Annotated in this window: 69 protein-coding genes, 1 pseudogene, 1 riboswitch and 1 other annotated feature; of the genes and pseudogenes, 2 read left to right on the plus strand and 68 right to left on the minus strand. The window is 31.4% G+C overall.

All coding sequences use genetic code 11. The features are described from left to right. Window positions 1–18 precede the first annotated feature (18 nt). The 8 genes from KM800_RS06620 to cdaA all read right to left on the minus strand — a co-directional run bounded on the left by KM800_RS06620 (window position 19) and on the right by cdaA (window position 9282). Complete coding sequence (locus KM800_RS06620) at window positions 19–177, minus strand: MerR family DNA-binding transcriptional regulator (RefSeq protein WP_303396671.1); 159 nt, start codon at window positions 175–177, stop codon at window positions 19–21. Between the two features lie 99 nt (window positions 178–276). Then, window positions 277–1932: a hydroxylamine reductase gene (hcp, locus tag KM800_RS06625; protein WP_217812391.1), complete on the minus strand. Its 1656-nt coding sequence runs from the start codon at window positions 1930–1932 to the stop codon at window positions 277–279. A gap of 107 nt (window positions 1933–2039) precedes the next feature. Continuing rightward, on the minus strand, window positions 2040–3422 hold the full coding sequence (locus KM800_RS06630) for a DUF4179 domain-containing protein (RefSeq protein ID WP_217812392.1): 1383 nt from the start codon (window positions 3420–3422) through the stop codon (window positions 2040–2042). Next, window positions 3415–3987 (minus strand): sigma-70 family RNA polymerase sigma factor, encoded by a 573-nt coding sequence (locus KM800_RS06635; protein WP_039657807.1) that lies wholly within the window; start codon window positions 3985–3987, stop codon window positions 3415–3417. Before KM800_RS06635 ends, KM800_RS06630 begins: the two co-directional genes overlap by 8 nt. A gap of 161 nt (window positions 3988–4148) precedes the next feature. Further along, on the minus strand, window positions 4149–5513 hold the full coding sequence (gene glmM / locus KM800_RS06640) for a phosphoglucosamine mutase (RefSeq protein WP_217812393.1): 1365 nt from the start codon (window positions 5511–5513) through the stop codon (window positions 4149–4151). A gap of 91 nt (window positions 5514–5604) precedes the next feature. Further along, window positions 5605–7203: an NAD(P)/FAD-dependent oxidoreductase gene (locus tag KM800_RS06645; protein WP_217812394.1), complete on the minus strand. Its 1599-nt coding sequence runs from the start codon at window positions 7201–7203 to the stop codon at window positions 5605–5607. Next, a complete protein-coding gene (locus KM800_RS06650) occupies window positions 7184–8464 on the minus strand; it encodes a YbbR-like domain-containing protein (RefSeq protein WP_217812395.1) in 1281 nt (426 codons plus the stop codon). The genes KM800_RS06645 and KM800_RS06650 overlap by 20 nt, the downstream gene beginning before the upstream one ends. Next, window positions 8431–9282: a diadenylate cyclase CdaA gene (gene cdaA / locus KM800_RS06655; protein ID WP_217812396.1), complete on the minus strand. Its 852-nt coding sequence runs from the start codon at window positions 9280–9282 to the stop codon at window positions 8431–8433. Before cdaA ends, KM800_RS06650 begins: the two co-directional genes overlap by 34 nt. Window positions 9283–9434: 152 nt before the next feature. Further along, window positions 9435–9570, plus strand: a riboswitch (cyclic di-AMP (ydaO/yuaA leader). 1 nt (window position 9571) lies between these two features. On the opposite strand from cdaA, the gene KM800_RS06660 reads away from it, so the two are divergent. Further along, the gene (locus KM800_RS06660; protein ID WP_217812397.1) at window positions 9572–10096 is read left to right on the plus strand and encodes a cell wall hydrolase; all 525 of its coding nucleotides are present in this window, start codon (window positions 9572–9574) and stop codon (window positions 10094–10096) included. 74 nt (window positions 10097–10170) lie between these two features. Here the strand turns inward: KM800_RS06660 and KM800_RS06665 are convergent, their stop codons facing one another. The 4 genes from KM800_RS06665 to ptsP form a co-directional block, all read right to left on the minus strand. Then, entirely contained in the window at window positions 10171–11037 is an 867-nt protein-coding gene (locus KM800_RS06665; RefSeq protein WP_217812398.1) for an NAD(P)/FAD-dependent oxidoreductase, read from the minus strand. Between the two features lie 107 nt (window positions 11038–11144). Further along, complete coding sequence (gene trxA, locus KM800_RS06670; protein ID WP_217812399.1) at window positions 11145–11462, minus strand: thioredoxin; 318 nt, start codon at window positions 11460–11462, stop codon at window positions 11145–11147. An 87-nt stretch (window positions 11463–11549) separates the two neighbouring features. Next, window positions 11550–12764, minus strand: coding sequence for a tetratricopeptide repeat protein (locus KM800_RS06675; protein ID WP_217812400.1), 1215 nt, complete (start codon window positions 12762–12764; stop codon window positions 11550–11552). Window positions 12765–12904: 140 nt separating this feature from the next. Then, the gene (gene ptsP, locus KM800_RS06680) at window positions 12905–14518 is read right to left on the minus strand and encodes a phosphoenolpyruvate--protein phosphotransferase (protein ID WP_217812401.1); all 1614 of its coding nucleotides are present in this window, start codon (window positions 14516–14518) and stop codon (window positions 12905–12907) included. 379 nt (window positions 14519–14897) lie between these two features. Between ptsP and KM800_RS06685 the strand changes: the two genes are divergently transcribed. After that, window positions 14898–16910 carry a sigma 54-interacting transcriptional regulator gene (locus KM800_RS06685; RefSeq protein WP_217812402.1) on the plus strand — a complete coding sequence of 671 codons (2013 nt, stop codon included), beginning with the start codon at window positions 14898–14900 and terminating at the stop codon, window positions 16908–16910. A gap of 16 nt (window positions 16911–16926) precedes the next feature. Here the strand turns inward: KM800_RS06685 and KM800_RS06690 are convergent, their stop codons facing one another. From KM800_RS06690 to secE, 56 genes and pseudogenes are all read right to left on the minus strand, one after another. Continuing rightward, complete coding sequence (locus KM800_RS06690) at window positions 16927–17607, minus strand: tetratricopeptide repeat protein (RefSeq protein WP_217812403.1); 681 nt, start codon at window positions 17605–17607, stop codon at window positions 16927–16929. A 27-nt stretch (window positions 17608–17634) separates the two neighbouring features. After that, complete coding sequence (gene citX, locus KM800_RS06695; protein WP_217812404.1) at window positions 17635–18240, minus strand: citrate lyase holo-[acyl-carrier protein] synthase; 606 nt, start codon at window positions 18238–18240, stop codon at window positions 17635–17637. 149 nt (window positions 18241–18389) lie between these two features. After that, window positions 18390–18953: a Fe-S-containing hydro-lyase gene (locus KM800_RS06700; protein ID WP_217812405.1), complete on the minus strand. Its 564-nt coding sequence runs from the start codon at window positions 18951–18953 to the stop codon at window positions 18390–18392. A 22-nt stretch (window positions 18954–18975) separates the two neighbouring features. After that, the gene (locus tag KM800_RS06705) at window positions 18976–19818 is read right to left on the minus strand and encodes a fumarate hydratase (protein ID WP_217812406.1); all 843 of its coding nucleotides are present in this window, start codon (window positions 19816–19818) and stop codon (window positions 18976–18978) included. 21 nt (window positions 19819–19839) lie between these two features. Then, window positions 19840–20862, minus strand: coding sequence for a GntR family transcriptional regulator (locus KM800_RS06710; RefSeq protein ID WP_217812407.1), 1023 nt, complete (start codon window positions 20860–20862; stop codon window positions 19840–19842). 42 nt (window positions 20863–20904) lie between these two features. Beyond that, on the minus strand, window positions 20905–21600 hold the full coding sequence (gene cwlD, locus KM800_RS06715; protein ID WP_217812408.1) for an N-acetylmuramoyl-L-alanine amidase CwlD: 696 nt from the start codon (window positions 21598–21600) through the stop codon (window positions 20905–20907). 191 nt (window positions 21601–21791) lie between these two features. Continuing rightward, window positions 21792–22184 carry a 30S ribosomal protein S9 gene (rpsI, locus tag KM800_RS06720; RefSeq protein WP_217812409.1) on the minus strand — a complete coding sequence of 131 codons (393 nt, stop codon included), beginning with the start codon at window positions 22182–22184 and terminating at the stop codon, window positions 21792–21794. 26 nt (window positions 22185–22210) lie between these two features. After that, on the minus strand, window positions 22211–22645 hold the full coding sequence (gene rplM / locus KM800_RS06725) for a 50S ribosomal protein L13 (RefSeq protein ID WP_217812410.1): 435 nt from the start codon (window positions 22643–22645) through the stop codon (window positions 22211–22213). A 159-nt stretch (window positions 22646–22804) separates the two neighbouring features. Beyond that, on the minus strand, window positions 22805–23539 hold the full coding sequence (gene truA / locus KM800_RS06730) for a tRNA pseudouridine(38-40) synthase TruA (RefSeq protein ID WP_217812411.1): 735 nt from the start codon (window positions 23537–23539) through the stop codon (window positions 22805–22807). Then, entirely contained in the window at window positions 23539–24348 is an 810-nt protein-coding gene (locus KM800_RS06735) for an energy-coupling factor transporter transmembrane component T family protein (RefSeq protein WP_217812412.1), read from the minus strand. The genes truA and KM800_RS06735 overlap by 1 nt, the downstream gene beginning before the upstream one ends. A gap of 11 nt (window positions 24349–24359) precedes the next feature. Continuing rightward, the gene (locus KM800_RS06740; protein ID WP_217812413.1) at window positions 24360–25214 is read right to left on the minus strand and encodes an energy-coupling factor transporter ATPase; all 855 of its coding nucleotides are present in this window, start codon (window positions 25212–25214) and stop codon (window positions 24360–24362) included. Further along, entirely contained in the window at window positions 25199–26044 is an 846-nt protein-coding gene (locus KM800_RS06745) for an energy-coupling factor transporter ATPase (protein ID WP_217812414.1), read from the minus strand. Before KM800_RS06745 ends, KM800_RS06740 begins: the two co-directional genes overlap by 16 nt. Window positions 26045–26212: 168 nt before the next feature. Then, complete coding sequence (gene rplQ / locus KM800_RS06750; protein ID WP_017753006.1) at window positions 26213–26554, minus strand: 50S ribosomal protein L17; 342 nt, start codon at window positions 26552–26554, stop codon at window positions 26213–26215. Window positions 26555–26590: 36 nt separating this feature from the next. Then, the gene (locus tag KM800_RS06755; protein WP_217812415.1) at window positions 26591–27538 is read right to left on the minus strand and encodes a DNA-directed RNA polymerase subunit alpha; all 948 of its coding nucleotides are present in this window, start codon (window positions 27536–27538) and stop codon (window positions 26591–26593) included. Window positions 27539–27601: 63 nt separating this feature from the next. Next, the gene (gene rpsD, locus KM800_RS06760) at window positions 27602–28222 is read right to left on the minus strand and encodes a 30S ribosomal protein S4 (RefSeq protein WP_217812416.1); all 621 of its coding nucleotides are present in this window, start codon (window positions 28220–28222) and stop codon (window positions 27602–27604) included. A gap of 21 nt (window positions 28223–28243) precedes the next feature. Continuing rightward, window positions 28244–28642, minus strand: coding sequence for a 30S ribosomal protein S11 (gene rpsK, locus KM800_RS06765; protein ID WP_217812417.1), 399 nt, complete (start codon window positions 28640–28642; stop codon window positions 28244–28246). 12 nt (window positions 28643–28654) lie between these two features. Then, on the minus strand, window positions 28655–29029 hold the full coding sequence (gene rpsM / locus KM800_RS06770) for a 30S ribosomal protein S13 (RefSeq protein WP_217812418.1): 375 nt from the start codon (window positions 29027–29029) through the stop codon (window positions 28655–28657). A 154-nt stretch (window positions 29030–29183) separates the two neighbouring features. Next, on the minus strand, window positions 29184–29297 hold the full coding sequence (gene rpmJ, locus KM800_RS06775) for a 50S ribosomal protein L36 (RefSeq protein WP_017753001.1): 114 nt from the start codon (window positions 29295–29297) through the stop codon (window positions 29184–29186). A 16-nt stretch (window positions 29298–29313) separates the two neighbouring features. After that, entirely contained in the window at window positions 29314–29532 is a 219-nt protein-coding gene (infA, locus tag KM800_RS06780; RefSeq protein WP_066616721.1) for a translation initiation factor IF-1, read from the minus strand. Window positions 29533–29682: 150 nt separating this feature from the next. Then, window positions 29683–30434: pseudogene (map, locus tag KM800_RS06785) on the minus strand (type I methionyl aminopeptidase). Next, window positions 30415–31083 (minus strand): adenylate kinase, encoded by a 669-nt coding sequence (locus tag KM800_RS06790; protein ID WP_217812419.1) that lies wholly within the window; start codon window positions 31081–31083, stop codon window positions 30415–30417. The pseudogene map and the gene KM800_RS06790 overlap by 20 nt, the downstream one beginning before the upstream one ends. Before the next feature lie 23 nt (window positions 31084–31106). Continuing rightward, a complete protein-coding gene (gene secY, locus KM800_RS06795) occupies window positions 31107–32387 on the minus strand; it encodes a preprotein translocase subunit SecY (protein ID WP_217812420.1) in 1281 nt (426 codons plus the stop codon). Window position 32388: 1 nt separating this feature from the next. Next, on the minus strand, window positions 32389–32829 hold the full coding sequence (gene rplO, locus KM800_RS06800) for a 50S ribosomal protein L15 (RefSeq protein ID WP_217812462.1): 441 nt from the start codon (window positions 32827–32829) through the stop codon (window positions 32389–32391). A 21-nt stretch (window positions 32830–32850) separates the two neighbouring features. After that, window positions 32851–33030, minus strand: coding sequence for a 50S ribosomal protein L30 (gene rpmD / locus KM800_RS06805; protein ID WP_017752995.1), 180 nt, complete (start codon window positions 33028–33030; stop codon window positions 32851–32853). Between the two features lie 12 nt (window positions 33031–33042). Continuing rightward, the gene (rpsE, locus tag KM800_RS06810; RefSeq protein WP_217812421.1) at window positions 33043–33540 is read right to left on the minus strand and encodes a 30S ribosomal protein S5; all 498 of its coding nucleotides are present in this window, start codon (window positions 33538–33540) and stop codon (window positions 33043–33045) included. A gap of 15 nt (window positions 33541–33555) precedes the next feature. Next, entirely contained in the window at window positions 33556–33915 is a 360-nt protein-coding gene (gene rplR / locus KM800_RS06815) for a 50S ribosomal protein L18 (protein ID WP_217812422.1), read from the minus strand. 19 nt (window positions 33916–33934) lie between these two features. Then, on the minus strand, window positions 33935–34477 hold the full coding sequence (gene rplF, locus KM800_RS06820; protein ID WP_017752992.1) for a 50S ribosomal protein L6: 543 nt from the start codon (window positions 34475–34477) through the stop codon (window positions 33935–33937). Window positions 34478–34507: 30 nt separating this feature from the next. Continuing rightward, window positions 34508–34906, minus strand: coding sequence for a 30S ribosomal protein S8 (rpsH, locus tag KM800_RS06825; RefSeq protein ID WP_217812423.1), 399 nt, complete (start codon window positions 34904–34906; stop codon window positions 34508–34510). 31 nt (window positions 34907–34937) lie between these two features. After that, entirely contained in the window at window positions 34938–35123 is a 186-nt protein-coding gene (locus KM800_RS06830) for a type Z 30S ribosomal protein S14 (protein WP_017752990.1), read from the minus strand. 12 nt (window positions 35124–35135) lie between these two features. Continuing rightward, complete coding sequence (gene rplE, locus KM800_RS06835; protein WP_217812424.1) at window positions 35136–35681, minus strand: 50S ribosomal protein L5; 546 nt, start codon at window positions 35679–35681, stop codon at window positions 35136–35138. 21 nt (window positions 35682–35702) lie between these two features. Beyond that, window positions 35703–36020 carry a 50S ribosomal protein L24 gene (gene rplX, locus KM800_RS06840; RefSeq protein WP_217812425.1) on the minus strand — a complete coding sequence of 106 codons (318 nt, stop codon included), beginning with the start codon at window positions 36018–36020 and terminating at the stop codon, window positions 35703–35705. Between the two features lie 18 nt (window positions 36021–36038). Then, window positions 36039–36407 carry a 50S ribosomal protein L14 gene (gene rplN, locus KM800_RS06845; RefSeq protein ID WP_217812426.1) on the minus strand — a complete coding sequence of 123 codons (369 nt, stop codon included), beginning with the start codon at window positions 36405–36407 and terminating at the stop codon, window positions 36039–36041. Between the two features lie 24 nt (window positions 36408–36431). Next, window positions 36432–36686, minus strand: a complete 255-nt coding sequence (gene rpsQ / locus KM800_RS06850; protein ID WP_217812427.1) for a 30S ribosomal protein S17 — start codon at window positions 36684–36686, stop codon at window positions 36432–36434. Between the two features lie 19 nt (window positions 36687–36705). Next, a complete protein-coding gene (gene rpmC / locus KM800_RS06855) occupies window positions 36706–36918 on the minus strand; it encodes a 50S ribosomal protein L29 (protein ID WP_217812428.1) in 213 nt (70 codons plus the stop codon). Beyond that, a complete protein-coding gene (gene rplP, locus KM800_RS06860) occupies window positions 36908–37351 on the minus strand; it encodes a 50S ribosomal protein L16 (RefSeq protein WP_217812429.1) in 444 nt (147 codons plus the stop codon). The genes rpmC and rplP overlap by 11 nt, the downstream gene beginning before the upstream one ends. Before the next feature lie 17 nt (window positions 37352–37368). Beyond that, window positions 37369–38040 carry a 30S ribosomal protein S3 gene (gene rpsC / locus KM800_RS06865; RefSeq protein WP_217812430.1) on the minus strand — a complete coding sequence of 224 codons (672 nt, stop codon included), beginning with the start codon at window positions 38038–38040 and terminating at the stop codon, window positions 37369–37371. Window positions 38041–38057: 17 nt separating this feature from the next. Then, window positions 38058–38393, minus strand: coding sequence for a 50S ribosomal protein L22 (gene rplV, locus KM800_RS06870; RefSeq protein ID WP_217812431.1), 336 nt, complete (start codon window positions 38391–38393; stop codon window positions 38058–38060). A 23-nt stretch (window positions 38394–38416) separates the two neighbouring features. Next, entirely contained in the window at window positions 38417–38719 is a 303-nt protein-coding gene (gene rpsS, locus KM800_RS06875) for a 30S ribosomal protein S19 (RefSeq protein ID WP_217812432.1), read from the minus strand. A 67-nt stretch (window positions 38720–38786) separates the two neighbouring features. After that, complete coding sequence (rplB, locus tag KM800_RS06880; RefSeq protein ID WP_217812433.1) at window positions 38787–39620, minus strand: 50S ribosomal protein L2; 834 nt, start codon at window positions 39618–39620, stop codon at window positions 38787–38789. Window positions 39621–39685: 65 nt separating this feature from the next. Continuing rightward, window positions 39686–39982, minus strand: a complete 297-nt coding sequence (rplW, locus tag KM800_RS06885; protein ID WP_017752979.1) for a 50S ribosomal protein L23 — start codon at window positions 39980–39982, stop codon at window positions 39686–39688. Next, entirely contained in the window at window positions 39982–40602 is a 621-nt protein-coding gene (gene rplD / locus KM800_RS06890) for a 50S ribosomal protein L4 (RefSeq protein WP_217812434.1), read from the minus strand. Before rplD ends, rplW begins: the two co-directional genes overlap by 1 nt. Window positions 40603–40626: 24 nt before the next feature. Continuing rightward, entirely contained in the window at window positions 40627–41256 is a 630-nt protein-coding gene (rplC, locus tag KM800_RS06895) for a 50S ribosomal protein L3 (protein WP_217812435.1), read from the minus strand. A gap of 79 nt (window positions 41257–41335) precedes the next feature. Further along, window positions 41336–41644 (minus strand): 30S ribosomal protein S10, encoded by a 309-nt coding sequence (gene rpsJ, locus KM800_RS06900; protein ID WP_217812436.1) that lies wholly within the window; start codon window positions 41642–41644, stop codon window positions 41336–41338. Between the two features lie 401 nt (window positions 41645–42045). Next, on the minus strand, window positions 42046–43239 hold the full coding sequence (gene tuf / locus KM800_RS06905; protein WP_217812437.1) for an elongation factor Tu: 1194 nt from the start codon (window positions 43237–43239) through the stop codon (window positions 42046–42048). 33 nt (window positions 43240–43272) lie between these two features. Then, window positions 43273–45342, minus strand: a complete 2070-nt coding sequence (fusA, locus tag KM800_RS06910) for an elongation factor G (protein WP_217812438.1) — start codon at window positions 45340–45342, stop codon at window positions 43273–43275. A gap of 78 nt (window positions 45343–45420) precedes the next feature. After that, window positions 45421–45891: a 30S ribosomal protein S7 gene (rpsG, locus tag KM800_RS06915; RefSeq protein WP_217812439.1), complete on the minus strand. Its 471-nt coding sequence runs from the start codon at window positions 45889–45891 to the stop codon at window positions 45421–45423. 160 nt (window positions 45892–46051) lie between these two features. Then, window positions 46052–46429, minus strand: a complete 378-nt coding sequence (gene rpsL / locus KM800_RS06920; RefSeq protein WP_017752386.1) for a 30S ribosomal protein S12 — start codon at window positions 46427–46429, stop codon at window positions 46052–46054. Window positions 46430–46520: 91 nt separating this feature from the next. After that, complete coding sequence (locus KM800_RS06925; protein ID WP_217812440.1) at window positions 46521–46760, minus strand: ribosomal L7Ae/L30e/S12e/Gadd45 family protein; 240 nt, start codon at window positions 46758–46760, stop codon at window positions 46521–46523. A 113-nt stretch (window positions 46761–46873) separates the two neighbouring features. Next, entirely contained in the window at window positions 46874–50416 is a 3543-nt protein-coding gene (rpoC, locus tag KM800_RS06930; protein WP_217812441.1) for a DNA-directed RNA polymerase subunit beta', read from the minus strand. A 17-nt stretch (window positions 50417–50433) separates the two neighbouring features. Beyond that, a complete protein-coding gene (rpoB, locus tag KM800_RS06935; RefSeq protein ID WP_217812442.1) occupies window positions 50434–54165 on the minus strand; it encodes a DNA-directed RNA polymerase subunit beta in 3732 nt (1243 codons plus the stop codon). 317 nt (window positions 54166–54482) lie between these two features. After that, window positions 54483–54851, minus strand: a complete 369-nt coding sequence (gene rplL / locus KM800_RS06940; protein ID WP_217812443.1) for a 50S ribosomal protein L7/L12 — start codon at window positions 54849–54851, stop codon at window positions 54483–54485. A gap of 34 nt (window positions 54852–54885) precedes the next feature. Further along, on the minus strand, window positions 54886–55389 hold the full coding sequence (gene rplJ / locus KM800_RS06945; protein WP_217812444.1) for a 50S ribosomal protein L10: 504 nt from the start codon (window positions 55387–55389) through the stop codon (window positions 54886–54888). An 87-nt stretch (window positions 55390–55476) separates the two neighbouring features. Then, window positions 55477–55606: a sequence feature (ribosomal protein L10 leader region), on the minus strand. Between the two features lie 20 nt (window positions 55607–55626). Next, window positions 55627–56316 (minus strand): 50S ribosomal protein L1, encoded by a 690-nt coding sequence (gene rplA, locus KM800_RS06950; RefSeq protein WP_217812445.1) that lies wholly within the window; start codon window positions 56314–56316, stop codon window positions 55627–55629. 54 nt (window positions 56317–56370) lie between these two features. After that, the gene (gene rplK, locus KM800_RS06955; RefSeq protein ID WP_217812446.1) at window positions 56371–56796 is read right to left on the minus strand and encodes a 50S ribosomal protein L11; all 426 of its coding nucleotides are present in this window, start codon (window positions 56794–56796) and stop codon (window positions 56371–56373) included. A gap of 68 nt (window positions 56797–56864) precedes the next feature. Continuing rightward, complete coding sequence (nusG, locus tag KM800_RS06960; RefSeq protein WP_017752378.1) at window positions 56865–57386, minus strand: transcription termination/antitermination protein NusG; 522 nt, start codon at window positions 57384–57386, stop codon at window positions 56865–56867. A gap of 47 nt (window positions 57387–57433) precedes the next feature. Beyond that, window positions 57434–57664, minus strand: coding sequence for a preprotein translocase subunit SecE (gene secE / locus KM800_RS06965; protein WP_217812447.1), 231 nt, complete (start codon window positions 57662–57664; stop codon window positions 57434–57436). Between the last annotated feature and the right edge of the window lie 7 nt (window positions 57665–57671).

Consider the following 57671-nt stretch of genomic DNA (forward strand, 5'->3'; position numbering starts at 1 on the left):
ATGATATTTGAAAGATTCTCAAAATTTTTCATATTGCAATATAGAATAGTATCTATATTTTGTATTGGGATCAACATATATTGGCTTGAACAGTCCTATTCTATCATAATATCTTAAAGTCTCTGTAGTTACATTTCTAAGCCTGGCCAAATCTGTTATAGATATTCTATCTTTCATTAGATCATTCCTTTATACATTTAAATATATTACTATTTTATCAAAAAAGAAAGCATTAATATAGTATTTAACCACCTATATTAATGCTATACTTCTAAACTAGCATTTTAATCCTAATATAACTTGTAAATCTTCATCAGGAGTTGATACTGGCTTGATTTTAAATTTATCTATTAATATTTGTAGAATATCCGGTGTTATAAAAGCCGGAAGTGTTGGTCCAAGTCTAATATCCTTTATGCCAAGAGATAAAAGCGTGAGTAGTACACTTACTGCTTTTTGCTCATACCATGATAAAATTATAGATAAAGGTAAATCATTTACTCCACAATTAAATGCATCTGCAAGAGCTAATGCAATTTTTATGGCTCCGTATGTATCATTACATTGACCCACATCTAAAACCCTTGGAAAATCTCCAATCTTACCTAAATCCAATTTATTAAATCTATATTTGCCACAAGCAAGAGTTAATATTATTGTATCATTTGGTGTCTTTTGTGCTATTTCACTAAAATAATTTCTGCCAGGTCTAGCACCATCACATCCACCAATTAGAAAGAAATGCTTTATAGATCCGCTTTTCACAGCTTCTACAATTTTATCGGCATTACTTAAAACTGCATTATGACCAAAACCTACCGTTATTTTCTTTTCAAGTTCATCTTCTGTAAACCCTCCAAGTTCAAGGGACTTACTTATTATTAAGCTGAAATCTTTTTTCCCATTTACTTCTTTTATATGAGAAATATCAGGCCAGCCTACAACACTTGTAGTAAAAATTCTATCCTTGTATGAATCTCTAGGTTTTTGGAGACAATTCGTAGTCATAAGTATACATCCTGGAACTCCATCAAACTCCTTTTGCTGATCCTGCCATGCTCCACCAAAATTTCCCACAAGATTAGGATATTTCTTTAATTCAGGATAACCATGTGCTGGAAGCATTTCTCCATGTGTATATATATTTATTCCTTTATCCTTGGTCTGTTCAAGTAAATCCTTTAAATCTTTCAAATCATGACCGGAGACAATTATAAAGGGTCCTTTTTTCTTTGTTATAGACACCTCTGTAGGTACTGGATTTCCAAAAGATTCTGTATTGGCTTTATCCAAAAGTTCAATACACTTCAAATTTACCTGACCGAACTCCATATTTAAATTAAACAAATCTTCTGCTGTAAGTTTATCGTCAATTACTGAGGAAAATCCTTTATAAAAAAACTTATTTACATTACCATCCTGATATCCAAGTACATATGCATGATGAGCATATGCTCCCATACCTTTCATACCATATACAAGTGTTTCCCTTAGAGAACGTATATCAGCATCCACAGTTTGATCATACATTATTCCTGCCCTTTTTGAGTCCTCAAGCATTTGCTCCTTGGTATCAGGAAGTTGATATTTTACTATATCAGGTACTTTTCCAATAAGCCATCCAGCTTGTTTTTTTAAGTCATCCTTAATATCTTGTGCTTTCTTTAAATATTGAACAAATCTTTCCGGATCAAAGTTTACATTGGTAAGAGTTGAAAATGCAGCATCAATCATAAATTTGTCAATTTCATTGCTTATCTTTTTTCCTTTTTCAATCAATCTCTGTCCATAAAATCCTATCCCTTTAAGTTCATATATAAGTAAATCTTGCAGTGCAGCTACTTCTGAACTTTTACCACAATTTCCTGCTTTAGTACAGCCTTTACCTCCTATAGTCTGTTCACATTGGAAGCAAAACATAGAATTTTCCATATGGGTTCACCCTTTCATTTGTAAAATAAAAAATACTACATATATCTCAATGTAGTATTCTTCATGTTATGAATTTTATTCAAGTTAAGCTTAAAATCAATTAATATTTACTTCTTCAAATCTATTCTAAATTTCAAATCATTCCTTATATTTATATTATCAAAAAAACTTGTACTTCCTATAAAATACATTTTGTTTTTATCAAGCATGGGAAACTCCAGAGTATAGTCTACAGAATTACTGTTGCTTCTCTTGACCTCATTAATCTCTGCTTTAGGGGTAATTACATTTTTTTTATCATCTTTTATATACAACTCCCTAGCCTGACTATACGGTACTAAACCTTCGGCAGTATATTTTACAATCGTTTTATTACCCTCACTTACAATCTCTTTAATTACAAGCTTTCCTACTTTACTTTGAATAATCTCAATAGGGTATTTTCCATCTATAGGTTTTAAATTGCCACCATGAATTTTAGATATTTCTAATTGATAAGGTATAACTGTTAAGTACCTGGGAATGTAATTTAATCTAGCTAAATTTCTATTAAACTGAAATACATTTCCATCATCACTTTTTTGCATCATACTATATTCTATTATTTGTTTCCCCTTATCATCAAATATAAACCAATAAACAGGTAAATCGGAGTTAGATTCCTTTTTTGTAAACTTTCCATCTCCTAATATATAAGTACCAATGGGACTTATACTTACTTTTCTTATATTTATATCTTCTTCTGGAAGTTTTGCAAAAGTATTTGGTTCAAATACAGCAGTTTTTCTGGATATATCTTCTCGCGACACATTAAAATCCAGCTTCCAACTTCCCTTAACTCCATATATTTCTTTTACATCTAGATTTATATTAAAAGTATTGCTCAAATTTTTATCAGATATATTTATATCATCATAAGAAAGATACGTATGTTTATCTAAATACTTTCCCGTACCTCCTGAACCACTTGCAGGACTAAATTGACCATTTATTTTTAAATAAGTACCTAGAAACAATGGCATTGCATTTTTTTTTCTTCTAGACATATCTACCAAATCTCTGATATCATCTTTGCTAGTTAAAGTATAAGCTACTTCTAAAGTATTATCATCACATATGATTTCTTTTACTTTTAAAGTTATCCCATTGTCAGTTGCACTGTTTTCCAGCTGTTTAGAATATTTTTTATAGTCACCATCAATTCCTTCTTTGTCCTTAAGATTTTGAATAATAGAATTTATTACTGGAATGTTCTTTGCAAAAGTAGGTACAGTAAAACAAATAGAAATTAATATTATACAAGCTACTGCCGCTATTTTATATTTTTTCTTTGAATTTTTGTCAACTATATTTTTCATTAATTTTTTTCTCAATTGTCTCTTTCTAAAATCATCTAGTCTTATATCCATTTCATCTTTATAATTACCATTACTTTCTACATAGTTCAATAAATTAAGTATATCTTTTTCACTAAAATCATCTTTATTCATTTATACAACCTCCTTTTTTCAAAAAAGCAAGTTTCTCTTTTAATATTTTTCTTCCTCTTGTAAGTCTATTGTCTATTACACTTCTATTAACTCCCATTGATTCTGCAATATCAATTATATCTTCCTGTATTAAATATCTTCTTATGAATATTTCTCTATCTAGTTTTTTTAATTGACCTATTGCCTTTATAACTTCATTCTTATTTTCTTTAGACACTAAAATATCTTCAACCTGTTCTTTAGAAGAAAATACATAATCTTCTATACAATCTATATTTTTTGATTTAATTATCTTTTTCTTATAATTTATAGCTTTATATTTAGCTATAGTCATAAGCCAATTTTTAAAATTTCCCTTTTCATTATCAAAGTTATCTATATTGTTCCAAACACACATAAAACTATCATTGATACATTCATCTATATAGCTGGAGTACTCTAAAGAACCAAATACCCTATATACCACTCTATATACTGTATCTGCATACATATTAAATATATATTCTAGGGCCTTGGGATTTCTATGCTTTAATTTATTTAAAAAGTTGTTTTCATTTATGCCCAATCTTTTCCTCCTTGCATATGTTTTTTATTTTAAAGAGCTCTTCATATATTAATACAAAAACTAAACACTATTTCTATCAATATTTTATAAATTTTTATAAAAAATAATAAGGCATAAATACCAAAATAGCATTTATGCCTTATTATTTAAAAATATTACAATTAACAATTAGCCTTTTCATTTGCTTTTTCTTCAATTAATATAGCGAGATCATTTGCCATACTATCTATTTCAGATTGAATCTTACCTTCAAGCATTACCCTGACAAGAGGTTCTGTACCAGATGGCCTTATAAGGACTCTTCCGCATCCATCCAATTTTTCTTCCATCTTCTTAATTTCCATCATTATTTCTTCATCTTCAGTATATATATTCTTTCTATCATTTGGAACTTTAGCATTTACCAGTACTTGAGGAAGTTCCTTTACAAAAGATGCAAGTTGAGACAGAGTTTTACCTCTTTGTTTTACTATAGCTGCAGTTTGTATAGCTGTAATCAATCCATCTCCAGTTGTATTATAGTCAAGCATTATTATATGGCCTGACTGCTCTCCTCCTAATACATAACCGCTCTTTTTCATCTCTTCAAGTACATATCTGTCTCCAACTTTGGTCTTTACAGTTTTTATTTCCTCTTTATTTAATGCTATATCCAATCCAAGATTACTCATAACTGTAACTACTACAGAATCTTTATTCAGTTTTCCCTTATCCCTTAAATACTTGCCAATTACAGCAATTATAAAATCTCCACTTATAAGGTTGCCTCTTTCATCTACAGCAAGACACCTGTCTGCATCTCCATCAAAAGCAAAACCAATGTCACATTTTTTATTTACAACATACTCCATGAGTTCTTTACAATGTGTAGATCCACAATTCTTATTTATATTTACTCCATCTGGATCATTATTTATAACATAAACATTTGCTCCTAATTCTTTAAAAGCCTTGACTGATGTTACAGAAGATGCCCCATTTGCACAATCAAGTGCTACCTTAAGACCTGTTAAATCTATATCTATAGTAGATTTAGCAAATTCTATATAATCAGTTAATGCTTTATGAGATTTTATTGTCTTTCTTCCTATCTCACCACCTATAGGCATTTCTATTCCTGAAAATTCACTTTCAATAGCTGCCTGTATCTTATCTTCTAACTGGTCTGGAAGTTTATAACCTTGTCTATTGAAAAATTTAATTCCATTATATTCTACTGGATTATGTGATGCTGATATTACAACTCCAGCATCTGCTTTGTACTTTCTAGTGAGATATGCAATAGCAGGAGTTGGTATCACTCCAACACATATGGCTTTTGCACCTACAGAAAGTATACCTGAAACAAGTGCATTTTCAAGCATATCTCCAGATATTCTTGTATCCATTCCTACGAGTATTTTTGGACTTTTAGTACCTTCTGTAAGTACACAAGCACCTGCTTTACCAAGTTTATATGCTAATTCACAAGTCAATTCTTTATTTGCTATTCCTCTTACGCCATCAGTTCCAAACATTCTATGCATAAAATAATACCTCTCTTATTAAAAATGTTATTATTAAAACAAAATACACATGTTATATTATATTATACTAAAAAAATTTGTACAATCTTATTTATTTAAATGGTCTGTATTTACAAATTATTTTTTCAGCTATCTTTATGCCATCCACTGCAGCAGATATTATTCCTCCTGCAAAACCAGCCCCTTCACCACATGGATAAACTCCCTCTGCAGATATACTTTCCAGATTTTCATTTCTTGATATTCTAACGGGAGCTGAGGTTCTAGTTTCTATACCTGTTATAACTCCATTACCGTTTGAAAAGTTTTGTATCTTTCTTTCAAAATTTATAAATCCATCTTTCAGTGCATCTGAAACTGCCTTTGGAAGACATTTTCTTAAATCTCTGAATTCATATCCAGGTCTATAACTAGGTTCAACATCTCCAAGTTCGGTAGATACCTTATCATCTAAAAAATCCCTGATCAACTGTACTGGAGCCATATAATTGCCTCCTCCAAGTTTATAAGCAAGTTCTTCATAATGTCTTTGGAATTCTATACCACTTAAAGGTAAATCACTTCCAAAATCATCTTTTCCTACTGTTACTACTACAGCAGAATTTGCATTTTTGGCATCTCTTTTATAGTTACTCATTCCATTTATAGCCAATCTACCATTCTCTGAAGATGCAGCTACTACTTTCCCGCCAGGACACATACAGAAACTATATACACCTCTTCCATCTTTACTTCTTGATGTAAGTCTATAATCAGAAGCTTTTAAATTAGGATGCTCTGCATATTTCCCGTATTGATTTATATCTATCATATGTTGAAGATGTTCTACGCGCACCCCAATTGCAAATGGCTTTTGTTCCATAAATATACCACTTTCAAACAACATTTCATATGTATCCCTCGAACTATGACCCATAGCTAAAACTAAGTCATCACAAGGTATTATATCATCTCCTGCTTTAATAGATTTAATTTTTTTATCTTTTATATTTATATCTTTAAATCTAGTATTAAATAATATTTTTCCGCCTTGATCCTCTATTTTATTTCGTATGTTTTTTACTACCTTCTTTAGTATGTCAGTACCTACATGAGGTTTCCCACTATATAATATTTCTTTAGGCGCTCCACATTCCACAAATGTTTCAAGAACAACTTTACATCTCTCATCCTTTATTCTGGTAGTAAGCTTTCCATCTGAAAATGTACCTGCTCCACCTTCCCCAAATTGTATATTTGATTCAGTATTCAAATTCCCGGTTTTATGAAATAATTCTACAGTATTAGTTCTATCCTCTACCTTTTCTCCTCTTTCCAATATAATAGGTTTATAACCATATTTAGATAAAATAAGACCTGCAAACATCCCTGCTGGTCCCATTCCAACTATTACAGGTCTATTACTCATATGTTGAGTTCCAAATTCAATGGGTTTAACAGTATTTTCTTTTTTTAGTATTACATCTCTATCATTAATTTTAGATACTATTTTTTCTTCATTTTTTAAATTAACTTCTACAATGTAATTAAATTTTATCTTATTCTTTCTACGCGCATCTATTGATTCTCTTAAAATCTTAAAGTTTTTCAGATCATCCTCTTTTAACCTTAATTTTTTAGCAGCTTTTTTCCTTAAATCATCTTTATCTTCATCTAAATGTAAAGTTAAATTATTTATTCTGATTGACATTTTCATCCTCCGATACTTTTTTTCTAACAGTAACTTTAACAGTCTGTGGGGTTTTGGATACTAAAGTAACTCCTTTTGGCAGATTCACATTCAATTCAGCATCTTTTTGACCTTCAACTGCAGATTTTAAATCCACAAAACAATTTATATCATCCTTAGTTAAATTATTTATAATCTCACTATTGCCATATACTATAATAGTAGCATTGTTATTTTCAATATCTGCTGTATAATTCTCATTTAAATTGTTCGCTTTTATTTGAGAATTAAAAGTTTTCTCAGAATTTCGTTGATTAGCCGTCTTATCATCACTAGTACTTTTAGAATCATTAATATTAATATTGACATTTACATATCCATTGCTATTAACTAGTTTGACTTTGTCCGGTATAACCAATTTTGCATTTATGGTCCTATTGCTTGAAATATTGCTTAAATCAATAGGCTCAGTATCCAAACTACTTATATCCGATATAATACCTGCATCTCCTGATATATCTACTTTATCAGGAGATGCCAACATGGATTCAATATTAGTCTGTCCTAATGGCTTTCCAGTAGTTTTAATACTTATAGGTACGTTTTTTGTATTTTTTACTGGGATATTTACTTTAACAGTTTTAGGACTTATATTAACATTTTTTATTACATTACCATTTGAATCCTCCGCTTGCAAGACTACATTTACAGTTGTATCTTTAGAAATATTCTTTATATCATATCTTGCCGTTATTCTGTCTACATCATATACATAATTAGAAGCACCTGAAACTTCTGCCTGTTTTATCTGCATAGCAGCATTTGATACAAACAACCCATTTTTAGTCTCACCATTTATTAAAAGTCTTATAGGAAGCGTTCTTTTTACAAGTCTATCTAATTTTATACTTATCCATAGATTCTGGTTATTTACTATACTGACATCATTTGGACTTTTTACAACTTTTACAGGTATGTTATTATCTCCCTTTTTCATTACATAAGATTTCAAGTCACATTCTATCTTAAAGTCATCAGCTTTAACCGAAAATACATCTGATGCATTTCCCTTTATTTCTAAAGCTACTGAAGAGTTTTTATCATCTATTTTTACAAAATTTGATTGGGCAAGTACATCTTTGTTTACTATTTTCACAGGTACTACAATTTTTCTCTGTCTAACAGGATTTTCTACATTAAATATGTAAAGCCACAATACAAATGATGCAATAACACAACATACTCTTATTAGGATTTGGTTTTGTGAAATTTTTGTTTCCATTTATTCACCTTCTCCCTAAAACCATTTCTCTTCTCCGATCTATTTTTCATTATACGAATCAACAGATTTTTCAATCTTTCTTTCGTATATTCTCTTGTAATTCTTCCATGTACAGCAAGTGATATGGTTCCAGTTTCTTCAGATACAATTATAACGAGAGCATCTGAATTCTCTGACATGCCAATTGCCGCTCTATGTCTTGTTCCAAGTTTTCTATTTAAACTATTATTATGTGTAAGTGGTAGAAAACAACCTGCAGACACTATCCTGTCATTTCTTATTATGGTAGCTCCATCATGAAGTGGTGTATTTACTACAAATATATTTTCTAAAAGTGCAGAAGATACCACAGCATCCAATTTGGTACCTGTTTTTATTATATCTTCAAGTCCTGTAACTTGTTCTATTACTATAAGTGCTCCGGTCTTGCTTTTAGATAAATTTTCTACTGCATTTACAATTTCATCTATAAGCTTTTTTATAGCCTTTTCATCTTGCATAATATGTTTATCTATAAATGTAGTCCTTCCCAAATGCTCAAGTGCACTTCTAATTTCTGGCTGAAATATGATGACAATTGAAAGAACTCCTATAGTTAAAGTCTTGGTAAGTATCCAGTTAAGCATAGTTAAATTAAAAAAACTACTTATAGGTATTAAAAATATTAAAAGTATTATTCCTTTCAAGAGCTGCTCTGCTCTCGTTTCTTTCATAAGCATATAGCCCTTATATAATATATAAGATACAACAAGTATATCCATTACAGAGGAGACATTTATATATCTCACCGAATTAACAACCATTTGCAATAATTCCATTTATTCCACCTCCTTTTATAATTAATATTCTAAATGAGTACACCTGTTTATAATTATACACTATTTAATATTGTTTATATCATGGCGGCTAAGTATTTCTAAATTTTTAATAAATTATATTAAAATTTGTATTTTTTTTTATAAAATGGACACAATATCATTAGCCTAAGTTTAACAAAAAAACGCGGGGAACCCAAAAAAAGACTATTGGGGTGAATCGTTATTTTACGTAGGTTATGCCTTTACCGAACCCGTCAGCTAACCCCGTAGGTAACAAGGAGAGGATAATTTGAGAAAATTTTTTTGTTTTGTAAGTTTACTATTGCTAATTTCAATTCCATTAGGAAATGTGTCAGCCAAAGATATAAGCAATAAAGATACTAGTCTTTTTAATGGAAATGAGGAAATAGTTCAAGTATTCAACTATTCAAATCAAAGATTATATATAACACAAAATGATGTAAATCTTATGGCAAAAGTAGTATATGCAGAAAGTAATGGTGAACCTTTTGAAGGGCAAGTTGCTGTGGCATCCGTCATATTAAACAGACTAACATATCCAAGATTTCCGAAAACTGTAGAAGGCGTTGTTAAACAGAGTGGTGCCTTTTCATGTGTTAGAAATGGAAATATAAATGTAGTACCTAGCCAAAGCAATTATAAGGCAGTATCTCAAGCATTAAAGGGGCAAGATCCAACAAATAAGGCAGTATTCTTCTATAACCCTAAAATTGCTACTTCAACTTGGATGAAAGATATAAATAAGCGAAATATAAGAACTATAGGAAATCACGTATTCTTTATAGCAGATTAAAACAAAAACAACTGTTACGAAATAAATTTTATTATCTTATTTTGAAACAGTTGTTTTTTACAATTTATTAGTACTTAATTTTTATTTGAATCTAAGTAAGAAACTGCGTTTAGTGCAGCCACCTGTCCCTGTCCAGCTGATTTAATATACTGATAAGGTCTGCCTGTACAATCTCCTGCTGCAAAACATCCTTTTATACTAGTTGCCATATTCAAATCAACTTTTATATGATTATTTTCCATTTCAAGTCCAGGCACAAGCTGACTTGGTGACACACTATCTTTTAGTACAAATACTCCATCCGTATCAATAGATCCATTCTTTAATATAACCTTTTCAACTTTTTCATTGCCTTGTATTTCTATAACTCTGTCCTCAATAATCTCTATATTATCTTTTAAATCCAATTCACCTTTATATACAGGTATGTAGTAGGTTTTCTCTGCAAGTTCACTTACATAATTTGCATCAGCTTCAGCTTCTTTATTATATCCTATAATAGTTACAATTTTTCCTTTATAAAGTGGAGCATCACATGTAGCACAATAGCCTACACCTTTTCCCAATAACTCCTCTTCTCCTTTTAAAGGTTTAGTGTATTCAATACCCGTTGCCAATATTACTGTTTTAGCCTCATACATTTTCCCATTTACGTCTAATGCAAAATAATCACCCATAGCATAAATAGTGTTTATTTTTTCATCAGTTACTGATATGTCCATGAATTCTAAGTGTTTTTTAAATTTTTCTTTAAATTCTTTTCCAGTTATGTTGTAAAATCCCAAATAGTTATTAACTATCGGAGCCTTCATAACTTTATTGCTTAGCTCTTTTATTCCAAATAGAATTATACTCTTATTTCTTATTTTTGCATTAATTGCAGCAGATAATCCTGCGGGACCACTTCCCACTATGGCTATATCATATCTTTCATTATTCATTTATATCACCCCAGTTACTATAGTAAAGTGACAAATTAACTTTTATACTAATTTGCCACTTTATACAATTCAATTATATCCAACATTTATATCCAACATTTATATAATTATATGTGTTTTTGTAATACTTGCTTTACAGCATCTTTAGGTTTAAAACCTACAAATTTATCTACTACATTTCCATCCTTAAATACTATTACAGTAGGAATGCTTGATACTTTAAATTGAGATGCCGTACTTGGATTTTCATCTACATTAACTTTGAAAAATTTAGCTTTTTCACCTAGTTCCTGAGAAACTTCATCCATTATAGGAGATAGCATCTTACATGGGCCACACCATGAAGCCCAAAAGTCTACAACTATAGGTGCTCCTGATTCACTAACTGATTGAGAAAAGTTTTCATCTTTTATTTCTTCTATCATTTTTTAGCCTCCTTATACCCAGTTAGGGTATCCTATTAATTACATTTTATACTCTATTATCTACCTAGTCAATATTTTGTGCAAGTTTCAATTGTTTACTATAGAATTTATTACAGAATTATTATATATAGAAGATGGATATTTATCTATTAGCTCTTGAGCATATGTCTTTGATTTTTGCTTATCTAAATCATTATAGATAAGTGAAAGCTTGTAAAGTACTGTTTCCTCATAATCTCCATCTGAATAGCTATTATCGTATTGTTTGTAATATTTTATAGCTTCCTCTATATTGCCCGACGACTCAAAAGTATTTGCAAGCATATAAATTACATCAGGATAAACATATGTATTTGGACCATACTTAGATGCTCTTAAAAAATACACTTCTGCATCTTTATAATTTTTATTGTTCAAGTAATCACAACCTGTTTTATAAAAATATTCAACTCCCTTTGAAACCAGCAGTTCTTGAGCTTTAGATAAAAGCACCTTATCATTTGTAGATAATTTTGCATCTTTAAACTTTTCTACTATATCGTATATGGCATTATAATTTTCATTATCGATATAATTTTTTAAGGTATCATACTTAAAATCTATATCTTGATTTTTATAAGTATTATTCTTCAAATCTTGCTTATTTTTATTATTAGTTTCAAATTTACTTATCTTTATATTGGATGTATTGATATTTTTATTTTTTAACTTGAAATAGCTTAATGACGATATTGAGATTATAAATACAATCATTAGAAAAATGCATACTATCTTTTTTGTATTAAATTTTCCTTTAGTAACATTTATATTATTTATAGTGCTGATACTATTTTGGGCCATCTTATTATTTATATCAATTTCCAAAACCTTGTCTAAATAATTAATAGTCTTACTATAATTCCCCTTTTTTATGTGACAAATAGCCAGATGATTATTTATATTGATTATGTTAAAATCACTTTCACTACATTTAGTTAATAAATCAATTGCTTTATTTATCTTCATGTTTTTAATTAATATTATTGACTCTCTATAAAACTTTAATCTTTCTAAGTCCCTACTTGAACTTTCCAAATATTTCTCTGAAACTCTGTCTTTATTAATTTCAGAGTTCATTTTCCATAATTTTTGACATGCATTAATATCACCTTTTAAATACATAATAAGGCCCTTAAGATTAATTGATGCTGCATTATTTATATTTAAGGATATGCTTTCTTCACATAACTCCAAAGCCTTATCTATATAGCCGTGATTATATTTTTTTAAGGCCTTAACATATATCCTCTGAGATTTATCCATATAAAAATACTCCTTATAACAACTAGTATTTAATTAATATACTAATTTATAGATTATCAATAAATCTAAACTTTTTCAATAGTATAAAAATAAATGGTCTAAATTAAAATTTAATTTAGACCATTTATAAATAAAATTAATTATTTTTGCATTATAAGTTGTTTTGCCTTTAACATTGAAGATGCACTCATAGAAAATTCATCAAGACCATACTTTACTAAAATAGGAATAGCCTTTTCATCTCCAGCCATTTCTCCACACATTCCGCACCATTTTCCAGCTTTATGGGCAGATGCTATAGTTAACTTTATAAGACTTAATACAGCTGGATGAAGTGGATTATATAAATAAGACACCTTTTCATTCATTCTGTCTGCAGCTAAAGTATATTGAATCAAATCATTAGTTCCTATACTAAAGAAATCAACATGTTTAGCTAATTCTTCTGAGTTTACAGCAGCTGCTGGTATCTCAACCATTATTCCTGTTTCTATATCATCACTATATTCTTTGCCTTCTTTTTTAAGTTCCTTTTTGCATTCACTAATTACATCTTTAGCTTGCAAAAATTCTTCAAGGGAAGATATCATAGGAAACATTATTTTTAAATTACCATAAATTGAAGCTCTAAGTAATGCTCTCAATTGAACCTTAAATATATCCGGTCTATCAAGACAAAGTCTTATAGCTCTATATCCCAAAAATGGATTCATCTCTTCTGGAAGAGGTAAATAAGATAATTTCTTATCTCCACCTATATCAAGAGTTCTTATAACTACTGGTTTACCTTCCATCTTTTGAAGAACTGTTTTATAAGATTCAAATTGCTCCTCTTCACTAGGCATATCATCTCTATCCATATATAAAAATTCAGTTCTAAATAAACCTATTGCATCTCCACCATTCGCTATAACTTGATCTACATCTTGAGATTTTCCTATATTTCCTGCAACTAAAACACGTTTTCCATCTTTAGTCACTGTCTCTACATCAATTAATTTCTTAAGTTGTTCTTTTTCCTCTTCATATTCTTGTTTTTTCTTTTCATATTCTGCTATAGTCTTTTCATCTGGATTTACTATAGCTATTCCTTCAATTCCATCTACAATTATTGTATCTCCATTTTTAACACAAGATGTTATATCCTTCATACCAACAACTGCGGGTATTTCCAAGGTTCTTGACATAATGGCACTATGTGAAGTTCTACCTCCTATATTAGTAAGAAAAGCTATTACCTTGTTTTTATCTAGTTGAGCAGTATCAGATGGTGTTAGATCATGAGCTACTATTACCGTATTTTTGTCTACATCGTCAAGACTTGAAATATTTCCAGTTAAATTAGCAAGTATTCTATGTCCTACATCTTTTATATCTGCTCCTCTTTCTCTTAAATACTCATCTTCCATAGCTGCAAAAGTAGCTGCATATGTTTTTACTACATCGGAAAGTGCTTTTTCTGCATTTATACTATTATTTTCAATTTCATTTTCTACTGCCCCTGCAAATTCTGGATCACCTAAAAGCATAATATGGCTATCAAATACTGCTGCCTTATCTGCTCCGACTTCTTTTTGTGCCTTTTCTTTTATCTTTTTTAACTGACTTTCTGAAGCATCAAGTGCTTTTTTTAATCTAGCCTTCTCTTCTTGTACATTTTCCACCTTTTTATCTGTTATCTTTATCTCTTTATCTTCTTTTAAAAATACTTTACCTATAGCATAACCTTTTGAAGCTGCAATACCCTTTTTCATTTATTTTCCTCCTTGTATGTTAAAAAGTCTTATATACTCTATTTAGAATTTAATATTTATGTAATACAGTCTTACTTACTTATCAAAGCAATTTTCATGCCAAATAAAGATACTATTAATTTCTTCATTAATGTAATTTTTATACCTAGTCAATATCTCTATTTGTCTAATAAAATAGAAAAAATAAAGTTTTTGATACTATTTTTTTACAAAACTTTCCTGATAAAAAATATCAACTATATTTGCAACTATTTATATATATGTGTACTATAGAATTTGAAACGCTGGATTTTATATCTTTCTTAGTGTAATATAATAGTTGATATTTTTTATCAACTATTATATTGCAATTGATACATTTTAGCATGGAGGTGACTATGTGTATAAAAATATTATTAAAGTTCCAATTCCAAATGGAATTCATACAAGAATTGCAGCAACAGTTGTTCACAGAGCAGTACAATTAAAGAATAAATATGGAATAAATTTATATATAAAAACTCTATCAGCAAAAGAACCTTTGGCAGTAAGCATGTTGGCCCTAGTTTCACTAAAAATAAGGGAAAATGAAGCAATTGAAGTATCTTGTTCCGAAGATACACCTAATGGAAAAATGGCAGTTAAAAAATTATGTGATTTTATAACTAAGGATCTTGTAAAAAATAATTTGGATATATCAAAGATAGATGACATAATAGAAGAAAATACTATAGCTTACGAACAAATAGTTGAAAACATACCGGTTGGTATTGTAGTAATAGATAAAAATGGGCGTATTACTACTATGAATGATTATGCTCTAAAAATAGCTAATAAATCTCTAAGTGAGGTTATAGGACGATTTATAAAAGACATAATTCCAACTTCTGATTTAACTAATGTATTAAAAATTATGAAGAGAAAAGTAGGAGAAACTCAGTACATAAATAATAACCTTGTAATTTCAAACAGGTCACCTATATTTTCAAACAATACAGTTATAGGGGCACTCGGTGTATTTCAAGACATATCTGATCTTGTAGGTATAAAAGAGTTAAATGAACGATTTAAAAAAATATTGGAAGCCTCTCATGAATTAATTTGTTTTGTAGATGACAGACGAATTATAAGCTATATAAATCCAGCTTATGAAAAACATTATAAAGTAAAAAGTGAGGACATAGTAGGAAAAGACTTGCTAGATATTTCACCAAACGGAATCAGAATAAAAGTATTCAATTCAAAAAATACAATTAAAGATATAGTTTATCATAAAGATAATAAAACTATAGTTTCTACTGTAGCTCCTATATTTGCAGATGGAAAGTTCAAAGGAGTAATCTCTATATCAAGAACCGCTGATGAACTAAAAGATCTCTTAAATAAATTAAGAGAATCAGAAGAGAAATTAAATTTTTATAAAGAAGAACTAAATAGACATAATAAAATAAGTGGATCTTTTGATTCAATAATAGGATATAGCAGTTCTCTTAGAGAATGTCTTATAATTGCAGAAAAGGCATCTAAATCTACCTCTACAGTATTAATTAGAGGAGAAAGTGGAACCGGAAAAGAACTTATTGCAAAAGCAATTCACACTAATAGTAATAGAAAGAATGAACCCTTTGTAAGAATAAATTGTGCTGCTATACCAGAAAATTTATTTGAAAGTGAATTATTTGGATATGAAAAAGGTGCTTTCACCGGTGCTTTAAAAAACAAACCTGGAAAATTCACATTAGCCAATAAAGGTACTATATTTTTAGATGAAATAGGTGATATGCCTGTATCAATGCAAGTAAAACTTTTAAGGGTACTTCAAGAAAGGGAATTTGAAAGCGTAGGAGGGCTTACCACACATAAAGTTGATGTAAGAATAATAGCTGCTACAAATAAAGATCTGGAGGAAATGTTAAAGACCAATAAATTTAGAGAGGATCTATACTATAGATTGAATGTAATAAATATACTGCTTCCCCCATTGAGAAATAGAAAAGAAGATATAAATTTATTAGTTGAACATTTTATAAAAAAACTAAATAAGAGATTAAATAAAAATATTCAGGGAATTGGTAAAAATCTTTTAACCTATCTTCAAGAATATCGATGGCCTGGAAATATAAGAGAATTAGAAAATATAGTAGAAAGAGCTATGAATATGTGTGATGGAAATATTATAAAATCTAAAGATCTTCCTTTCTATATAAAAAGTGAAAATTCAGAACAGGAGAGCCTTATAAATTTAAAAGATGGAAATTTAGCTACAATACAGGAATATGAAAAGGAAATTATAACAAAAGCAATGGAAAAGTATAAAAGTTATAATAAAACAGGTAAAATTTTAGGTTTAACTCACCGTACAATTTCTTTAAAATGTAAAAAATATGGAATAAATGTAAGTGACACCCAGTAATTTGGGTGTCAAAATTTTAGTTGAACAGCTGTTGAAATTCCTTGGAATTTTTAACAGGATCAAAATCTTTTTCATTTTTGGCAGTATCTTTTATTTCGGGTGACATGTCCAATGCAATTTTCAAATACTTAACCGTATTTGTTACATCCCCACGTCTACCATAAATACTGGCTTTTCCATAATAACTCCATACATATTTCTCTATGGTAAGATCTTTATCATACCATAATAAAGCCTGATCATATTTTCCATATAACTCATAAGTAAGTGCCTTATTGAATTTGGCATATCCATAATTTGAATTTAATTCAATAGACTTATCTATATTTTCCATTCCTTTTTCAAAATTTCCACTATAGCTCAATGCTATTCCTTTTATATTATAAGCCTTATAAAAGTTTTTATCTTCAATAATAATCTCATCAGCTTTTTTTATACAATTCGAATATTGCTTATTTCTAAACATTTCTTCTGCTTCTTTATATTTTTGATTTAATTTTTTACTTTTTTCATTCTCATAATATTTCAAATTAGATTTAGTAGTACTATTCTCTTTTACAATTTGATCATTCATATTATTGTAATTATACTTTCTATTATAAATTATCTTATTTACAGCTATTATTATTACAATAATACTTAATATGTAAAATATTATCGACTTAGTTTTTAAAGAAAATCTACCTTTAAATCTCATTTACATTATCTCCTATATGAAATTAAATCATTTGCTATTTTTAAGATATTCCTCTAATCTGGCAATAATATTATTCCTTATGTCCCTAGAAGTATGTTTTTCAGTTCTTGCACATATATCAGCATCTTCATTACATATATAGCAATTTTTAGACTTTAATCCTATATCTCTTCTAGTAACTATATTTCCATCAGTATCATAAACATCTATATACATACATTTTCCAATACTGCTACCTTCTTCTATTCTTACTGTTTCCCTTTTTATATAATTTACATCTTCATTTACAATAATGGTCAATATGGGCCCTTCTGCCGTTACTCTTAAATTTTTATACATAATTTTATTTTTAAACTTATCCACTAGTACAGGACCTAATTCTTTCATTATTTCAAAGGCTATACAATCATTTTTATGCGATCCTGGATAACTTACTCTTGCAGAAATAAGTGATGCAAAATAATCCTTTATAAGCCATTCCTGTTTATGTATTCTATCCTGCCTAGCCTTCATCATATCATCTTGAGTATAATTTTCTGAGAGCATAGATTCTAAGCCATTGTAATTTTTAGATATACATTTGATATATATATCCCTTATTAATTCCTGTTTACTTTCATCATTATCTATCATACTTATATCCATATTTTAACTAGAAGAATTAAACAATTAATATCTTCAAAATATTCTCCCTTCCATAATTTAGACTATGAATTAATATTATTTATTATTAACATACATATTCATTATTATACTTTTTACTTTAAATTCCTGCAATAATATTATTCTTTATAAATATTCTGGAAATACTTTTTTCTTCCAAGCTCATACAAATTATTTCCCTTTGAATCAATAACCACAATAGCGGGAAAGTCCTTAACCTTCAATTTTCTTATTGCCTCAGATCCTAAGTCCTCATAAGCTACAACTTCTGAGCTTACTATGGATTTACTGATTAATGCACCAGCTCCACCTATCGCTCCAAAATAAACCGCTTTATTTTTCTTCATAGATTCTATAACCTCAGAAGATCTTATTCCTTTTCCAATCATACCTCTTAATCCTAAGTCCAAAAGCCTTGGTGCAAAACTATCCATTCTATAACTAGTAGTAGGACCTGCTGATCCAATTGGACTTCCCGGCTTTGCTGGAGTTGGACCTACATAATATATTATCTCATCTGTTATATTTATGGGAAGACTCTGTTTCCTATCTAATAAATCTATTAATCTTTTGTGTGCTGCATCTCTTGCAGTATATATTATTCCTGAAATAAGTACACTATCTCCTGCATTCAACTCCGCTACTTTTTGTTTTGTAAGTGGAGTTTCTAATTTTTTATTCATATGAACAATCTCCTTGTAATATTTAAAGTTCAATTTTTTTGTGTCTCGTAACATGACAATTTATATTTACTGCTACTGGGAGTCCTGCTATATGAGTCGGATATGTTTCAATATTCACTGCCAAAGCAGTAGTACGGCCACCAAAACCTTGAGGTCCTATTCCTAAAGAATTTACCTTTTCTAAGAGTTCTATCTCTAAGTTTGAATAAAATTCATCACTGTTTCTTTGATTTAAGGGTCTTATAAGTGCTCTTTTAGCAAGACTTGCAACTTTATCAAAGTTACCTCCTATACCTATACCAACAACTATCGGTGGACAGGGATTAGGGCCAGCATCTTTTACTACTTCAATTACAAATTTTTTAACTCCATCTATTCCATCAGATGGTTTTAACATCTTTATTTGACTCATGTTTTCTGAACCAAAACCTTTAGGTGCAGCCATTATGGTTAACTTATCTCCTGGAATTATATTATAATTTATTATAGCTGGAGTATTATCACCTGTATTTATTCTCCTAATAGGGTCTTTAACTACTGATTTTCTAAGATATCCTTCTTCATATCCCTGCTTTACTCCCTCATTTATTGCTTTCTCTATACTTCCACCTACAATATGAACTTCTTGTCCAATTTCTATAAAAATACATGCCATTCCAGTATCCTGACATATAGGAACATTTTCATTCTTAGCTATATTTGCATTATCTAATATTTTATTAAGTATATTCTTAGCAATTGGCCAATCCTCTGACATTTCTGATTCAATTATTTTATCTTTTACATCTTTTGAAAGATAATAATTAGATTCAATGCATAATTTTTTTACTGCTTTTGTTATATCTTTAACATCTATATCTCTCATTATGAAATATTCTCCTTTGTATTAACTCTTATACTTTAATTCTACTATCTTAGATTTCAATGATTTCACAGAATCATCATCTAAATTATATAGGAATTTTAATATAATTTTACTATTATGTATATTATCCTTTACATTCTTATATCTACCAGGAGATGTTATTACAACATCTGAATTATCTATAATTTTTTTTAATTTATTCTGATTGATTGTATTGGTATATTCAATATCTATATTCCCAAGTCCGGCTCTTTCAAGTGCTCCACGAGCCTTAAACATAAATTCATTAGAAATACATACAAATGCAAATTTAGTTTTTTCAGGATAGCGTGCAATTTTGACTATAGTCTCCAAATCAACATTTATTGCTACTCCTATTACTTCTTTTTTAAATTCTTTAATAAGATGTGTAACTTCATTTACATGATTAAAAGTTGCTATTACAACCTGACTACTCTCCAATATATTCTTAGTATTATTATTTAAATTTTTTAAATCATTAATTGTAAGTGGTATGACATTTATATCAGTACTTTCCATAAGTTGTCTACTAAACATCTTTGATTGTTCAATATTACATTCTACATATATTGCATTGATCTTACTCATAATTTTTCTTTTTTCTTTGATTCTTTTAGTTATAATTTCTAAAAATTCAGATGAATCTATTCCTATTTCGAGTGCTTCTTCAAAAGCAAGATCTATAAATTTTGCTATTTTTTGCTCTACATTTTGTATTTTCCATGGATTTGCATCTTCTGCTACAAAAGTACCGCGTCCTTGATATGATTTCAAAACGCCTTCTTGTTCAAGCTCGTTATATGCGGTACTTATAGTATTTCTACTTACTTTTAATAAATTAGATAACTCTCTCTCTGTAGGCATTTTATTGCCAACTTTTAAAATATTATTTTTTATTAAATACATTATCTGCTTTTTTAACTGTATATAAAGTGGAATATTTGTATCCTTATTTAATTTTATATCTATTTTAACCACCTCAGGGTTCATTTGATTAATAACTATGCAAACTAATAGTATCATAATCAGCAAGGTAGATGCAATAAACTAAACTCTAATGAGAATTTAGTTCGGAGTACTATAGTAATCATCTATAGAATTTGAGAGTGAGTTAGCTATACTATCTTGATATTTATCAGATATTAACTTTTCTCTTTCTCTATCATTTGATAAAAAACCACATTCAACTATTACAGATGGCATAGTATCATTTTCTCTAAGTATTTTATATGAATTCAATGCTGCTTTTTCCTGTCTATTATTATCCTTGTCTAAATCTTGTTTCAAATTATTTTGCAATATTTTTGCAAACATTTTACTGTTATCATTTTTAGAATACCATACTTGAGCTCCATAATATTTTGATTGGGGAAACATATTTAAATGTATACTGATAAACATATTACATTTGGTATCCTTTTTCATCTTTGCTCTATTATTTAAGTCTTCTAATTTCTTTTTTCTTATTCTTCCATTTTCAGTATACAATCCAGTATCATTTTCTCTTGTCATAACAATTTTATATCCACGTTTCTTTAAATTATCCTTTAATTTATTGCTAATTTTTAAGTTTATATCTTTTTCCTTAATACCATCTTTACTTTCAGCGCCACCATCTAGTCCTCCATGACCCGGATCAATTAATATAATTATATCCTTTTTCTTGTTTAGAGAATTAGAGTAAACTATATTTTGAAAAAACGCCAAAAATAATCCACATATGATCATAGTAACAAATATCTTTTTATTAAATTTTTTCATAATATATTATCACTCCTATAAATTATCATTCCATATTATTTTGGCTTTTGTATATAAATAATATACAAAAGGCAAAAAGATTTATATAAATCTTTTTGCCTTTTATCAGATTCAATAATAATTTATAAGTAGCATTTTCAATATAATTCAAAACATATTGCAAATACATATATGTAGAAAAAATTTGCAAACTATCTCTTTGAAAACTGTGGTGCTCTTCTTGCTTTCTTAAGACCATATTTCTTTCTTTCTTTCATTCTTGGATCTCTTGTTAAAAATCCTGCTTTTTTGAGTTCTAATCTTAAGTTTTCATCTGCCTTTAAAAGAGCTCTTGAAATTCCATGTCTTATAGCTCCAGCCTGACCAGTAAATCCTCCTCCTTGAACATTTACTAGTACATCAAATTTACCCTTTGTTGAAGTTAATTCCAATGGCTGATTAACTACAACCCTTAATGTTTCCAAACCAAAATATTCTTCGATATTTCTCTTATTTACTATTACCTTACCATCTCCTGGTACAAGTCTAACTCTTGCTACTGATTCTTTTCTTCTTCCTGTTCCGCAATACTGAACCTTAGCCATTTTTTATCCTCCCTTCAGACTTTAAATTAATATTTTAATTCCAATGCTTCTGGTTTTTGAGCTTCATGATTATGCTCTGAACCCTTATATACTTTTAATTTTTTAAACATCTGTCTTCCTAATACTCCCTTTGGAAGCATTCTTCTAACAGCTTCTTCAAATACAAATTCTGGTTTTTTCTGTAGAGCATCTCTATATGAAGTCTCCTTCAATCCACCTGCATACAGTGAATGATGTCTTAAAAACTTCTGATCTAATTTTTTACCAGTTAAAACTACTTTTTCTGAATTTATTACTATAACAAAATCTCCAGTATCTACATGTGGTGTAAATATAGGCTTGTTTTTACCCCTTAATATTGAAGCAACCTGACTTGCTATTCTTCCTAATGTCTTTCCAGTTGCATCAACAACATACCATTTTCTTTGAACATCTTGTGCTTTAGCAATATATGATTTCATTTGGTTTTCCTCCTTGAACTCTCTTATTATTATGTTTCTCTATATAAATATCCGGGGCTAGTGGATCTTTTATTCTTAGATACAAACATTTATATTATAATACAATCATCCTGGCGTGTCAATGTATGACAAGTAACAAGTTAAATTATTATTATACTATCAATAGAAAACTTTTTCTAGACACAGTCCTCTAGCAGGGGCTGGTTTCCCTGCTTTTGCCCTATCTCTAGATCTTAATATATCAAGTACATACTCAGGTCTAAATCTTCCAACTCCAACTTCCAATAACGTACCTACCATAATTCTAACCATATTATATAAAAATCCATCTCCAGTAACAATAAACTTTATTGAGTTTTCCTGTTTTGAAACAATAAAATTTTTTATTGTTCTAATGGATGTTTTGACAGAACTTCCATTAGATTTAAATGCTGAAAAGTCATGCTTTCCTATAAAAAACTTACATGCAATTTTCATATCCTCAATATTTAGTCTTCTCTGAAAATAGTATACATAATTTTTTCCAATAGCAGGCCTGTTATTACCAGTTACAATAGTATAACTATATTCCTTACCTATAGTATTATATCTAGAATGAAAATTAATATCTACTTCCTCAGATTTCAATACTACTATATCTTCTGGCAATTGTGAGTTTAAAACCATTTTAAACTTAGATGTTGGTATCTTACTGTCAGTTAAAAAATTACATATAAATTGTCTTGCATGAACTCCTGAATCCGTTCTACTGCATCCTATAGTATTACAATATTTATCCGTTGACTTCTGAATTGCCACTTCTAACTTTTCCTGTATTGTCATAGCATTTTTTTGTCTTTGCCAACCTGAGTAATTTGTTCCATCATACTCAATAATAAGCTTTATATTTTTCATTAATGCCACCATACTCTACTCAAAACCGATACAACAGTTAGAACTATTACAACTAAAGATGCTTTATAATCTCTATTAGTAATCTTAAGTTGCTTCATCCTAGTTCTTCCTTCACCACCCCTATAACATCTAGATTCCATGGCCATAGCAAGCTCATCAGCCCTTCTAAAAGAACTTATAAAAAGAGGAACTAAAATTGGTACAAGACTCTTTGCTCTATGAATTAAATTACCAGACTCAAAATCAGCCCCTCTTGCCATTTGAGCTTTCATTATTTTATCAGTTTCATCCATAAGTGTTGGTATAAATCTAAGTGCTATTGTCATCATCATAGCCAATTCATGGGCTGGTACTCCTATTTTCTTCATCGGACTTAATAATTTTTCTATTCCATCTGTTAATTCTATTGGTGATGTAGTCAGTGTTAAAAGTGATGTTCCTATTATCAAAAATACAAGTCTTAACACCATAAAAGCGGCTAAAATTAATCCTTCACTATATACAGTTATAATTTTCCACTTGAATAATGGAGGATTTGCTCCTGTAGTCATAAATATATTCAATACTGCTGTTATAAGTGCTAAAATCAAAATAGGTTTTAATCCCTTATATATATAACCAAATTTCACCTTAGATATAAGGATTGAAATAAAAGTAAAGGCCACTATAAATATATATCCTCTAAAGCTATTCATTATAAATAAATCTATAATATAAACTATAGAAATCAATATCTTTACTCGCGGATCTAACTTATGGACAAAAGAATTCCCAGGTATGTACTGTCCTATTGTAATATCCTTAATCATAATTAGCTTCCCTATCCTTTATTTAATATTCTAAGTATTTCATCTTTAGCTTGTTGTACTGTAAATACACTTGTAGATATATTAAATCCTTTTTTATTTAATTTTTTTGCTAGATATGTTACTTGTGGAACAGCAAGACCTACACTTTCTAAAGTATCAGCTTCTGAAAATACTTCTTTTGGAGTTCCATCCAATATACATTTTCCACTATCCATAACTAAAATTCTATCTGCAAGCTTAGCTACATCTTCCATACTATGTGATACTAATATTATAGTCATATTATATTCTTTATGTAAGTCTTTTATCTTACCTAATATTTCATCTCTACCCTTTGGATCAAGCCCTGCTGTAGGTTCATCTAATATAAGGACTTTAGGTTCCATTGCAACTACACCAGCTATAGCTACTCTTCTTTTTTGACCTCCGCTTATCTCAAAAGGAGATTTATCCTTATATTTATCATATTCTAATCCAACCATATTCATTGCTCTTTTTACTCTTTTATTTATGTCATCATCACTTAGGCCTAAATTTCTAGGTCCAAAAGCAATGTCTTTTTCAATAGTCTCTTCAAATAATTGATATTCTGGATATTGGAATACAAGGCCAACCTTTTTTCTTATAAAACTTAAATTTGTATTTTTATCTGTTATGTTAACTCCATCTACTATTATCTTACCTGAATCAGGCTTTAAAAGACCATTAACATGCTGAATAAGTGTAGATTTTCCTGAGCCCGTGTGACCTATAAGGGCCACAAATTGTCCTTCTTCAATCGTAATAGAAATATCATTTAATGCTTTTTTTTCAAAAGGTGAACCTTTCATATATATATGAGTTAAATGTTCTATCTTAATTGACATAATTCATTCACCATCTCATCTATAGTTAATATATCTGATTTTATATTTATTCCACTTTTTCTAAGTTCATAAGCCAACTCTGTCATTTGAGGAACATCAAGTCCTATATGCTTCATTTTCTCAACTTGGCTAAATATTTCTCTAGGAATACCCTCCATTATAACTTTTCCATCATCAACTACAAGTATCCTATCTGCTTGTGCAGCTTCCTCCATATAATGAGTAATTAATACAATAGTCATATTATAGCTATTATTTATTTCCCTTATAGTATTCATTACTTCTTTTCTACCTGAAGGATCCAACATAGCTGTAGATTCATCGAAAATTACACAATCAGGTCTCATAGCAAGAACTCCTGCTATAGCAACTCTTTGTTTTTGTCCCCCAGAAAGTAAATGAGGCGCATGTCTCCTATACTCATACATATTTACTTTTTTTAAACAATCATCTACTCTGTTTCTTATATCTTTAGGAGCAATTCCTAAATTTTCAGGACCAAAAGCAACATCTTCTTCCACTATAGTTGCAACAATTTGATTATCTGGGTTTTGGAATATCATACCTGACTTTTGTCTTATATTCCATAAATTTTTTTCATCGGAAGTATCCATATTTTCTATATACATCTTTCCGCTAGTAGGAACTAAAAGTGCATTTATATGTTTAGCTATAGTAGATTTTCCAGAACCATTTCTTCCTAAAATGGCTAAAATTTCTCCCTTTTTAACTTGAAATGCAACTCCATTTATTGCCAATTTAGAGTTATTTTCATTTATATCCATATATTTAAAGCTTATATTTTGACAATCTATCATATTTTCTTCCATATAAACACCCCATAATTAATTGTATTAAAAAGTTCCTGATGTTTTTTCACTTTAATCTGCTAATACTAAATATATCATGTTTAAAGAATAAGTTAAAGGATATCTATAGAAAATTTAAATATAATAAAATGGGGATTAAGCTAGCTTACTTAATCCCCCAAGAGTTTTCTATACTAACTCCAATATAACTAACTCAGCTCCGTCGCCTCTTCTTGGACCCATTTTATACATTCTTGTATATCCACCATTTCTTTCATTGTATTTAAGAGCTATAGTATCAAATAATTTTTTTACAACTTCCTCTTCTGTTACAAATGAAAGTACCTGTCTTCTAGCATGAAGATCTCCTCTTTTAGCTAGAGTTATCATCTTTTCAGCTATATTTCTAGTTTCTTGTGCTCTTGTGGATGTAGTCTGAATTTTTTCATGTTTTAAAAAGCTTGTAACTAAATTTCTAAGCATTGCTTTTCTCTGATCAGTCGGACGACCTAATTTACGATATGAAGCCATCTATATCCCTCCTTACCTGTACTAGTATAAACTAATTTATTCTTCAATTAATTTCAATGATAATCCTAAAGCATCTAATTTTTGTTCAACCTCTTCCAGTGATTTCTTTCCAAGATTTCTTACTTTCATCATATCATCCATACTTCTCTCAGTTAATTCCTGAACTGTATTTATTCCTGCTCTCTTTAAACAATTATAACTTCTAACAGAAAGATCTAATTCTTCAATTGTCATTTCAAGAACTTTTTCCTTCTTATCTTCCTCTTTTTCAACCATTATTTCAACATTATTTGCATGATCCGTAAGAGTCATAAATAGCTTAAAATGTTCTATTAAAATTTTAGCTGATAAGCTTACAGCCTCATCTGGCATTATAGTTCCATTAGTCCATACTTCAAGAGATAATTTATCATAGTCGGTAATCTGCCCAACTCTTGTATTTTCAATATTAAAATTAACTCTCTTTATAGGTGTATATATGGAATCCACAGGAATTGTACCTATTGGCATATCCTCAGTTTTGTTTCTAGCTTGAGACACATATCCTCTACCTGTGTTAACCATAATCTCCATATATAATTTAGCATTATCATCTAAAGTTGCTATATGTAAATCTGGATTTATTATTTCAACATCACCATCAGTTTTTATGTCTCCTGCCTTTACTTCTCCTGGGCCATCAGCATCTATATATATAGTTTTAGGTTCATCACCATTCATCTTTAAAGCTAATAATTTTATGTTTAAAATTAATTCTGCAACATCTTCTTTTACTCCACGAATAGTTGAAAATTCATGAAGTACTCCATCAATCTTGACATGATTAGCTGCAACTCCTGGAAGGGAAGAAAGTAATATTCTTCTAAGTGCATTTCCAAGGGTAATTCCATAACCTCTTTCCAATGGTTCAACTACAAATTTTCCATAATTGCCATCTTCACTTACGTCTACACATTCTATTTTTGGCTTTTCTATTTCTAACATGAATATAACCCTCCTTCTATTTATATTATAATTTATTTTGAGGGCAACTGATTTCTATATTAATTACTTACTATATAACTCTACGATTAATGTCTCATTAACAGGAATATCTATATCTTCTCTTGAAGGTTCTCTGACAACTTTTCCTTCAAAGTTCTCTACATTTCCCTCTAACCAAGTTGGTAATGTCTTAGGATTTTCCGCAAAAGTTTTGAACTTTTCTGATGCTTTACTCTTATCAGAAATAGCTATAACATCATTTATTGATACTTCATAAGAAGGAATATCTACCTTTTTACCATTGATTAAAAAGTGTCCATGAGTAACTAATTGTCTTGCTTCTGATCTTGACTGACCATATCCTAGTCTAAATGCAACATTGTCAAATCTCATTTCAAGAAGTTTTAATAAGTTCTCACCCGTTATACCTCTTTTTCTATCAGCCTTTTTATAATATCTTCTGAATTGTCCTTCAAGTACACCATATACTCTCTTAGCTTTCTGCTTTTCTCTTAACTGCAAACCATAGTTAGATACCTTTTTTCTGCCCTGTCCATGTTGTCCTGGTGCATATCCTCTTCTAGAAAATGCACATTTATCTGTATAACATCTATCTCCCTTAAGGAATAGTTTCAAACCTTCTCTTCTACAAAGTCTGCATACTGATTCTGTATATCTTGCCATTAAAATTTACACCTCCTATTACTAAACTCTTCTTCTTTTTGGTGGTCTACAACCATTATGTGGTATTGGAGTAACATCTTTAATCAAAGTAACTTCCAAGCCTGCAGCTTGAAGAGATCTTATAGCTGCTTCTCTACCTGCTCCTGGTCCTTTAACATATACTTCAATACTTTTTAATCCATGTTCCATAGCTACCTTAGCTGAAGTTTCAGCTGCCATTTGTGCAGCAAATGGAGTACTTTTTCTTGAGCCCCTAAAACCTAAACCACCTGCGCTAGCCCAGGATAAAGTATTTCCAACAGCATCAGTTATAGTAACTATTGAATTATTAAAAGTTGACTTTATATGAGCACAACCGTGTTCAACATTTTTTCTTTCTTTTCTTCTTCTTGTCTTTTTGACTTTAGATCCTGCTGCCATCTATTTACCTCCTTATACTATTTTCTTTTTCCTTGCTCCTACTAATTTCTTAGGTCCTTTTCTAGTTCTTGCATTTGTCTTTGTCTTTTGTCCTCTAACAGGAAGACCTTTTCTATGTCTTATTCCTCTATATGAACCTATTTCAATTAATCTCTTTATATTAAGAGCTCTTTCTCTTCTTAAGTCTCCCTCAACTGTCAAATTCTTTATATAATCTCTTAAAAGATTAACTTCTTTTTCTGTTAAATCTTTCACTCTTGTGTCAGGATTTACTCCTGTCTCTTTAAGAATTTTTCGAGCAGTTGATAAGCCTATTCCATATATATATGTTATTCCTATTTCTACTCTTTTTTCCTTTGGCAAATCAATACCTGATATTCTTGCCATATTAAATTACACCTCCTGATTATCTAATTGGTTTGTTAAGGATTATTTCTAAATAATTCTATTTTTATATAAAGTTCTAAGGTAAGCAGAAATATTTTATTCTGCTACAGCCGCACCTTAAAACAATATTAACCAAAACATTGATTTATTCAAGTTAGCCCTGTTTTTGTTTGTGTTTAGGATTTTCACATATTACCATTACTTTTCCTTTTCTCTTTATTACTTTACACTTTTCACACATGGGCTTAACTGATGGTCTCACTTTCATAGCTAATCCTCCTTAATTACTTTGCTCTCCAGGTTATTCTTCCACGAGTTAAATCGTAAGGAGAAAGTTCTACTGTAACTTTATCGCCTGGTAGTATTCTTATAAAGTTCATTCTTAATTTACCAGATATATGTGCTAATATTTTATGTCCGCTTTCTAATTCTACTTCAAACATTGCATTAGGTAAAGATTCTAAAACTGTACCTTGCATTTCTATAACATCATCTTTTGACATAAGGCAATCAAACCTCCTTGTTCTTGTCGTAAGATTGCAAAAAACTTTTTATCATGGAATGTAACAATCGCATTATTATACAACATTTTTCTATTATGAAGTATACAACTTGTAAACCAATATAAGCATTACTGCTGAAATTAAGCATTCCTATTTATCTAAGGTCACTATTTCAGCTCCATTCTCCAATATAGCAATTGTATTTTCATAATGTGCTGATAAACTTCCATCTACAGTTACAACTGTCCAGTTATCTTGCCGAACTTTGACATTATATCTTCCAATATTAATCATCGGTTCTACAGCTAAACACATACCCTTTATAAGTTTAGGGCTTCTTCCTGATGTACCAAAATTTGGTATTTCAGGTTCCTCATGTATATCACGACCTATGCCATGACCTACATAATCTCTTACAACTGAATATCCAAGACTCTCAACATATTGTTGAATGCATTAGATATATCAGTAAGAGTATTACCTACTACGGCTTGCTCTACACCCTTAAAAAAACTTTCTTTAGCTGTATCTATCAAACTTTGTGCTTCTTTACAAACATTTCCAACAGGAAAAGTTCTAGCTGCATCTCCATGATATCCATCTAGTATGGCACCACAATCTATACTTATTATATCTCCTTCCATCAAAATTCTATCCTTTGATGGAAGCCCATGAACTACCTCATCATTAACTGAAGTACATATAGATGCTAGAAAGTGACAATAACCTTTAAATGATGGAATTGCATTTTGAGATCTTATATATTCATCTGCAATTCTATCCAATTCATAAGTAGCTATTCCTGGTTTTATTGATTCATAAATCTTTTCCAGTGTATCAGATACTATTTTCCCCGAGCGTCTCATAAATTCAATTTCTCTATTAGTTTTTATTATTATCATCCAAATAAGCCTCCAAAGAGATTTTCACTCTCTTAAAAACTTCATTTATATCTCCAGTACCATTTATTGTAGATAGTTTGTTTTGTTTCTTATAATAACCTATTAAAGGTTGCGTTTGCTCATCATATACATTTAATCTATCCTTAACAGTTACTTCCGTATCATCTTTCCTTTGTACTACATCTCCACCACAAATATCACATTTGCCATTTACCTTAGTAGGATTAAATTTCACATGATAACTAACACCACAAGATGAGCATACTCTTCTTCCAGTCATTCTCTCTAAAATTGATTCTTTAGGAACATCTATAAGCAATGTTGTATCCATTTTTTGACCTTTAGTATCTAAAAATAAATCTAAGGCTTCTGCTTGAGTTACTGTCCTAGGAAATCCATCTAACAAAAATCCATTTTTACAATCTTCATTTCCTAATCTATCTTTAACTATATCTATGGTCACTTTATCTGGTACTAATTTACCTGCATCCAAATAACTTTTTGCTTTTAATCCAAGTTGAGTTTTTTCCGAGATATTTTTTCTGAAAATATCTCCTGTAGATATATGTGGTATAGAATATTTTTCGCTAATAAACTTAGCTTGAGTACCTTTGCCAGCTCCTGGAGGTCCTAACAAAACTATTTTCAATTGCATCATCTCCAAAATTATCTTTACTTTAAGAATCCATGATAATGACGCATTACTAATTGAGATTCTATTTGCCTCATGGTTTCAATTGCAACATTTACTATTATAAGCAACCCAGTTCCACCAAAATATATACCCTTAAAGTTTGTAAAAGCTTCTCCAACTATAGGAGCTATTGCGATTATTCCTGCAAATCCGCCTCCTAAAATTGCTACTTTCGTCAATACTTTCTCTATATACACAGCTGTTGGTTCACCAGGTCTTATTCCAGGAATAAATCCTGAAGACTTATTCATATTTTCTGCCATCTCCTCTGGCTTCATAGTTACTTGAGTATAAAACCATGTAAAAAAGATTGTCAACAGAAAATATAATAATGCATACTCCCAACTACTTTGTTTAAATGGGCTAAAACTTCCTGTCATTACAAATTTATAAAAAGATGAATTAGGCCAAAATTGTCCTATAGTCATTGGAAATTGCATAACAGATATAGCAAATATTATTCCTATAACTGCTGATCCATTAACATTGATAGGTATATGTGTTGATTGCCCCTTATACATCCTTCCACCAGCAGTTTTACCTGCATATTGAATAGGAATTCTTCTTTCAGATAAACTCATAACCACTACAGCTACAAAAAGCACTACTATAATTGCCAAAAAACCAATCACTTCAACGAAATTAACTATTTGAGTCTGTTGAAGTTTTAAAATTCCAGACATTGTAGATGGGAATCTCGAAACAATATTTATAAATATTATAAGAGAAACTCCATTTCCAATTCCATGTTCAGTGATTTTATCGCCAAACCACATTAAAAATGTAGAAGCCGTTGTTACAGTAAGTATTATTATAAACATATTTAACTTATTGGATGGATCTACAAGTGCTCCAGCACTAGCTATTATAGCATATATACTAAAACCTTGTATTATACCCAAAGGAACAGATGCATATCTTGTATATTCCTGTATTTTCTTTCTTCCTTCTTCTCCCTCTTTAGACAACTGTTCCAAACGAGGTACAGCAACTGTAAGTAACTGCATTATAATGGAAGAATTAATAAATGGAACAACTCCCATAGCGAATATACTAAATCTACTTAATGCTCCTCCTGATATAAGATCATAAAAATTAATTAAAGATCCTCCCTTAGTTAAACTTGCTAACTTTGCAGTATCAATTCCAGGAACAGGAATAAAATTTCCCATCCTGAAAATTACTATCATAAATAGTGTAAATAATAATCTTTTTCTTATTTCCGGAGCTTTCCAGGCATTACGTAAGGTTGCAATCACCCTATATCACCTCAACTTTTCCTCCAGCAGCTTCTATTTTTTCTGCTGCAGCTTTAGTAAATTTAGCTGCTTTTACTGTAAGTTTTTTATTTAACTCACCATTTCCAAGTATTTTTAATCCATTTTTAGATTTTTTAATTATTCTCTTCTGTAAAAGTAACTGTGGAGTTACTTCTGTTCCATCTTCAAATATATTTAATCTGTCAATATTTATCTGCGAATATTCTTTTGCAAATATATTAGTAAAGCCTCTTTTAGGTATTCTTCTGAACAATGGCATTTGTCCGCCTTCAAATCCTACTCTAACTCCTCCACCAGATCTAGCCTTCTGTCCGTTTTCACCCTTACCAGCATTTCTACCTAATCCTGAACCAGTACCTCTACCAACTCTTTTAGGTGCTTTTCTTGATCCTGGTGCAGACTTTAATTCATGAAGTTTCATTTGCATTCACACCTCCTCTTATTATGCTTCTTCAACTTTTAAAAGATAGCTTACTTTGTTTATCATACCTCTTATTTGAGGAGTATCTTCTTTTTCTACTACACTTCTAATCTTTCTTAATCCAAGCGCCTGAACTGTAGCTATATGATCTTTTTTTCTTCCTATTAAACTTTTCTCCAAAGTTACTTTAATTTTAGCCAAAGGTATTACCTCCTAACCTAAAATTTCTTCAACAGTTTTACCTCTAAGTACAGCAACTTGTTCTGCTGTTCTTAACCTTGATAAACCGTTAATAGTGGCATTTACCATATTTATTGGATTATTTGTTCCAAGTGATTTTGCTCTAACATCTTTTAATCCCGCAAGTTCAAGTACTGCCCTAGCTGGACCTCCAGCTATAACTCCTGTTCCTTCTGATGCAGTTTTTATAAGTACTCTTCCAGTACCAAATTCGCCAATTATATTATGTGGTACAGTAGTACCAACTATTGCTACATCAACTAAATTCTTTTTAGCATCTTCTATGCCTTTTCTAATTGCTTCAGGTATTTCTATAGATTTACCAGTTCCTACACCTACGTGTCCTGCTTCATCTCCAACTACAACAAGTGCACTAAATCTGAAATTTCTACCACCTTTAACAACCTTAGCAACTCTATTTATAAATACAACTTTTTCTTTAAGATTTAAAGTGCTAGGATCAATTCTCATTAATTTCCCTCCTTTTTAGAATTTTAAACCGGCTTCCCTTGCACCTTCTGCAAGATTTTGAATTCTTCCGTGATATATATATCCGCCTCTATCAAACACAACTTTGCTAATTCCCTTTTCAATAGCTTTTTTAGCAATAATTTCGCCTATAACCTTAGCAGCTTCTTTATTGCTTCCTACTCCCTTAAATTCTTTATCAAGGCTTGATGCAGAAACTAAAGTTGTTCCTTCAATGTCATCTATTACTTGAGCATATATATTTTTTTCACTTCTATAAACTGCAAGTCTTGGTATTTCTGAAGTTCCAAAAATTTTCTTTCGAACTCTTAGATGACGCTTTTTTCTTAATTTTTTTTTGTCATCTTTCTTAAACATACAGGTTCACTCCTTTCTACTACTTCTTACCAGTTTTACCTTCTTTACGTCTTATATGTTCATCTTGATACTTGATTCCTTTTCCCTTATAAGGTTCTGGTTTTCTCCAATTTCTTATGTCTGCTGCTACATCTCCAACTAATTCTTTATCTATACCTTTTATTACTACCTGGTTAGCAGTTGGTGTTTCAAAACTTATTCCTTCAATAGCTTCAACTTCTACTGGATGTGAATATCCAAGATTCATAACTAATTTCTTACCTTTAAGTTGAGCTCTATATCCTACTCCTATTAAATCCAAAGTTTTAGAATATCCTTCTGTAACTCCAAGTACCATATTATTTATAAGTGCTCTAGTTAATCCATGTAAAGCTCTAGTTTGTTTTTCATCATCATGTCTTTTAACTACTACATGGTTATCTTCAACTTCTATATTCATTTCTTTTCTTAAAGCTTTAACTAGCTGACCTTTAGGCCCCTTTACAGTAACTAAATTTTCTGGCGCTACTGTAACTGTTACACCGTTTGGAATAGCTATTGGAAGCTTCCCTATTCTTGACATTATTACACCTCCTGTGGTATTTGTAGGACATTACCATATGTAACAAAGTACTTCTCCGCCTACTCCTAATTTTCTTGCTTCTTTATCCGTAACAATTCCCCCAGAAGTTGATATTATAGCAACCCCTAGTCCATTTAATACTTTAGGAATTTCTTCTTTTCTACAATAAACTCTTAATCCTGGTTTTGAAATTCTTTTTAATCCAGTTATAACTCTCTGTTTATTTTGACCATATTTCATGGAAAATTTTATCATATTAATAGAACCATCTGTATATTCTTCTAAATCTTTTACATATCCTTCTTGAAGCATTATATTTAATATAGCCTTCTTAATGTTTGAAGAAGGTACTTCTACTATCTCATGTCTAACAATATTTGCATTTCTTATACGTGTAAGTAAATCTGCGATAGGATCAGTCATTACCATTTATTGTGCCTCCTTTCATCTATATTAACAATTACCAACTTGCTTTTCTGCATCCAGGTATTTCACCTTTATATGCAAGTTCTCTAAAACAAATACGACATATTCCATACTTTTTTAATACAGAATGTGGTCTTCCGCATATTCTGCATCTAGTATAAGCTCTAGTTGGATATTTTGGTGTTTTCTTGCACTTTTCTATCAAAGCTTTACGTGCCAAATTCTTCCCTCCCTAATTTTGAGCAAATGGCATACCAAGGAATCTAAGTAATTCTCTTGCTTCTTCATCAGTATTAGCAGTTGTAACAAAGATTATATCCATTCCTCTTACTTTATCTATTTTATCATATTCTATTTCAGGAAATATTAACTGTTCTTTAATTCCTAATGAATAATTTCCTCTTCCATCAAAAGATTTATCAGAAACTCCTGAAAAATCTCTAACTCTTGGAAGTGCAACATTAATTAGTTTATCTGCAAATTCATACATATATTGCTTTCTTAAAGTAACTTTACAGCCTATTGGCATATTTTCTCTTATTTTAAAATTAGCTACTGACTTCTTAGCTCTAGTTAAAACTGGCTTTTGACCTGTAATTATAGTTAAATCACTTACTGCTGATTCTAAAACTTTTGGATTATCTTTAGCTTCTCCAACACCCATGTTTATAACTATCTTTTCTAACTTTGGTGTCTGCATTACATTTTTATATTTAAACTTTTCTATTAAAGCAGGAACTATTTCTTTATTATATTTTTCTTTTAATCTTGAGCTCATGTTTTGCCCTCCTTCCAAAGATTAGAATGTTTCTCCGCACTTTTTACATACTCTTACTTTTGTTCCATCATCCAATATTTTATGGCTTATTCTTGTAACACTTTTACATTTATTGCAATAAAGCATCACTTTAGAACTATATATTGGCGCTTCCTTATGGATTATGCCACTTTCTACATTGGCTTTATTTTGTTTTTGATGTTTTGTAACTATATTTACATCTTTTACAATAATTTTACCAGCCTTTGGATTTACCTGTAATACTTCTCCAACTTTTCCTTTGTCTTTTCCTGATATCACCATAACTGTATCTTTTTTTCTTACATGCACTTTTGCCACTATAGACACCTCCTTATCTTATAGAACTTCAGGTGCTAATGATAATATTTTTGTAAAATCCTTATCTCTTAGCTCTCTTGCAACTGGTCCGAAGATACGAGTTCCTCTTGGTTGCTTATCATCTTTTATTAAAACTGCAGCATTTTCATCAAATTTTATGTATGATCCATCTGTTCTTCTTAAACCTCTTACAGATCTTACTATAACTGCTCTTACAACTTCTCCTTTTTTAACAACTCCGCCTGGTGTTGCACTTTTAACGCTCGCAACTATTATATCTCCGATGTTTCCCCACTTTCTTTTGGAACCACCTAATACTCTAATACACATAATTTCTTTAGCGCCAGAATTATCTGCAACTTTCAACAATGTCTGTTGCTGAATCATTGAAATACCCTCCTTTCAACTTACCTATTTAGCTTTTTCAACTATTTTAACAAGTCTCCATCTCTTATCCTTAGATAAAGGCCTAGTTTCCATTATCAATACTCTATCATTAACATTTGCTTCATTACTTTCATCATGAGCTTTGAATCTAGTAGTTCTGTTAATTATTTTTCCATATAGTGGATGTCGAACTTTTGTTTCTACAGATACTACTATTGTCTTATCCATTTTATCAGAAACAACTTTACCTATTGTTGTCTTTCTATTTCCTCTTTCCACATGACAACCTCCCTTCAATCTACTGTTCTAATGCCCTTAGTTCATTTTCTCTAAGGATAGTCTTGACTTGTGCTATAGATCTTTTTACTTCTTTTATCCTCATTGGGTTTTCTAGCTGACCTACAGCCAATTGGAATCTCAAATTAAATAATTCAGATTTGAAATCAACTAATTTAGCCTGTAAATCTTGAGGGCTATTCTGTCTCAATTCTTGCAATTCTTTAGCCTTCATTCCTTTCACCACCCACTTCTTCAAAATCTTTTCTAGTTACAAATTTAGTTTTTATAGGTAATTTATAGGCTGCAAGTCTCATAGCTTCTCTAGCTATTTCTTCACTGACACCTGACAACTCAAATAATACTCTATCTGGTTTAACAACTGCTACCCAATATTCTGGTGAACCTTTACCAGAACCCATACGAGTTTCTGCTGGTTTTTCAGTAATTGGTTTATCAGGGAAAATTTTTATCCAGAGTTTTCCACCCCTTTTGATATACCTATTTATAGCTATTCTTGCTGCTTCTATTTGATTACTTGTAATCCAGCCACACTCAATAGCCTGTATAGCATAATCTCCATATGCTATGAAATTACCTCTTGTAGCTCTACCTTTCATTCTACCACGTTGTACTTTACGATGTTTAACTCTTTTAGGCATTAACATATCGTATTCCTCCTTCCCTATGCATTAACTTCTTTTTTACTCTCAGCATTTTTCTTAGTTGGAAGTACTTCTCCTCTATAAGTCCAAACTTTTACTCCGATTTTTCCATAAGTAGTATTTGCTTCTGCAAATCCATAATCTATATCAGCTCTTAAAGTCTGAAGAGGTATCGTTCCTTCATGATAAGATTCAGCTCTTGCTATTTCTGCACCGCCAAGTCTTCCCGAGCAAGTAGTTTTAACTCCCTTAATTCCAGATCTCATTGCTCTTTGTATTGTTTGTTTCATAGCTCTTCTAAATGAAATTCTCTTTTCAAGTTGAACTGCTATATTTTCAGCCATTAATTGTGCATCTGCTTCTGCTGACTTTACTTCAACTATGTTAATCAATATAGTTTTTCCTTTAATTATCTTCTGTAACTCAGCTTTGAGTGCTTCTATTCCTTGGCCGCCTTTTCCTATTACCATTCCAGGCTTAGCTGTGAATATATTCAATTTAATTCTCTTAGCAGCTCTTTCTATCTGAATTTTTGAAACTCCTGCTATTTTAGTTCTTTCTTTTACAAAAGTTCTTATAACATTATCTTCAACTAAATTATCTGCAAAATTTTTCTTGCCAGCATACCATTTAGCATCCCATTCTTTAATTACACCGACTCTAAAGCCGTGTGGATGTATCTTCTGTCCCATATATTTCCCTCCTTTTACTATTCTTTTTCTTTAACTACCAAAGTTATATGGCTGCTTCTCTTTTTTATGCCAAAGGCTCTTCCTTGAGCATGTGGTTGAAATCTTTTTAATGTTGGACCTTGACATGAATATGTCTCCGAAATATATAAATTATTAGCATCTAAATCCAAATTATTTTCGGCATTAGCTACTGCTGATTTAAGCAATTTGCTAACTACTACAGCTGCATCTTTTGGAGTGTATTTTAAAATAGCAAATGCTTCATTTACAGCTTTACCTCTTATTAAATTAAGAACTATCTCAACTTTTGTCGAAGACATTCTTACATATTTAACTATAGCCTTAGCTTTCATCTTTTCTACCTCCTTTCAAACTACTAGTTTGCTTTAACCGGACTTGCAACAGTAGTTGTCTTTTCAGTTTTTATAACGTGCCCTCTATAAGTTCTAGTTAATGCAAATTCTCCAAGTTTATGACCTACCATATCTTCAGATATATATACTGGAACATGTTTTCTTCCATCATGAATTGCTATAGTATGACCTATCATCTGTGGAAATATAGTTGAACTTCTTGACCATGTCTTTATAACTTTTTTTTCACCTTTTTTATTCATCTCATTTATTCTCTTTAATAATACTTCTTGAACATAAGGTCCTTTTTTAACTGATCTACTCAATTTTTAGCCTCCCTTCATATAATTACATAAAAATAGTTTAAGGAAGAGAATATATATTCTCTTCAAACTATTTACTATTTCTATTTTTAACTATAAGCTTATCTGAATACTTTTTATTTTTTCTAGTCTTATATCCTAAAGCCGGTTTACCCCAAGGAGTAAGTGGTCCTGGATGGCCTACTGGTGATTTACCTTCACCACCACCATGTGGATGGTCATTAGGATTCATTACTGATCCTCTTACTGTTGGTCTTACTCCTAAATGTCTTTTTCTTCCTGCTTTTCCTAAATTAACTATTTCATGTGTTAAATTTGAAACTGTTCCTATTGTCGCTCTACATTCAATTCTAACATATCTCATTTCACTACTTGGTAATCTAAGGGTTGCATAGTTTCCTTCTTTAGCCATAAGTTGAGCTGATGCTCCAGCTGACCTTACAAGTTGAGCTCCTCTTCCCTTTTGAAGTTCTATGTTATGAATCATTGTACCAACAGGTATATTTAAAAGTGGAAGACAATTTCCAACCTTAATATCTGAATTTGGTCCTGAGACTATAATGTCTCCAACTTTTAATCCCACTGGAGCTATTATGTATCTTTTTTCTCCATCTACATAATTTACAAGTGCAATATATGCTGATCTATTTGGATCATATTCTATAGTTGCAACTTTTGCTGGTATTTCATCCTTGTCTCTTTTGAAATCAATTATTCTATATTTTCTTTTTGCTCCTCCACCAATATGGCGAACTGTTATTCTACCGTTTGAGTTTCTTCCACCACTTTTCTTCAAATCTTTAAGAAGTGACTTTTCTGGTACACTTGTAGTTAATTCTTCAAATGTACTTACAGTCATATTTCTTCTTGAAGGTGTGGTTGGTTTAAATCCTTTAACTGGCATTACGGTATTCCCTCCTTCTTTGCGCTTATCTGGTTATCTAATAAAACCAATACCTGCTTTATATATTATTGCATGCCATCAAAAAATTCTATAGTTTTGCTGTCTTCTGAAAGTTTAACTATAGCTTTTTTATAATCCGGTCTTTTTCCTACATGCACACCAACTCTTTTAGTTTTTCCTATATATTTTGCTGTTTTTATATCTTCTACAGTTACATCGAATATATCTTCCACAGCCTTTTTTATCATTGGTTTTGTAGCACGTATATCAACTATAAAGGTGTATTTTTTATCAGTCATGCAAGCCATTGTTTTTTCAGTTACAATTGGTCTTCTTATGATATCATAATCAGTGTACTTCATTATGCATACACCTCCTCAATTTTTGATACAGCATCCTTTGTTATTATAAGTTTGTCAAATTTCAATAAATCATATACATTTATATTATTTACTGGTAATGTTCTAACTCCACTTATATTTCTTGCTGATCTATATACATTTTGATCAGACTCTGCTGTAATTATTAATGTTTTCTTTGCTTCAAAAGCATTTAATACGTTCACCATATCTTTTGTTTTTGGAGCATCAATTTTTAAATCATCTAAAACTACTATCTGTTCTTCCTTAACTTTACTAGTAAGAGCAGATTTCATAGCTACTCTTTTCAAGGACTTAGGAACTGATATCCTATAACTTCTAGGCTTAACTGCAAAAACTATACCACCATGAATCCACTGTGGAGCTCTTATGGAACCCTGTCTTGCTCTGCCTGTTCCTTTTTGTCTCCAAGGCTTAATTCCGCCTCCAGAAACTTCAGATCTTGTTTTTGCTGATTGAGTTCCTTGTCGCTTGTTTGAAAGTAATGCAACAACTACTTGATGAAGTGCATATTCGTTGATTTCAACTCCAAATACTTTGTCAGATAATTCTAAATCTCCAACTTTCTTTCCTTCTTTATTAAATAATCCTACTGTAGGCATTCTGTATCCTCCTTTCTATTAAGACTAAGCTTTTATAGTGCTTTTTATAGCTACAAATCCTTTGTTAGGTCCTGGTACTCCACCTTTTATTAAAATAAGGTTTTTTTCAGGAATCACCTTAGCAATTTGTAAATTTATCACTGTTGAATTTACATTACCCATATGTCCTGGCATTTTCATATTTTTAAATGTTCTTGATGGGTCTGATGCAGCACCCATTGAACCAACTGCTCTATGAAACTTAGAACCATGAGACATAGGTCCTCTTTGAGCATTCCATCTTTTTATTGTTCCTTGGAATCCCTTACCTTTTGACACTCCCGATATATCTACTTTATCACCTTTTTCAAAAACATCAGCTTTTATTTCTTGACCAACTTTATAGGAAGCGATGTCTTCAAGTTTAAATTCCTTTACAAATCTCTTTAAAGCTACATTTGACTTCTGAAAATGTCCTTTAAGTGGCTTATTTACAAGTTTTTCTCTTATATCGTCAAAGCCTATTTGTATTGCCTCATATCCATTTTTTTCCATGGTTTTTTTCTGTATTATCACACATGGACCTGCTTCAATAACAGTAACAGGTACCACCTTTTTATTTTCATCAAATATCTGAGTCATACCAAGTTTTCTACCTAGTATTGCCTTCTTCATTCGATACACCTCCTCAACATATTAGCGGATCACATAATGCAATCATAATAGTTCGTAATAGTTTTACTCTCTATTACAATTATAATTTAATTTCAATATCAACACCAGCTGGTAGATCCAATCTCATTAGAGCATCTACAGTTTTAGGTGATGGACTTATAATATCGATAAGTCTTTTATGTGTTCTTATTTCAAATTGTTCTCTTGAATCTTTATATTTATGTGGAGCTCTAAGTACTGTAACAATGTCCTTCTCTGTTGGCAATGGTACTGGACCTGCTACTTTAGCTCCAGTAGATTTAGCTGTTTCCACAATTCTTTCTGAAGATTGATCTAATATGTTATGATCAAAAGCTTTTAATCTTATTCTTATTTTTTGTTTTGCCATTTACTTTCCCTCCTTTTCATGCACGCTTTGCTTCTTACGTACAACAGTAGATATATTCTATAAACTGTTCCTGGCGTTTCATTATGCAACCAAGGAATGCTTCATAGAACCACTGTCACCTGGTTCAAAGACCTAGATTAGTTCAGTCAAGAATTACCCGGAAGCCCGGCAACCTCTTGCATCATCACTGTTATAATAATACAACTTCTTAATTATACTATATATTTTTTTAATTTACAAGTAAAAAATAAAATTACTTTTTATATAAATATGTAATATAATTTTATAAAAATAAGTTATAAAGATAATCAAAAGCGTCCTTTCTTTTATCTTTATAACTTATTTAAAAAAGTCCTATCCTATTAATAAAAGTGATATGCTTTTTAATTTTTTCAAACAAATTATTTAACAATAGAAGTAACTACTCCTGAGCCAACAGTTCTTCCGCCTTCTCTTATTGCAAATCTTAATCCTTCATGCATTGCTACTGGTGTTATTAATTCTACGTTCATATCTATATGATCTCCTGGCATTACCATTTCTGTTCCTTCTGGCAGTGCTATTGATCCTGTTACATCTGTTGTTCTGAAATAAAACTGTGGTCTGTATCCATTGAAAAATGGTGTATGTCTTCCGCCTTCTTCTTTCTTAAGCACATATACCTGACCTACAAACTTCTTATGTGGATGTACTGTTCCTGGTTGTGCTAGTACCTGGCCTCTTTCTATTTCTTCTCTCTGTATTCCTCTTAACAATGCTCCAATATTATCTCCTGCCATTGCCTGATCAAGAAGCTTTCTGAACATTTCTACTCCTGTACATACTGTCTTCTTATTCTCTTCGCTCAATCCTACTATTTCTAATTCGTCTCCTACTTTCAGTACTCCTGTTTCTACTCTTCCTGTTGCAACTGTTCCTCTTCCTGTTATTGTGAATATATCTTCTACTGGCATCAAAAATGGTTTATCTACTGGTCTTTCTGGTGTTGGTATATATTCATCTACTGCATCCATTAATTCGTGTATGCATTTTGTTGCTTCTGGATCATCTGGATTTTCTACTGCTTTTAATGCACTTCCTACTATTATTGGAATGTCATCTCCTGGAAATCCATACTCATTCAACAACTCTCTTACTTCCATTTCTACTAATTCAATTAATTCTGGATCATCTACCTGATCTGACTTGTTTAAGAATACTACTATATACTGTACTCCTACTCTGCTTGCTAGCAATATATGTTCTCTTGTCTGTGGCATTGGACCATCGGCTGCACTTACTACTAGTATTGCTCCATCCATCTGTGCTGCTCCTGTTATCATGTTCTTTACATAATCTGCATGTCCTGGACAATCTACATGAGCATAATGTCTCTTGTCTGTCTCATACTCTACGTGAGCTGTATTTATTGTTATTCCTCTTTCTTTCTCCTCTGGTGCTTTATCTATTTCATCATATCTTGTTGCTGATGCTTTTCCCTCTTTTGCTAACACCATTGTTATTGCTGCCGTTAATGTTGTCTTACCGTGATCTACGTGTCCTATTGTTCCTATATTTACATGTGGTTTTGTTCTCTCAAATTTCTCTTTTGACATTTCTTTCTTCCTCCTTAAATTCACATTATATAATTAAGCGTTTCTTTCGCCTGTAATTTTTTCTTGAATACTTTTTGGAACATCCTCGTAATGATCAAATGTCATAGTATAAACTCCTCTACCCTGTGTTCTTGATCTAAGCACAGTCGCATATCCAAACATCTCAGAAAGCGGAACAAATGATCTTATAATCTGAGCTCCAGATCTTTGATTCATTCCTTCAATTCTTCCTCTTCTTGAATTTATATCTCCAATTACATCTCCCATATATTCTTCTGGTACTGTAACTTCAACTTTCATAGTTGGCTCAAGTAAAACTGGATCTGCTTTATTCATGGCATTCTTGAACGCCATGGATCCTGCAACTTTAAATGCCATTTCAGATGAATCTACATCATGGTATGATCCATCATACACCTTAACTTTAAAGTTTATAACAGGATATCCTGCAACTACTCCACTTTCTGAAGCTTCTTGTATTCCAGCATCTATTGGTCCAATATATTCTTTAGGAATTGATCCACCTACTATGGCATTCTCAAATACATATCCCTCTTCTGAAGGTGACATTTCTATTAAACAGTGACCATATTGTCCATGTCCACCAGATTGTCTAATGAACTTACCTTCTGCTTTAACAGTCTTTCTGATAGTTTCCTTATATGCAACTTGTGGTTTACCAACGTTGCATTCTACTTTAAATTCTCTTTGAAGTCTATCTACAATTATCTCTAAATGAAGTTCACCCATACCTGATATGATAGTCTGACCCGTCTCATGATTAGTATAAGTCTTAAAAGTAGGATCTTCCTCCGCCAATTTTGCAAGAGCTATTCCCATTTTCTCTTGAGCAGCTTTTGTCTTAGGTTCTATAGCTACATCTATAACTGGATCAGGGAATTCCATACTTTCAAGTACTATTGGATTATCTGCATCGCAAATTGTATTACCAGTACCAGTTTCCTTCAGTCCTACAATAGCACCTAAATCTCCTGCACAAAGTTCTTCAACTTCCTGTCTGTGATTTGAATGCATTTTTACAAGTCTTGCTATTCTTTCTTTTTTACCCTTTGTAGAGTTATATACATAAGTACCACTCTTCATTATTCCTGAATAAACTCTTGTAAATGCAAGTTTTCCTACAAATGGATCTGTTGCAATTTTAAATGCCAATGCAGACAATGGTTCTTTATCATCAGCTTTTCTTAAAATTTCTTCACCTGTTTCAGGGTTGGTTCCCTTTACTGGTGGTATATCAAGAGGTGATGGCATAAAATCAACTACTGCATCTATCATTGGTTGTACGCCCTTATTTTTGTAAGATGATCCGCACAAAACTGGTACTATTTCATTTGCAATAACACCTTTTCTAAGAGTAGCAACTATTTCTTCTTGAGTCAACTCTCCACCATCTAAATATTTTTCCATAATATCTTCATCTAATTCTGCTATTGCTTCTATCAAAGCTGTCCTGTATTCGCTAGCTTTGTCTTTTAATTCATCAGGTATTTCAACTTCGTCCATAACAGTTCCTAAATCATCTTCATATATTATAGCTTCATTTTTAATAAGATCTACTATGCCTTTAAATTCCCCTTCTGAACCTATCGGAAGTTGAATAGGTACAGCATTACAATGAAGTCTTTCTCTCAAAGTATTTATGCACATATAAAAATCTGCTCCAACGGAATCCATTTTATTTACATAAACCATTCTTGGTACTTCATAGTTGTCTGCTTGCCTCCACACGGTTTCTGTTTGTGGTTCAACACCACTTTTAGCATCTAATACAGTAACTGTACCATCTAAAACTCTTAATGATCTCTCAACCTCTACGGTAAAATCCACGTGTCCTGGCGTATCTATTATATTTATTGCATAACCTTTCCATTGGCAAAAAGTTGCAGCTGAAGTTATTGTTATTCCTCTTTCCTGCTCTTGTGCCATCCAATCCATTGTTGCTTCACCCTCGTGTACTTCTCCGATTTTATGTGTTTTTCCTGTGTAGAAAAGTATACGTTCTGTAGTAGTTGTTTTACCAGCATCTATATGTGCCATTATTCCTATATTACGAAATTTATCTAGCGGATATTGTCTTCCCAAAATACATTCCCTCCTTACAAATCTAAAATTCAATTTGACAAAACTGTTTTAGCAAAGCTACCAAAACAGTTTTGAATACTAGTATCTATAATGTGCAAAAGCTTTATTAGCCTCAGCCATTTTATGAGTTTCTTCTCTCTTCTTAACAGCTGCACCTGTATTATTAGCTGCATCCATTAATTCTGAAGCAAGTCTTTCTCTCATATATTTTTCATTTCTTTTTACTGATGCAATAAGTAACCATCTAATTCCTAAAGTCTGTCGTCTTTCAGGTCTAACTTCTATTGGCACTTGATAAGTTGCTCCACCAATTCTTCTAGCTTTTACTTCCAATAATGGCATTATGTTATTCATTGCTTCTTCAAAAACTTCCATTGAATCCTTGTTTGTCTTTTCTTGAATTATTTTGAAAGCATCATAACATATTTTCTGAGCTACACCTTTTTTTCCATCTTCCATTATGTTGTTTATTAACTTTGTAACAACTTTACTATTGTATACTGGATCTGGAAGTACATCTCTTTTTGATATATGTCCTTTTCTTGCCACTTTTCTTCCCTCCTTAACAATTTAAATTTAAGTTCATAGGTACTCGGCTATATAAAAATAACCGCAAAGCGCTTTGTACTCTTATAAAATAATTTACCTAATTTTTATAATCTATATAAATGCTGAATACATCGCACTAAATTCACTTTAATTTCCAAAACTATTTTTGCTTTGGTTTCTTGGCACCATATTTTGATCTTGATTGTAATCTATCAGCAACTCCAGCTGAATCTAAAGCTCCTCTTACTATATGATATCTTACACCTGGAAGATCTTTTACTCTTCCACCTCTTATAAGAACAACACTATGTTCTTGAAGATTATGTCCTATACCTGGTATGTAAGAAGTTACTTCATATCCATTTACTAATCTAACCCTAGCAATTTTTCTAAGTGCAGAGTTTGGTTTTTTAGGTGTAGTTGTTTTAACTACTGTACAAACTCCTCTTTTCTGTGGGCTTTCCTTTAATGCTGGTGATTGTGATTTTACACTTGATGTTTTTCTTCCTTTTCTTACTAACTGACTAATTGTTGGCATTTTTATTACACCTCCTTCTTTTTCTATAGCTAATTATTAGCTATTGTTTAGTTACTCTTTATGTTAAATATCTTAAAAGCTAATTTAAAACTCACTTAAGTAAAGCTGCTGTAGCTGCTCCTACATCTATTCCACATAACTTACCTAGTTCTTTCATAGTGTCTATATATACAACTTCTAAGGAATTATCTTTAATCAATACTTCTACAGAATGTACCAGAGAAGGATCGGAATCTTTAGCAATGTACACAATTTTTGCACTGTCGTTTTTAATTGCTTTAATGGTTTGTTTTATGCCGATAACTTTCTTTCCTCTAAGTCTGTAAATCATAAACCTATATCCTCCCTTACAGTGTTGTAGAGACAAAGATTTTAGACTTTGCCTCTTCAAAAACACATAGTTGTATTGTATCATCTTAGCATTATCATGTCAATAAATTATGTTTATTGTATAGTCTCTTCTGCTTTAGTTTCCTGCTTCTCAACAGACTCATTTTCAGGCTTTATTTTTATAGATCTATAACGCATCATACCTGTTCCTGCTGGTATAAGCTTACCAACAATTACATTTTCCTTCAAACCAAGTAATGGATCAACTTTTCCCTTTATGGCAGCATCTGTCAATACTCTTGTTGTCTCTTGGAATGAAGCAGCAGATAAGAATGAATCAGTAGCAAGCGCTGCCTTTGTTATACCCAAAAGAGCTACTCTCCCTTGAGCTGGCTTTCCTCCATTGTCCACAGCCATTCGATTTTGTTCTTCAAAATCAAATATATCTATCATAGTTCCTGGCAATAATTCAGCATCTCCAGAGTCCTCTATCTTAATCTTCCTAGTCATTTGTCTTATAACAACTTCCAAGTGCTTATCATTTATATCAACACCTTGTAATCTATAAACTTTTTGCACCTCAGAAAGGAGATAATTTTTAACTCCTTGAACACCCTTTATTCTCAATATATCATGAGGATTTACAGAACCCTCTGTTATCTCATCACCAGCACTTATTGAATCACCATCTGATACTTTAATTCTTGAACCAAATGGTATATCATAGCTAACATCTTCTCCACTATCTGAAATTATAGATAAACTTCTCTTCTTTTTAGTTTTTTCCATTTTAACAGTACCGGATATTTCACTTATTATAGCAAGGCCTTTTGGCTTTCTTGCCTCAAATAACTCCTCAACTCTTGGAAGTCCTTGAGTTATATCTGATCCAGCAACTCCACCTGTATGGAAAGTTCTCATTGTAAGTTGAGTACCAGGCTCACCTATACTTTGAGCAGCTATTATACCAACAGCTTCTCCAATATCTATTTTCTTAGCAGTTGCCATATTCATTCCATAGCATTTAGCACATACTCCATGTTTTGATTTGCAAGTAAAAACTGATCTTATTTTTACTTTTTTAACACCTAAGTCTTCTATGTGATTTGCTATTTTTTCATCCATATAACTATCTTTAGCTAATATAATTTCTCCTGTATTAGGATCTTTAATATCTTCAGATGAATATCTTCCTGTTAACCTCTCAGATAAACTTTCTATAACTTCATTTCCCTCTTTTATTTCAGAAACTTCATAACCTTCGTCTGTTCCACAATCTTCTTCTCTTACTATAACCTCTTGGCTTACATCTACAAGTCTTCTTGTAAGATATCCAGAGTCCGCAGTTTTAAGTGCTGTATCAGCATTACCTTTTCTTGCTCCATGAGTTGATATAAAATACTCAAGTACATCCAATCCTTCTCTAAAAGATGCTCTTATTGGAAGTTCTATAATTTTTCCAGATGGATTTGCCATTAATCCTCTCATACCAGCAAGTTGTTTAATCTGACTTTTAGAACCTCTGGCTCCAGAATCAGCCATCATAAATATTGGATTGAATTTATCCAAATTGTTCATAAGCTCATCTGCTATATTTTCAGTAGTTTGAGTCCACTTTTCTATAACTCTTTGATATCTTTCATCCTCTGATATAAATCCTCTTCTATACATTTTTTCAATTTTGTCTACAGCTGCATCTGATTCAGCAAGAAGTGTCTTTTTAGCTTTTGGCACAACCATGTCGGATGTAGAAACTGTTATTCCACTTAAAGTTGAATAATGATATCCTCTTGCTTTTATTTTGTCAAGCATTATTGAAGTTTTAGTAGCTCCATGCTTGATATAACACTTATTTATTATTTTACCTAAATTTTTCTTGGCAACCAGAAATTCAATTTCCAATTTAAATTCATTTCCAAGTATGCTTCTATCTATAAAGCCTAGATCTTGAGGTATAGATTCGTTGAATATAAGCTTTCCTGGAGTTGTTTCAATTATGCCACTAATAGTCTTGCCATCTTTAATTTTAGTAATTCTAACTTTTATCTTGGCATGTATCCCTATTTGTTTAAGCTGATATGCCATTATAACTTCATCAGGATCAGAAAACATCCTTCCTTCTCCTTTGACTCCATCTTCTTCTATAGTTAGATAATAAGATCCAAGTACCATATCCTGTGTAGGAACAACTACTGGTTTACCATCTGATGGCTTTAATATATTGTGAGCCGCAAGCATTAAAAATCTAGCTTCAGATTGAGCTTCAACTGAAAGAGGTACATGGACTGCCATTTGATCACCATCAAAATCTGCATTATACGCCGTGCATGCTAATGGATGTAGTTTTATAGCCTTACCTCCAACAAGTACAGGTTGAAATGCCTGTATGCCTAATCTATGAAGCGTAGGTGCACGATTCAATAGTACTGGATGATCTGCTATTACCTCTTCTAATACATCCCATACTTGAGTTTGAATTCTTTCTACCATTCTTTTAGCGCTTTTAATATTATGTGCCAATCCACTTTCCACTAACTTTTTCATTACAAATGGTTTGAAAAGTTCCAAAGCCATTTCTTTAGGAAGTCCGCACTGGTACATTTTTAGTTCTGGTCCAACAACTATTACTGAACGGCCTGAATAGTCAACACGTTTTCCTAATAAATTCTGTCTAAATCTACCCTGTTTTCCCTTTAACATATCAGATAATGATTTTAGCGGTCTATTTCCGGGTCCAGTTACTGGTCTACCTCGTCTTCCATTATCTATAAGGGCATCAACAGCTTCCTGAAGCATCCTTTTTTCATTTCTAACTATTATGTCAGGTGCTCCTAGATCAAGAAGTTTCTTAAGTCTATTATTTCTATTTATAACTCTTCTATATAAATCATTTAAATCTGAAGTAGCAAATCTTCCTCCATCTAGTTGAACCATAGGTCTTAAGTCAGGTGGTATTACAGGTATTACATCTATTATCATCCAATCAGGCCTATTTCCTGATTTCTTGAAGGATTCAGCTACCTCTAATCTTCTTACTATTCTTACCTTTTTTTGTCCTGAACTAGTTTTAAGATCTTCTTTTAATTCTTTTGATAGTTGCTCCAAATCTATTTCTTCTAATAATTTTTTTACTGATTCAGCTCCCATTCCTGCTGAAAAAGCTTCTTCTCCATACTTATCTATAGCTTCTCTATATTCCTTTTCATTTAAAAGCTGTTTCTTTAGTAAAGGTGTCTCTTTTGGATTCAAAACAACATATGATGCAAAGTAAAGTACCTTTTCAAGAGCTCTTGGAGACATATCCAATATAAGCCCCATTCTAGATGGTATACCTTTAAAGTACCATATATGTGATACTGCCGCTGCAAGTTCAATATGGCCCATTCTTTCACGTCTTACCTTCGCTTTGGTTACTTCAACACCACATCTATCGCAAACTATGCCTTTATATCTTATTCTTTTATACTTTCCACAATGGCATTCCCAGTCTTTTGTTGGTCCAAATATTCTTTCACAAAATAAACCGTCTCTTTCAGGTTTTAATGTTCTATAATTTATTGTTTCAGGTTTTTTTACTTCGCCTCTTGACCATTCTCTTATCTTTTCTGGAGAAGCCAAACCTATTTGCAATGCATCAAAATTATTTAACTCAAACAAGGGTACATCCTTCCTTCCTAATGTTCATCGCTGAAATCATCTATGTCTAAATCAGCCTGTAAATCATCCAAAGTTAAATTGCCATCAGAATCTTCATTTTCTTCGCCATTATTTTCATTATTGTCCTTATTGCTGTCCGAATGTTTAGTTAAATATTCTTCTTTATTATTTTGAATTTGTGCAGATGTGTCTTCATTTCCCTCTATATTAACGCCTAAATCTTCCACATCATCATCCATTGATTCTCTAAGTTTTATTTCTTCATTTTTATCATTCAATACTTTTACATCTAAGCAAAGTGCTTGAAGTTCTTTTATAAGAACTTTAAAAGATTCAGGCATACCAGGTTCAGGTATATTTTCACCTTTTACAATAGCTTCATAAGTTTTTACTCTTCCTACAACATCATCTGATTTAACAGTCATTACTTCTTGTAAAGTATGTGCTGCTCCATAAGCATATAATGCCCATACTTCCATCTCTCCGAATCTTTGACCACCAAATTGTGCTTTACCTCCAAGAGGTTGCTGAGTTACAAGTGAATATGGCCCTGTTGATCTAGCATGTATTTTATCATCAACTAAATGTGCTAGTTTTAATATATACATATAACCTACAGTTACAAGATTATCAAATGGTTCTCCTGTTCTTCCATCATACAGTACAGTTTTTCCATGACTTTTATAGCCTGCTTTTTCAAGACATCCTAAAATGTCTTCCTCTCTAGCTCCATCAAATACTGGTGTTGCCACATGCCATCCTAATTTACTAGCAGCCCATCCTAAATGAACCTCAAGTACCTGACCTATATTCATACGAGAAGGTACTCCAAGTGGATTTAAACATATTTGCAGCGGTCTGCCATCAGGTAAAAACGGCATATCTTCTTCAGGAAGTACTCTTGAAATAACACCCTTGTTACCATGTCTTCCTGACATTTTATCTCCTACAGATATCTTTCTCTTCTGAGCTATATAACATCTTACTAATTTATTTACACCTGGTGGAAGTTCATCTCCATTTTCCCTAGTAAATACCCTTACATCAACGATTATTCCATATTCACCATGAGGGACTCTAAGCGAAGTATCTCTTACTTCTCTAGCTTTCTCTCCAAATATGGCTCTTAAAAGCCTTTCCTCTGCTGTAAGTTCAGTTTCACCCTTGGGAGTTACTTTTCCCACTAATATATCACCCGATCTTACTTCTGCACCTATTCTTATTATTCCTCGTTCATCTATGTCCTTAAGTGCATCTTCTCCTACATTTGGTATATCTCTAGTAATCTCTTCAGGTCCAAGCTTTGTATCTCTAGCTTCTGATTCATATTCCTCAATATGGATTGATGTAAACACATCTTCTCTTACAAGTTCTTCGGATATAAGCATGGCATCTTCATAATTATATCCTTCCCAAGTAGTAAATCCCATTCTTATATTTTTACCTAATGCTATTTCTCCTAAATCCGTAGAAGGCCCATCTGCAATAACAGATCTTTCTAAAACTTTTTCGCCCTTTTCTACTATAGGTCTTTGATTTATACACGTACCTTGGTTGGATCTCTTAAATTTAGTTAACATGTAAGTATCTATTCCACCATCTGAATCTCTCTTAATTCTAATTTCATTAGCACTTACATATACAACAGTACCTGCATTTCTAGCCTTTGGTAAAACCCCTGAATCTACGGCAGCTTTATATTCTATTCCTGTACCTACAATAGGAGCTTGTGGTTTCAAAAGTGGAACTGCCTGTCTTTGCATATTTGATCCCATGAGTGCACGACTGGCATCATCATTTTCAAGGAAAGGTATCATTGCAGTTGCAACTGATACTATCTGCCTTGCCGAAATATCTATAAAATCAACATCTTCAGAAGGTACAACAATAACTTCACCTTTATCTCTAACAGTAACTTTGCTGTCTATAAACCTACCTTCCTCATCCAGTGGTTCATTAGCTTGACCTATGAGATATTCATCTTCCTCATCTGCAGTCATATACACAATTTCATCAGTAACTTTTTCCTTGGATTTATCTACTTTTCTATAAGGTGCCTCAATAAATCCATACTCATTAACTTTTGCATAACTTGCAAGTGAATTAATAAGTCCTATGTTTGGTCCTTCTGGTGTCTCTATAGGGCACATTCTACCATAATGGGAATTATGAACATCCCTAACTTCAAATCCAGCTCTCTCCCTTGAAAGTCCTCCAGGTCCAAGAGCAGATAATCTTCTCTTATGTGTAAGTTCTGAAAGAGGATTCGTCTGATCCATGAATTGTGAAAGTTGTGAACTTCCAAAGAATTCTTTTATTGATGCTGCTACTGGTCTTATATTTATAAGAGCTTGAGGAGTTATAACTTCCTGATCTTGTATAGTCATTCTCTCCTTAACTACTCTCTCCATTCTAGACAAACCTATCCTGAATTGATTCTGTAATAATTCTCCTACAGATCTAAGCCTTCTATTTCCAAGATGATCTATGTCATCTTTATGACCTACATTATATGATAAACCAAGTTCATAACTTATAGTAGCAAATATGTCATCTTTCAATATATGTTTTGGAATCAGTTCATGCATATGTTTTCTTATTTCATCTTTAATACTCTCTTCATCACTGTAATTATCCAATATTTCTTTTAGAACAGGATAATAAACATTCTCTTTTATGTGCAAATCATCTATATTAAAGTCAACAAAATTATGTATATTAACAAAATTGTTGCCTATAACTCTTAAAACTGTATCTTCTAGTTGAATGTCTACTATATTTATTCCACTTTGCTGTATTTCTACCGCGTTTTTCCTATCTATTCGTTCACCTTTTTGGACTAATATTTCTCCTGTTACTGGGTTTACTACATCACTTGCTGCTATTTGATTAACAATTCTAAGATATATTGCTAGCTTTTTATTAAATTTATATCTTCCAACTCTTGAAAGGTCATATCTCTTTGCATCAAAAAACAGTGAATCAATAAGCGACTGTGCACTGTCTACAGTAGGTGGTTCTCCTGGTCTCAACCTCTTATATATTTCAAGTAAAGCTTCTTCTTTAGTTTTAGTATTATCTTTCTCAATAGTAGCTTTAAGTCTTTCATCTTCTCCAAAAAACTCCGTAACTTCAGCATCTGTACCATAACCCATTGCTCTAGCTAAAATAGTTATAGGAAGTTTTCTAGTTTTATCTATTCTTACATATATTATGTCATTGGAATCTGTTTCATACTCTAACCATGCCCCCCTATTAGGAATAACAGTAGAAGAAAACAACTTCTTACCTGTTTTATCAAGTGACATGTCATAATATACTCCTGGTGATCTTACAAGCTGACTTACTATAACTCTTTCCGCTCCATTAATTATAAAAGTTCCCTGCTCTGTCATAAGAGGAAAATCTCCCATGAAAACTTCTTGCTCTTTAACTTCTCCAGTTTCTTTATTTAATAGTCTAACTTTAACTTTCAGTGGTGCTGCATAAGTAGCATCTCTTTCTTTACATTCTTCAACAGAATATTTAATACTATCCATATCTAATTTATAACCTACAAATTCTAAGTTAAGATTTGCAGTATAATCTTGGATAGGATTGATATCATCAAATACTTCTTGAAGACCCTCTTTTAAAAACCAATTATAGGAATCTAATTGTACCTCAATTAAGTTAGGCATATTACCTATTTCTTTAAGTCTAGAAAAGCTCATTCTAGTTCTTTTACCAACCTGGACAGGATGTACCATTGATTTTCACCCCTTGTATAAACTAAAAATAACCAAAAACATATATAATGTTAATGGATTCATTACATTACCATCAAATTAGTATAACCTATTTTTTATTATTCATTCAAAATTCTATTAAATATAACTTTTTTATATTAATTACTAAACTAATCAATGCAATTTACTATGCTATCATAATATTATTGATTTGTCAATATTTTTTTAAATTATAAATATACTATTACTGCTAAAGCTTTTAAATTAAAAGAGGCACTTTATTATTTAAAGTGCCTCTCCCATATAAATTATAATTACCTTTTATAATTATTTAATTACTACTTTAATTCTAAAGTAGCTCCAACTTCTTCAAATTTAGCTTTAAGAGCTTCTGCGTCATCTTTTGAAACAGCTTCTTTTAATGTCTTAGGAGCTCCATCAACTAATGCCTTAGCATCTTTTAATCCTAAGCCAGTTGCTTCTCTAACTGCCTTTATAACTTTTATTTTCTGTGATCCTGTATCTTTTAAGATTACATCAAATTCAGTCTTTTCTTCTGTTGCTGCTCCAGCTCCCTGTGCACCTGCGCCTGCTACTGCTACTGGAGCAGCACTTACGCCAAATTCCTCTTCACATGCTTTTACTAATTCATTTAATTCCAAAACGCTCATATCTTTTACAGCTTGAATAATTTCTTCTTTATTCATTAATATACACCTCCGAATTTTCTTTCCTCAAAAATTAAGCTTCCTGTGATTCTTCTTTTTTTCTTGATATTGCATCTAATACATAAACAAAGTTTGATACTGGAGCCTGGAGACTTCCAAGCAATTTTCCAATAAGAACTTCTTTTGGTGGTATTGTAGCAAGTTGTTTAATCTTATCAACATCAAACAATTCTCCGTCTACAATTCCACCCTGTAACTCTAGTACTTTATGATCCTTTGCGTAGTTGTTAAGTATTCTTGCTGGGGCAGTTGGATCATCATATCCGAATGCAATTGAAATAGGTCCTTTGAGAATTTTTTCTGCATCATCAAATCCTAGTTCTTTTGCAGCTAATCTAGATAATGTATTCTTATAAATCTTGTATTCCACACCTGCTTCTCTCAAATTTTTTCTAAGTTCCGTATCTTCCTCAACTGTCAATCCTTGATATTTAGAAAAAATAATTCCTTGAGATTTTTGCATTTTTCCCTTGATTTCTTCAACATCTGCCTTTTTCTCATCTATGCTTTTTGACATGGTGTATACACCTCCTTACAGCTAAACTGCATTTATATATCTTTTAATATATCTTCCAGTTTAATGTTATATGATATTAAACTGACTCATATAAAAATTAAAGGTCTCCTCATAGACAAAGAGAGACCAATTACTTTCTTATATTGGAATCCTCGGTAGGTTAGTTCAACTGTTATGCTTTTGCACCTACTGTCTATGGAATATTTTACTTATTTATATGTTTTAATTTAATCGATGCTAATCTAAAACCTTACCCGAATTTATTTTAATTCCAGGTCCCATAGTACTTGATATTACTACGGATTTTAAATACTGACCTTTTGATGCTGATGGCTTTGCCTTTACAATAGCATCTAAAAGAGCATGAAAATTGCTCAATAATTTTTCTGATTCAAAAGATTTCTTTCCTATTGGTACATGAATTATAGAAGTTTTATCAACTCTATACTCAACTTTACCTGCTTTTATTTCTTTTATAGCCTTTTCAACATCAAAAGTTACTGTACCAGACTTCGGATTTGGCATTAATCCCTTAGGTCCTAAAATTCTACCTAGTCTACCAACAACACCCATCATATCTGGGGTGGCAACTACTACGTCAAAATCAAACCAATTTTCTTTTTGAATCTTTTCAACATATTCTTCTGATCCAGCAAAATCTGCTCCTGCATTTTTTGCTTCATCAACTTTGACACCTTTAGCAAATACTAAAACTCTTACTTTTTTACCAGTTCCGTTTGGAAGAACTACTGCTCCTCTAACCTGCTGATCTGCATGTCTTGGATCAACTCCAAGTTTTATTGAAAGTTCTATGGTTTCATCAAATTTAGCCTTTGCTGTTTTTAAAACAATATCTATTGCTTCTTTAGGTGAATACATTGTATCCTTGTCGATAAGTTTTAAACTTTCAACATAATTTTTTCCCATTTAAATATCCTCCTCTGTGGTAATTACGGCTATGCCTCCCACTTTTTTGGTTCATTAATCTTCTACAGTTATTCCCATACTTCTTGCAGTTCCTGCTATCATTTTCATAGCAGTTTCAACAGATGCAGCGTTTAAATCTGGCATTTTTGTTTCTGCTATTTCTTTTACTTGAGCTTTAGTAACCTTAGCAACTTTAGTCTTGTTTGGTACACCAGATCCACTTTTAATTCCTGCTGCTTTCTTAAGTAATACTGCTGCTGGTGGAGTCTTTAGTATGAAACTAAAAGATCTATCCTGATATACAGTAATTACTACTGGAATTACCAGTCCTGCTTGTTTGTTAGTTTTTGCATTAAATTCTTTACAGAATCCCATAATATTTACACCGTGTTGTCCAAGTGCTGGTCCAACTGGTGGTGCTGGGCTTGCTTTTCCTGCGGGAAGTTGAAGTTTAATCATTCCAACTACTTTCTTAGCCATAAATACACCTCCTATATGTGGTATTAGACTTTTGTCTTTCCACTCAATTATGACTTTCTAAATTTTAATTAATCTAATTTTTCTATTTGATTAAAATCAAGTTCAACAGGAGTTTCCCTGCCAAACATGTTAACTAATGCTTTAATTTTCTTTCTTTCAGTATTAATTTCTTGAATAACAGCTGAAAAATTTTCAAGAGGTCCAGATTTAACTTTTACATTTTCTCCTACTGATATATCTATGTTTACAGGTTTTTCACTTATACCCATAGTTTTAACTTCTTCATCTGTAAGTGGAACGGGCTTAGATCCAGGCCCAACGAAACCTGTAACTCCTCTAGTATTTCTAACCACATACCAAGAATCATCACTCATCATCATGTGTATTAAAACATATCCTGGGAAAACTTTTTTAAGGGTCACCTTTTTTTTACCATCTTTAATTTCAACCTGTTCTTCCATAGGAACTTGAACATCATCTATCCATTCATAGAGGTTTCTATTTTCTATGGTTTTTTCAAGGTTAGCTTTAACCTTATTCTCATAACCAGAATATGTATGAACTACATACCATCTAGCTTTATCTGCCATAATCTGAAGGACGAAATTAACTTTCGACCCTTACCTCCCTCTTTTTATTATTTCAACATATTTTGAACTATGAAATTAAAACCAAAGTCCAATAATCCAACAATAACAACATACACAATACAAAATCCAATAACTGATATAGAAGCTTTCTTTATATCCTTTTTAGATGCCCAGGTTATTCTCTTGAATTCGCCGACTAAATCTTTAAAAAAGTTGAAAAATCCAGTATCTGACATTGAACTTCTGTTTGATTTTCTAGTATCATTGCTTGAAGCCATGATATTC

Origin of the sequence: Clostridium tyrobutyricum, assembly GCF_019144085.1 — a bacterium.
Taxonomy (GTDB): domain Bacteria; phylum Bacillota; class Clostridia; order Clostridiales; family Clostridiaceae; genus Clostridium_B; species Clostridium_B tyrobutyricum_A.

Bases quoted from the DNA above. Each gene is read 5' to 3' on its own strand.
- KM800_RS06620 (WP_303396671.1), bottom strand. From the start codon at position 177: ATGAAAGATAGAATATCTATAACAGATTTGGCCAGGCTTAGAAATGTA.
- hcp (WP_217812391.1), bottom strand. From the start codon at position 1,932: ATGGAAAATTCTATGTTTTGCTTCCAATGTGAACAGACTATAGGAGGT.
- KM800_RS06630 (WP_217812392.1), bottom strand. From the start codon at position 3,422: ATGAATAAAGATGATTTTAGTGAAAAAGATATACTTAATTTATTGAAC.
- glmM (WP_217812393.1), bottom strand. From the start codon at position 5,513: ATGCATAGAATGTTTGGAACTGATGGCGTAAGAGGAATAGCAAATAAA.
- KM800_RS06645 (WP_217812394.1), bottom strand. From the start codon at position 7,203: ATGTCAATCAGAATAAATAATTTAACTTTACATTTAGATGAAGATAAA.
- KM800_RS06650 (WP_217812395.1), bottom strand. From the start codon at position 8,464: ATGGAAACAAAAATTTCACAAAACCAAATCCTAATAAGAGTATGTTGT.
- cdaA (WP_217812396.1), bottom strand. From the start codon at position 9,282: ATGGAATTATTGCAAATGGTTGTTAATTCGGTGAGATATATAAATGTC.
- KM800_RS06665 (WP_217812398.1), bottom strand. From the start codon at position 11,037: ATGAATAATGAAAGATATGATATAGCCATAGTGGGAAGTGGTCCCGCA.
- trxA (WP_217812399.1), bottom strand. From the start codon at position 11,462: ATGATAGAAGAAATAAAAGATGAAAACTTTTCTCAATCAGTTAGTGAA.
- KM800_RS06675 (WP_217812400.1), bottom strand. From the start codon at position 12,764: ATGGATAAATCTCAGAGGATATATGTTAAGGCCTTAAAAAAATATAAT.
- ptsP (WP_217812401.1), bottom strand. From the start codon at position 14,518: ATGAAAAAGGGTATTGCAGCTTCAAAAGGTTATGCTATAGGTAAAGTA.
- KM800_RS06690 (WP_217812403.1), bottom strand. From the start codon at position 17,607: ATGAGATTTAAAGGTAGATTTTCTTTAAAAACTAAGTCGATAATATTT.
- citX (WP_217812404.1), bottom strand. From the start codon at position 18,240: ATGATAGATAATGATGAAAGTAAACAGGAATTAATAAGGGATATATAT.
- KM800_RS06700 (WP_217812405.1), bottom strand. From the start codon at position 18,953: ATGAATAAAAAATTAGAAACTCCACTTACAAAACAAAAAGTAGCGGAG.
- KM800_RS06705 (WP_217812406.1), bottom strand. From the start codon at position 19,818: ATGAGAGATATAGATGTTAAAGATATAACAAAAGCAGTAAAAAAATTA.
- KM800_RS06710 (WP_217812407.1), bottom strand. From the start codon at position 20,862: ATGATACTATTAGTTTGCATAGTTATTAATCAAATGAACCCTGAGGTG.
- cwlD (WP_217812408.1), bottom strand. From the start codon at position 21,600: ATGAAAAAATTTAATAAAAAGATATTTGTTACTATGATCATATGTGGA.
- rpsI (WP_217812409.1), bottom strand. From the start codon at position 22,184: ATGGCTAAGGTTCAGTATTGCGGAACAGGAAGAAGAAAAGAATCAGTA.
- rplM (WP_217812410.1), bottom strand. From the start codon at position 22,645: ATGAAATCATATATTGCTAAAGCACAAGATGTTCAAAGAAAATGGTAT.
- truA (WP_217812411.1), bottom strand. From the start codon at position 23,539: ATGAAAAATATAAAGCTTATTATTGAGTATGATGGAACAAATTACTCA.
- KM800_RS06735 (WP_217812412.1), bottom strand. From the start codon at position 24,348: ATGATTAAGGATATTACAATAGGACAGTACATACCTGGGAATTCTTTT.
- KM800_RS06740 (WP_217812413.1), bottom strand. From the start codon at position 25,214: ATGTCAATTAAGATAGAACATTTAACTCATATATATATGAAAGGTTCA.
- KM800_RS06745 (WP_217812414.1), bottom strand. From the start codon at position 26,044: ATGGAAGAAAATATGATAGATTGTCAAAATATAAGCTTTAAATATATG.
- rplQ (WP_017753006.1), bottom strand. From the start codon at position 26,554: ATGGCTTCATATCGTAAATTAGGTCGTCCGACTGATCAGAGAAAAGCA.
- KM800_RS06755 (WP_217812415.1), bottom strand. From the start codon at position 27,538: ATGTTAGAAATAGAAAAGCCAAAAATAGAATGTGTAGACGTAAGTGAA.
- rpsD (WP_217812416.1), bottom strand. From the start codon at position 28,222: ATGGCAAGATATACAGAATCAGTATGCAGACTTTGTAGAAGAGAAGGT.
- rpsK (WP_217812417.1), bottom strand. From the start codon at position 28,642: ATGGCAGCAGGATCTAAAGTCAAAAAGACAAGAAGAAGAAAAGAAAGA.
- rpsM (WP_217812418.1), bottom strand. From the start codon at position 29,029: ATGGCAAGAATATCAGGTATTGATTTGCCAAAGGAAAAAAGAGTAGAA.
- rpmJ (WP_017753001.1), bottom strand. From the start codon at position 29,297: ATGAAAGTGAGACCATCAGTTAAGCCCATGTGTGAAAAGTGTAAAGTA.
- infA (WP_066616721.1), bottom strand. From the start codon at position 29,532: ATGTCAAAAGATGATGTTATAGAAATGCAAGGTACAGTTTTAGAATCT.
- rplO (WP_217812462.1), bottom strand. From the start codon at position 32,829: ATGAAACTTCATGAATTAAAGTCTGCACCAGGATCAAGAAAAGCACCT.
- rpsE (WP_217812421.1), bottom strand. From the start codon at position 33,540: ATGAGAATTGATCCTAGCACTTTAAATCTTAAAGAAAAAGTTGTATTT.
- rplR (WP_217812422.1), bottom strand. From the start codon at position 33,915: ATGTTTAAGAAAGATGACAAAAAAAAATTAAGAAAAAAGCGTCATCTA.
- rplF (WP_017752992.1), bottom strand. From the start codon at position 34,477: ATGTCAAGAATAGGGAAGCTTCCAATAGCTATTCCAAACGGTGTAACA.
- rpsH (WP_217812423.1), bottom strand. From the start codon at position 34,906: ATGGTAATGACTGATCCTATCGCAGATTTACTTACACGTATAAGAAAT.
- rplE (WP_217812424.1), bottom strand. From the start codon at position 35,681: ATGAGCTCAAGATTAAAAGAAAAATATAATAAAGAAATAGTTCCTGCT.
- rplN (WP_217812426.1), bottom strand. From the start codon at position 36,407: ATGATTCAGCAACAGACATTGTTGAAAGTTGCAGATAATTCTGGCGCT.
- rpmC (WP_217812428.1), bottom strand. From the start codon at position 36,918: ATGAAGGCTAAAGAATTGCAAGAATTGAGACAGAATAGCCCTCAAGAT.
- rplP (WP_217812429.1), bottom strand. From the start codon at position 37,351: ATGTTAATGCCTAAAAGAGTTAAACATCGTAAAGTACAACGTGGTAGA.
- rpsC (WP_217812430.1), bottom strand. From the start codon at position 38,040: ATGGGACAGAAGATACATCCACACGGCTTTAGAGTCGGTGTAATTAAA.
- rplV (WP_217812431.1), bottom strand. From the start codon at position 38,393: ATGAAAGCTAAGGCTATAGTTAAATATGTAAGAATGTCTTCGACAAAA.
- rplB (WP_217812433.1), bottom strand. From the start codon at position 39,620: ATGCCAGTTAAAGGATTTAAACCAACCACACCTTCAAGAAGAAATATG.
- rplW (WP_017752979.1), bottom strand. From the start codon at position 39,982: ATGAAGTACACTGATTATGATATCATAAGAAGACCAATTGTAACTGAA.
- rplD (WP_217812434.1), bottom strand. From the start codon at position 40,602: ATGCCTACAGTAGGATTATTTAATAAAGAAGGAAAGAAAGTTGGAGAT.
- rplC (WP_217812435.1), bottom strand. From the start codon at position 41,256: ATGAAGAAGGCAATACTAGGTAGAAAACTTGGTATGACTCAGATATTT.
- rpsJ (WP_217812436.1), bottom strand. From the start codon at position 41,644: ATGGCAAAACAAAAAATAAGAATAAGATTAAAAGCTTTTGATCATAAC.
- tuf (WP_217812437.1), bottom strand. From the start codon at position 43,239: ATGTCAAAAGAGAAATTTGAGAGAACAAAACCACATGTAAATATAGGA.
- rpsL (WP_017752386.1), bottom strand. From the start codon at position 46,429: ATGCCAACAATTAGTCAGTTAGTAAGAAAAGGAAGAAAAACATCAAGT.
- KM800_RS06925 (WP_217812440.1), bottom strand. From the start codon at position 46,760: ATGATTTACAGACTTAGAGGAAAGAAAGTTATCGGCATAAAACAAACC.
- rpoB (WP_217812442.1), bottom strand. From the start codon at position 54,165: ATGGTACATCCTGTCCAGGTTGGTAAAAGAACTAGAATGAGCTTTTCT.
- rplL (WP_217812443.1), bottom strand. From the start codon at position 54,851: ATGAATAAAGAAGAAATTATTCAAGCTGTAAAAGATATGAGCGTTTTG.
- rplJ (WP_217812444.1), bottom strand. From the start codon at position 55,389: ATGTCAAAAAGCATAGATGAGAAAAAGGCAGATGTTGAAGAAATCAAG.
- rplA (WP_217812445.1), bottom strand. From the start codon at position 56,316: ATGGGAAAAAATTATGTTGAAAGTTTAAAACTTATCGACAAGGATACA.
- rplK (WP_217812446.1), bottom strand. From the start codon at position 56,796: ATGGCTAAGAAAGTAGTTGGAATGATTAAACTTCAACTTCCCGCAGGA.
- nusG (WP_017752378.1), bottom strand. From the start codon at position 57,386: ATGGCAGATAAAGCTAGATGGTATGTAGTTCATACATATTCTGGTTAT.
- secE (WP_217812447.1), bottom strand. From the start codon at position 57,664: ATGGCTTCAAGCAATGATACTAGAAAATCAAACAGAAGTTCAATGTCA.